Source organism: Bacillus sp. SYZHCR11 (genome assembly GCF_057196865.1).
The window spans coordinates 1,083,755-1,140,296 of record NZ_JBXUND010000001.1 but is presented as its reverse complement, the minus strand read 5'-3'; the positions used below and the strand labels follow the sequence as shown (position 1 = coordinate 1,140,296).

Genomic DNA, 56,542 nt, shown 5'->3' with positions numbered 1-56,542 from the left:
TTTTCCTTGTCTTACGGGCACACGTTCCGCCCTTTATTCATACAATATCGTATTACTCCACAAAAGGAGGCACACCATGGATAATCAATTTTTCAAAAATATTGAGAAGAAAACAGGCGTCAGCATGAAGGATGTCATGAACCTTGCAGGATCATTGCAAAATGCCAATTTCAAAGATGAAAACACGGTGAGAGGCGTCATTCAGAAGGTGTCCCAGCTGGCTAACAAGCGTGTTCCGAAAGAATTGGAAGATAAAATCGTTCAATCGATTACAAGCGGTAAAGAGAAACTTGATTTTGGCACCATTTCTAAAATGTTAAACAATAAATAGGCGTCAGCCGGCCTTGCTAAAAAGGCCTTTTTATGTGAGAAGAACCCGGCAGTGATCTGCCGGGTTCTTTATATCCTGAGTGCGCTCCGTCTGTCCGTCCGAAGAAGGGGCTCGAGAAATCTTGAGCTGCGCGCTGTTTTTCCCCGCCTGTACGCGGGACAAGATACATATAAATGCTGCATGGCCCTTGTCATGGCGACATACAGGAGCCGTCTTTCTTCTTCGAGCGGAGCGGGATCGCCCTGTCTCGCCGTCTCAAGCGCGAAGTCATGGGGGATCGAGCCGTCAGCCGCGCCTAAAATATAGACTGTATTGAATTCAAGACCTTTAGAGCGGTGAATGGTCAGCAGTTCGACGCCGTTTTCATCGGTTTTCTGATTCTCAGCGGCGCGCATATGATCGACATGCGCAAGAAAATCGGGAATGGTTTTGAATTTTTTGGCGGCCACTTTGACATCCCTGAGATCATCAGAGCCTTTTTCCAGTTTGTTTCCCTCATTGCCCCGTTTTTTTAAATACTCGGAAAAACCCATTTTGCTTTCTGCAAAGGTGATGGCTTCAACGGGCTTCATTGTCCGGATGCTTGCGAAAAACGGAACGATCTGCTTGATCTTTCCTATTTGAAAAGGCTTCAGGTCAGGCAGTTTCGTCAGTGCCTTAATCATCGTGCAATCTTCCGTGATTGACAGCGCCTTTAACGTTTGCAGGGCGGATTGCTTTAAAAATAAGGCGGGCAGCAGATCTTTCACCGCATCCGTATCATCTTCATTCTGACTCGCATATAAGTAGGCGAGGATCTGGCGTACGATTCTGCGGCTGTAGAACGTCTGCACGCCACGGTCGGCATGATAAGGAATCGATGATTGGTGCAGTCTTTCATAAATGGCCCGTCCGGCGCTGTTTGTCCGGTAAAGCACGGCAAAATCATCAGGACTCGCCCCGTTTTGAATTTTCTCTTTCATATCCGAAACGATCATGGTCGCTTCTTCTTCTTCATCGTAAGGATAAAACATCACGGGATTGTGAACGCCGTCTTTGACGGCAGAAAGTGTTTTTTCATACCGTTTTTTATTTTTCTTTACGACGGCATGAGCGCTTGAGACGATCGGATGCGGCGAGCGGTAATTTGCCGTTAAGTAAATGGTCTTTGCTGCCGGATAATCCTTTTGAAAATCAAGAATGAAAGACGGGCTGCTGCCGCGGAACGCATAAATGGATTGGTCGTCATCACCCACGCAGCACAGGTTATTCTCCGGGCTTGCGATCATTTGCATAATGTTGTACTGGACAGGATTAATATCTTGAAACTCATCAATCAAAATATGAGAAAATCTGTTTTGGTACTGCGCGAGAATATCAGGCCGGCTTTGAAACAGTTCATAACAGCCTTGGGCCATGTCATCAAAATCAAATTGCCGTTTTTCCCGCTTCTGCCGTTCGTAATGTTCGTAGAGCCGGTACACTTTTTTCTCCCAGTCGTCCGCAAGCGGAATGGTCTCATGGGGGAGATACGTGTTTTTCCAGCAGCCGATAAGCTGCAGCGCCTGGTCGACGGGAAACTCTTTTTCATCCAAATTTTCTTCATAGAGCGCCTTTTTCACATATTGCTCTTTTTGCCACTCCATTTTTAAAAGCTGGCTGCCGTTCCATTTTGAAGAATCATAATGATAGAGTATTTTATAGAAAAAACTGTGGAATGTTCCGGTCACGAGACGGGAGACTTTTCCGGCTGCCAGCCCGTACTCATTCGCCATCCGCTCTTTCATTTCGGCGACGGCTTTTGTCGTAAAGGTCACAAGCAGCATATTCTCAGGTGAAATGCCGAGGTGTTCAATCATATGGGCGGCGCGGGCTGTCAGCACCCTTGTTTTTCCGCTTCCCGCTCCGGCAAGCACCAGCAGGGGGCCGTCCGTTTCCGTGACTGCCCACATCTGTTCGCGGTTCAGGCCGATGCCGGGGAACAAAGATGTATCAGCTGCCTCGGATGTTGGTGAAAACGGTTCGGCCGCAGGCACTTTTTTCGGGCTTTTCCATTCTGAGACGATCGGTTTCGGATTCTCTGAAATCGCTTTTCCTTTCGGCAGGCGGAACATGCCTGCCTCCTTATACTCTTCTTTTTCTTTCTCCGCTTGTGGTTCCTCGGCGGCGCATGCTTTTTCACAGGCGGTGAAGTCTCCCTTTTGCCGGTGATAAAATGCCGGCTGCTCTAAAATCGAAAGCCGCATCAAGACAGGCTGGTCACAATGTGCGCAAAAAATATTTCCTTTCTGAGCTTCTTCAAAAAGGAATTGGTAATGTTCTCTAGAATATGTATGTAAATGTATCGTTCGGTTATTCAGTCGGGCGCATTTCAAAAAGGGGTCCTCCCATTAAAAGGTGTTCATCCATTTGATAGACAAAGAATATCATAACAAAAGAACCGCGTTTCAAAAAGTAAGATTAAGGGAAATGAAAAGCGAAGGGGAGGGGTACATATGATTTATGCAGGACGGATTCAAAACCAGCAGTATTCTCAATACGCAAACCGGGCAGCGGGTTATAAGCCTGATTACGCCGGCATTACGAAAGCGGCCGCCCTCGCCAATGATAGGGTGTACAGAGAGGTGGAGCGCCGCCAGGAAAACACCGCAGCCGCAGAAAAGAAAATGCATGAGGAAAAACGTAAGCGCTCTCTTTCCCGTCTGCCGCAAATTATGGGAAAAGGCCGGTTGATAAATCAATATGTGTGAAAAAGCCCGGAAATCTCCGGGTTTTTTTGAGCCATATATATGAAAGATGCGGAAAGGAATGATTCAATTTGAGAAAGCTTTCATTATTAATTGCGGGGTTATTTCTATTCGGCCTCTTTACTGCCGGAATGAAACCGGCACACGCGGCGGAGAGCTCCGCAGCAAAAGATGTCACTCTCACACAGCTGGCGCCGCATGTCTGGATGCATACAAGCATCGGTACGGCAGACGGAAGTCCCGTCCCTGCGAACGGATTGCTTCTTGAAACTTCCAAAGGAATCGTACTGATTGATACTCCGTGGAATGACAGTCTCACAGAGCAATTAATGACACAAATAAAACAGCGGTTTCCCAGCAAAAGGATGACCGATGCCATTGTGACACACGCCCATGACGATCGCATCGGCGGGCTGAACACACTGTACAAATACGGTGTAAAGGTGCACAGCACGAAGCTGACCGCCGACTTCGCCCGGCAGCAGGGATATGACCGGCCGCTCGGAGATTTGAAAAACGTGACAAAGCTGCAGTTTGGCGATATGAAAATTGAAACGTTTTATCCGGGAAAAGGGCATACGGAAGACAATATGACCGTCTGGCTGCCTGAGGATAAGCTCTTATTCGGCGGTTGTTTAATCAAGGCTTTAGAAACAAAGGAAATCATACCAACTCCGGGCTTTTATCCGGATCAGTGGCCGCGCGCCGTCCGCAAAGTCATGAAAAGATATCAGGCCATCAGCATTGTCGTTCCGGGCCATGGCAGTCCGGGGGATGACCGTCTGCTGCCGCATACGATAAGCCTTCTGAAAGAAACGTAAAAAAGAAGACCGGCGCTCCCATTACGGAGTGCCGGCTTTTTTATCTCTTCCTGATTTTTATAAAACTGAGCAAAGCAAGTGCAAGCGCCAAAACGGTATATCCCGCTATCGGCCAAATATGCTGATGAAAGGAAGAATAATCTCCGGATATGACTTCCTGAGCCAGCTCGATCGAGTGGATAAACGGTAAGGCATAAGCGATATGTTTGAATGTGTCACCGAGCAGGCTCACCTCCATCCAAGCCCCGCCCAGAAATTGCACGAGTGTAATATAAATCGTTCCGATACCTGAAATTTGTTTGTCCGTAAACACAGCCCCTAAACATAAACCGAAGAAAACGGACATCATCGCAATCGGCAGCAAGACAGCGATACCTGCGAGAAGATTCATCCACTCGGCGGATAAACCGGCAGCAGCTGCTGCGATAAAACAAATGACGATTTGTAAAATGGCTAACGGAAGCATCGGCAGTGCGTAACCGATGACATAATCGGCTGTTTTTAAAGGGGAAGCAAACAAACGGGTCAAAAGGGCGGTCTGTTTGTCTTTTGCGATCAGCAATGCAGAGAACATCGTAAGGAAAGCGAAACCGAAAACAATGAGTCCGGGTGCTAAATGCTGAATTTTAAAGGTATCAAGCGGCGCATTTTTTTCAATCGCCGTAAACAGAAACAATAGAATAACAGGCAGTGCGATTCCAAGGATGATAGATAAGGGATCACGAAAAATCTCTTTGCGGTTGCGAATGGCGAAATCAAGCATAAAGACCCGCCTCTCCGTCACAAATCGCTAAAAAGGCATCTTCAAATGTGGCTGAATGAGTTTGTTTTTTCAGATCCTCCGCCGTGCCCAGTGCTTTTAATGTCCCATTTTCTAAAATGCAAATACGATCTGCCAGTGCTTCAGCCTCTTCTAAATAGTGTGTCGTTAAAATAATCGTCATGTCTCCCTTTAATGTCTCAAGATTTTTCCACAACTCGCGGCGTGAACGGACGTCCAGCCCTAATGTCGGCTCATCTAAGAAATAAATATCCGGTTTCGTAATCATGCCCATTGCGATGCTGAGGCGGCGCTGCATTCCTCCTGATAAGGTTTTGGTTTTTGCTCTTTCTTTCTCTTTTAATTGAAACAATTCGAGCATCTCATCTGTTCTTTTTTTTGCTTCTTTTTTCGGAATTCCGTAGACTCCGGCTATAAACTCTAAGTTTTCCCGTACGGTTAGATGAGGAGCGATGGCTGTTTCCTGCGGGGACATATTCAATTTCGGTTTTATTTTATCCAAATCAGTCAAAATACTGTGTCCAAGCACTGATGCATCACCTTCATCCGGAGAAAGGAGTCCGCAAAGCATATTGATTAATGTCGTTTTTCCGGCTCCGTTCTCACCGAGTAAAGCGAAAAATTCCCCTTTCTCAACTGAGAACTCAAGACGGTCAACGGCGGCGGTTTCTTTATAATGTTTCGTTAATTGCTTCAGCTCAATCGCGTGCATTTACTCATCCTCGCTATCTGCGTCGATTTGCTTAGCGTTTAAAATATCTTTTGCAAACTCGAAAAAGAGTTCTTGTTTAACAAGTGCGATACCTTGCTGGTCATCCCCAAGCATAAGCAGTGAATCCCCCGGATTTATATCGAAAACATCTCTTGCTTCTTTAGGAATGACAATCTGTCCTTTTGTGCCCACTTTAACAGTCCCGAATATGTGTTTTCCTTTTGGTGCCGTCATGTTTATCCCTCCGAAATATGAATTGTATTTTTTGTATGAATTGTAATACTTCGTATACTAAACATACATTAACCTTCCATAAAAGGCAATAAAATTCATTAAACGGTATTGTTTTCATAAAAAAAGCACTCCTGCTATATCAACAGGAGTGCTTTTGATTTTATTGTTTGTATTCCTTTATCATTTCCAGATGGGGGATGCCCGCATCGAGAAATTCTTCGCCGGATGTGACGCGGTATCCTTGTTTTTCGTAAAACGGGACCGCCTGCGTCTGCGCATGTAAGATAAAGCTGCCGGCGCCCTTGGCTGCCGCCGCTTTTTCAAGCGCCTGCATTATGATGGCTCCGACGCCTAAAGAACGATGGCTTTTCATTACGCAGATGCGCTCTAATTTTCCATGCCCGTCTTTCAAGCGCCATCTGCCGGCTCCGACCGGCTGGCCGCCGTCATATATGACTATATGCTCTGACGTGTCTTCGAATTGATCAATCTCTTCTTCTTCCGGAACGTGCTGTTCTTTAACAAAGACCTCTTTTCTGACGAAAAAAGCGTCGTTCAGCTGTTTTTCAGTTTTTACGATGATGGATTCCAAGCAGTTATTCTCCTCCGCCTAATAAAAATGTTTCGTACACAGTCCATGAGCCGTTATCCAGCTGATAGAGCAGGTGAAAACGGTCGATGACTTCTTCGTGGGAAATGTCCTGCATTTTCAGCTGTCCGAGTACGTCGGAATGTTCATCTGACGACAGCTTCTGGCCGACCGTGACATGCGGAACGAAGCTGTATTCCGGCTCGCCGGATAATGCTCCTGAGTAGCATTTCTCACTCAGAGATTTTAATTCCTCCGTCGGCTCTGCTTTCATATATATCACATTATTCACAGGAGAAAACGAGCTGTATTTTGTGATTTTCAGAACGAGCGGATGCGACTCTTTCGCCGTCTGTCTCAGCTGTGATACGACCTGCTCGATTTCCTGTTCTGTCGCTTCAAACGGATCTCTTACCGTCAGATGCGGCGGAATGAGCGCGTAGCTCGGGTCGTAGCGTTTCCGGTACGAATTTGCGAGATCCTGTAATTTTTTTGATGGAAATAAAACAATACCGTATTTCATGAAAGTTCCCTCCTTAAATGAATGGTTACAGCATTTTTTTCAGCGCCGGCGTGATGAGCGGCTGCCAGTAGGTCCATTTATGATCCCCGTCGAAGGTTTCATACGTGTATTCAGACTGTTTGCTTTCCAGCAGCTGTTTGAGCTCTTCGTTCGGCACGGTGAAATCAAGGACCTGGCCGTCCGTCGTGTGAACGCCGGTTTCTTTTTCTCCGATTTGATGATAAACGGAAATCTGTTTGAGATCCTCCGACTGCCGGACGGCATCCAGCACGTGCCCGTCAACATACGGAGACTGCATGATGACGTTTCCAAACATATTCGGATAGTCAATCGCCGTCATGAGCGAAACGGTTCCGCCGAGGGAATCCCCGATCATGGTGCGGCCGTATCCGACTTGATAAGTCGGGTATTCTTTGTCGATAAAAGGAACGAGCTCATTGGCGATAAACCGCTTATATGAGGCGAACTTAGAGCCTTCTGGATGGTATGTGTTTCTTCGCTCCCGCACATTTTTATAAGGGACGCCGATAATGATGCAGCGGTCAATTTCCCCTTTTGACATAAGCTCTTCCGCCTGACGCCCGATTCTCCCTAATCTGAAATAATCATGGCCGTCCTGAGCGATGACCGTATGATATTTATACAAGGGGGAGAAGGTGGCGGGCAGGTAGACCAAAACGGTCATTTCCTCTTCAAGCTCATGGGAGAAAAGTGTTTTCTCATGAATGATTCCGTTTTTTGATACCACTTCGCATTCCTCCAGGCCGCTTCTTGTCTTGATGGTTTTTTCCTATTGTACCATGAATTATTAGAAATTTCTTTCTTCAGATGCACTTCTTGCGAGAGTTCAGATAAATAAAAAGTTGTTGAAATCTATTTTATAGTGCGTTAATATAGAACAATCAGAAAATACAAAACAATATTCTTATCACGAGAGGTGGAGGGACTGGCCCTTTGAAACCTCAGCAACCGGTTTGCTTTGCCGCGGGAAGGCAAAGTGCCAAGGTGCTAAATCCAGCAAGCGATTCACGCTTGGAAGATAAGAGGAAGAGAAAAGCTCCTTCTTCTTATGAAGAGGGGGCTTTTTTATTTTTGAAAAAGGATGGTGCTTACTGATGACGCAGCATGTTGAAACAAAATTAGCCCAAATCGGAAATAGAAGCGAAGAAGCAACGGGAACGGTCAGTCCGCCGATTTATCTGTCCACCGCTTACCGCCATAGAGGAATAGGAGAATCTACAGGTTTTGATTACGTGCGCACGAAAAACCCGACACGCCAGCTCGTCGAAGACGCCATCGCCGTGTTGGAAAACGGTGCGAGAGGATTTGCTTTCAGCTCGGGAATGGCAGCCATTCAAACCATTATGGCTCTATTTAAAAGCGGGGATGAATTGATTGTATCCTCCGATTTATACGGAGGCACGTACCGTTTGTTTGAAAACGAATGGAGAAAATACGGCTTGAGCTTTATTTACGATGATTTCAGCGATGAAGACTGTTTACGCTCCAAAATAACGGAAAACACGAAAGCGCTATTTGTTGAAACACCGACAAACCCGTTAATGCAGGAGGCGGACATTGAAAAAATCGCCCGGATTACGAAAGAAGCCGGCCTGCTTTTGATTGTGGATAATACGTTTTATACCCCGGTCATCCAGCGTCCGCTTGAACTGGGAGCGGACATCGTCATTCACAGCGCCACAAAATATTTAGCGGGGCACAATGACCTCCTTGCCGGTCTGGCTGTCGTTAAGGATGAAGAGCTCGGCGACATCATGTTTAATCACCAAAATGCGATCGGCGCCGTTCTCCCGCCGTTTGATTCGTGGCTTTTAATGAGAGGGATGAAAACACTCGGACTCAGAATGCGCCGTCATGAAGAAAACGCCCGTGAACTTGCAGAATTTTTAGAACAGGAAGAGGAAATCGCCGACGTGTTATATCCCGGAAAAGGCGGAATGCTGTCTTTCCGGCTGCAAAAAGAAGAATGGGTCAATCCGTTTTTAAAGGCGCTGAAAACGATCTGTTTCGCAGAAAGTCTCGGCGGGGTGGAAAGTTTTATTACATACCCCGCGACACAGACGCACATGGACATTCCGGAAGACATTCGTATCGCAAACGGCGTCTGCAACCGCCTGCTGCGTTTTTCAGTGGGCATTGAACATGCAGAAGATTTGAAGCGGGATGTAAAGCAGGCATTACAGCAAGTAAAAGAGGGGGCCGTGTCATATGAGTAATCACAATTGGACGCTGGAAACCCAGCTCGTGCACAATCCATTTAAAACAGACGGAGCCACCGGAGCCGTCAGCGTCCCGATCCAGCATGCTTCCACATTCCATCAGTCTTCATTTGAAGAATTCGGGACATATGACTACAGCCGCTCAGGCACACCGACAAGAACAGCGCTTGAAGAAACGATTGCAGGTCTTGAAGGCGGAACGAGAGGTTTTGCTTTCAGCTCCGGTATGGCGGCGATTTCGACGGCGTTTCTGCTCTTATCCCAAGGCGACCATGTTCTCGTCACGGAGGATGTGTACGGCGGAACATTCCGCATGGTGACTGAGGTTCTGTCCCGTTTCGGAATCGAACATACCTTTGTCGATATGACGGACACAGAAGCTGTCGCCCGCGCCATCCGGCCGAACACGAAAGCCATTTATATGGAAACACCGTCAAACCCGACGCTCGGCATCACGGATATTAAGGGCGTCGTCAAACTGGCAAAGGAACACGGCTGTCTGACATACCTTGACAATACATTCATGACGCCTGCTCTGCAGCGTCCGCTTGATCTCGGTGTAGATATCGTGCTTCACAGCGCGACGAAATTTTTAAGCGGCCACAGTGACGTGCTGTCAGGCCTTGCTGCCGTAAAAGATGAAGAGCTCGGCAATCAGCTGTATAAGCTGCAAAACTCGTTTGGAGCGGTGCTCGGCGTTCAGGACTGCTGGCTCGTATTGAGAGGCTTAAAAACATTGCAGGTCAGACTGGAAAAAGCGAGCCGGACGGCTGAGCGGCTGGCTGCCTATTTTGACGGGCATCCCGCCGTCAAAAACGTTTACTATCCCGGCCTTGCCGGACACCCGGGAGCCGATACCCATAAACGTCAAGCGAGCGGAGCGGGCGCCGTCCTGTCCTTTGAATTGGAAAGCAAAGAAGCCGTCAAAAAGCTGGTCGAAAACGTATCGCTTCCGGTATTTGCCGTCAGCCTCGGCGCTGTCGAGTCCATTCTCTCATACCCTGCAGCCATGTCGCATGCCGCCATGCCGAAATCAGAGAGGGAAAAACGCGGCATCACAGACGGCCTTCTGCGCCTGAGCGTCGGAGTCGAAAACGCCGAAGATTTAGAACGCGACTTCGAACAGGCATTGAAAAAAATAACCCCCGCCCAAGTGAGATCATAAACGAAAAGGGCGCCGTCAATTTTGCGACGCGCCCTTTTTTATTTTAGATAAAAAAAGTGTTGACGAATGAGAAATCAGGATATATAATTATAAATGTCAGAGAGACAACAACATACCCAGCAATACATATCATGATTCCGTAGCTCAGCTGGGAGAGCGCTACCTTGACAGGGTAGAGGTCGCTGGTTCGAGCCCAGTCGGAATCATAGCCAAAACCCTTGCGTAGCAAGGGTTTTTTACTTTCTCTTAATATAGCCGGTTTATCAAATTCGCAAGTTGTTGGCAAACTGTTGGCGAACTTGATTTTTTGGCTCGAAATTTATTGTCCGTATCTCTTATTAGGGTCAAAATTGTTGAAAAGTTCAGCTGGTGATGCCGTCAAGTAGATCCAAACCGCACTGTCGGTATTGAATTTCTATCCGGCCACAAACTTCGGTATCAATATAAAAAGGCCCTCTCATAAAATGGGGGCCTTCAGTGTTCTTTTAAAGAGCTTCTTTTAGTTGTTCTATTACACTTTTCAACCATTCTATAGGTGGTAAGCCAATTGTCGGGAAATATATTTCTGCATTACACTTTATAATGTCTTCCTTTTCTTCTATAGTTAAATCGCTATTTAGAAACTCTTCGCAATACTTTACTGTAAATAGCAGACCTTCTTTACTAATTTCCTCAATAAATTCGTCTAAGGCGTGTTCAGGGGATTGGATATCTTGATGAAATGTTGCACCTAAAAAATTTTCTAATTCATCTAAGAAATCATACCTTTCATCCATGATACTTCCTCTCTTTCTATTTGGTTGGATATCCTGTAAGGATAAAGTTACCGTTATTATCTTTTTTGAGTATAATTTTTGCGTTTGTAACGTTTTCTACTAGATCTGAATTTCTTGATACACTTCTGCCGATTATTTCTCCATCGCCCTTGTATCTTAACATTAATTTAGGTTTTTTAGGATCATCAATCCAATTTTCGATTTTCTTTATATTTTTTGGATCGTTTAAAACTGAATTAGCAATTCTTTCAGCGGTAGCCCTATCTTTAAAAGTAGATGAAGCTGTAATATGTGGGTTAGGATCAGTTTTCAGTCTTTCTATTAATTCTTTATCTGTTTTCCCAACATGCCTTTCTATAAGGTGTCCGCCTTTTGCTTCGTGAGCAGCTAAGCCACCGCCTGGTGCGAGAGGACTGCTGTCTCCTTGTTTAACACTATGTATGCCGTTATTGTCAGAAGACACAGATTTACTGAGCACACTCTCTTTTTTATCTTCAATAATACTTTTCAACAAAAGCGTATTCTTCACATTGTGAGTATTTTCAATATCCTGTGCTATTCCGGCAAGCGCGGGTTGGTACTTATTTTTCGAAACGGAATTGATATAATTTTTTCCTTTTTCAATCCTGGTTTTTACATGTTTTGCCGTCGCTTTTTCACTGGCTTCCAAGACGTTATCCACTTTGGCGGCGCCTGTTTTCGCGAGCTTGCTTGATACTTTTACAGCTGAGCCGGAACCTTTTAGTCCGACGATGCTCCCGATGGCGTAGGTGATGTAATGGGATCTTGAATACGCATCCCCGTTAACCATTTTATCATTCCACGAATCCGCCAGGTTTGTCCATATGATTTTTGCGTAGGAGGGCGTGTTCAATACAGCCGATATGGTTTTAGCGACTTTTTGTTCATCGGAGAGATGGTAAAAATCCCATGCGCCGACAGCCAAATCTTTGACGCCTGTTATGGTGTCTTTTCCCACATCATAAAGGCCGACGCCTATTCCTTTGACGATATCCCAAGCTGTTTCTCCGACTTCTTCGAGCTGCTTTGCTTGTTCGAGCTGCATCACGTATTCCACCTGAGCGGGTTCAAGGTTTTCATAGCCGATCTTCTTCGCGATTTCCAAATACTCATCCGGATCGGTGATACCATCCGCCAGCTTTTTCTTCAGATCCTTGATTTCACGCTCTTTCGCTTCTTCCTTTTTAATCGCCAAATAAGCATCCGAATGTCTTGCGATATCGCCTTTTTTCTTATGGATGTCGCTTTCTCGGTACGCTTTGGCGTTGTAGTGAAGCGGCGTGGCGCTTTTTCCTTTGCCTGTGGCGTTTTGGAGCTGCTGAAAGTCGGCTTGGATAAACTGTTCGTTTGCTTCGGTTTCTGCGTATTCTTTCGTTAGATCGTGATCAAGCTTGCCGAGTTTATGTATGGTTTCGCTTCTTTTTTTGTCGGCTGATTGGAGCTTGTGATCCACGCTTTCGGTGGAAAAGAGATCAAGCGAGATGATGTCTTCGATCTCTCCGAGGATGGAGCGCATGTCTTTTTTCTGCTCTTCCATAATCGCCTTTGATTTACTGAGGGCGTGGGTGAGTTCATGCTCCAGGAAAGATTCCTCCACATGCGAACTGGAAAGTCCGGCATCTTCGACCTTGCCGGGAAGGCTTGTGAGAAATGCGATTTTCATGTCGATCAGATCAAGCCAGCTGTCTGTGACGCCGGCGTGGTCTTTGAAAAAGGCTTTGATGTTGTCAGCGCCCCGGCCTGAGAAATCATTGTCACCAAGATCAGCCATACCTTGAAACGCTTTTTTTAGGTTGACCATCTGACCGCGCAGTTTTTTATATTCACCCGCACGCTGTTTGGCGGCGGCGAGGAGGGTGGTTGCTTCGAAAACTTTCATGACCATATCCTTTCATGCGAAATACTTCAACAAGATATTACCATGGAAGAATGAAGGAAAAGCCAAATAAGTATTTTGAAAGTGCAAAATGATTAATTTGTTCTGGGTAAATTTACTTATTTTATGATCGGGAATTGGGGTAGAGTTAGCTTTAGGTTGAATCGGTTGTTAGAACATCATGTGACGCACTTCCTTTAAAAAGCATACACACACATATTAGAGGGCTGAAATTTACCCGAATGAATTAGGATACGGCGGCCCAAACTGCTTTCCGCATGGAATCAACCTGGGCAACTGGTCAATAGCTTTAAAAACTTCATCATAACAGGGAAGTGCGGCGGGCATTGGGAATATAAAGGAATATAGGCTTACAGCTATGCAGGATGGATGAAAATCCGTCAGACGGCGAAGGAAAGGCAATCTCCCTGTGTTGTGACAGTTCGAATGCGGGGGTATGGAACTTCCCATTCATCCGGAGATATGTCAGAGGGACGAAGCGACTTTTTGAGGAGGAAGCGGAATGATTAAATTTACACGGCCTTCACCTATGAAGAAAACATGTACGATGCACCCGGAAAAGGAATCTGTCAGATCAGTTTCGTTTACTGATTTTAACGGCAATTCTGTAACAATAACCCTTTGTCAAATGTGTCTGGCTGAATTAAAAATGAAAGCCGCGACTGAATACAGGAGCATGACCGAGGAGCGGGCCAAACTGAATCGTTTCAAGATTGGTGATCATGTGTATTTAGAGCATTTGGGAGTCGTCAGCGAGATAAAAAACATGGAAGGCGCTCGAGTGGCAAACAGGACAGACACAGACGGAGTCCGGAAGGCTACCCCTAAGGAAATCGCAGAATATAAAAAACAGGGGAAGCAATGACGGTGAAAAATTATTCAGTCAATTATTTATCAGTTGTGTTACTTATGGGAGCGGGGGCCGGATGTTTACGGATGCGTGACTTACACGGCCGGAGCCTCCACGGTGGAGAGGAGGAGAATTCAAACTAAGAATGTGAATTGATCAAACACAGTTTCATGAATCTTCGAAGGCTTTCCATCCGAAATTTGGGTGCAGTATGGGAAATTTTTTTGTGGAAACTTGACATAATGCTGTCAGGTCCCTATTGTATGATTAAATGAATGGCCAGTAAAATGATAGGAGGCGTTCAATATGAAACTGCTGCAAATTAGACTATTGGTTAATGACTTTAAAAAAAGCGTCGAGTTTTACAAAGATTCATTAGGACTTCCAATAAGTTGGTTAGAGAAGGAAATGGAATATGCACTTTTCGATAATGGAGAAACGAAAATAGAGCTTTTATCTCAAGAAAATATGGCTGAAATAGTTGGAGAAGAAAGAAAATCTTTAGACGGAGATTCGCAATCGAGATTTTTGCTTCAATTTAAGGTAGAAGATGTTGATAAAACGTATGACTATTTGCACAAGCAAGGGATTACATGCGTCAATGAACCACATGATCGTCAGGAATGGCGTGCACGAGTTGCTCATTTCAGAGATCCAGATAATAATCTTATTGAAATATATAAAATGATATAATTTTTTGACCGGCAAGATTAAGGTAATGCGTTTGTTAACTTACCTTATGATTTTTATAGTCTGCAAGAGAAACATATATAGATCCAAGACGGAAAGCCTGCGGACACTGATCATTGCACAGCTCACTATGCTCTGATTGGTGTCCGTTTTTATTTGCACGGAGGTATAACAAATAGATGATGAACACGAAGCGGACATGCAAACATTCAGACGCGGCAAGGGCGGCGCGTTTAATAAGGAGAGGAATCAGAATGCAGGATTTAATCATTCACAGGAAATATATTGACTTTCATCCTGTTTGTAATGTTAATTAGAAGATGTATACAAAAACATTATAATGAGGAGGTCTGGATGTGAAAAATAAAACGGGAATACAAGTTGGACTATGCATTGGACTTTTATGTTTAAGCTTTACCGGTTTCAATCCTTTATTCGGCTCTACGCACGCTGAAGCAAAATCCATAGAAAACACAAAAATGTCAAGCTGTATAACGAATCAAAAATTTGTTCAGCTTGAGAAAAAATTTGATGCCAGGCTTGGGGTTTATGCGATTGATACGGGGTCAAACAAGACAATTGCCTATCGGCCGAATGAGCGGTTTGCTTACGCATCAACTTATAAAGTTCTGGCCGCAGCTGCTGTTCTGAAAAAAAGCTCAAATGAAAAACTTAATGCCATCATCCGCTACAGCAAAGACGATTTAGTTACATATTCTCCAATCACAGAAAAACACCTGGATACAGGCATGAGCCTGAAAGAAATCTCAGAAGCCGCTGTCCGTTACAGCGATAATACCGCCGGGAACCTATTACTGCAGCAGCTTGGCGGCCCTAAAGGTTTCGAAAAATCACTGAAACAGATTGGGGATCATGTAACGAAAGCGGATCGATTCGAGACGGATCTAAACTCTGCGATTCCCGAGGATCGTCGTGACACAAGCACAGCAAAGGCACTGGCAACCGATCTTAAAGCGTTCACTTTGGGTAACACTCTCACGACTGACAAGCGCACGATCTTAACGGATTGGATGCGGGGCAACGCTACCGGCGACGAACTGATTCGGGCAGGCGCTCCTGCAGGATGGGAAGTCGGCGATAAATCCGGAGCCGGAAGTTACGGGACGCGAAACGACATTGCGATCGTGTGGCCGCCTGACAGAGCTCCGATTGTTTTGGCAATCCTGTCAAACCGATTTACGGAAGATGCCGATTATCATAATGCTCTTATCGCTGAGGCTGCAAAAGTCGCTCTTCATGATCTTAAATAAACATTGCCGTTCATTTTTTATGGACGGTTTTTTATATGTTGAGAATGCGGTATGCCGGTTTCGATGTTATAATGTAAAGCCATAAAATGATGGGAAGAGGGGGAGTTTCGATGCATTACATAACGGCATGCTTAAAAATCATCAGTGATAAAGACCTTAATGAAATAATGAAGGAATTCAAAAAACTTGAGGAAGAAACGAACAAAGAAGAAGGCTGTATTCAGTTCCATGCTCATCCGCTCGAACCATCAGAACGCAAAATTATGCTTTGGGAGATTTGGGAAAACGAAGAAGCTGTTAAAGTCCATTTTACGAAAAAGCACACAAAAGACGTTCAAAAACAAGAATTAACGGAAGTAGAATGGTTAATGAAAAGCAATGTGAATGAGTAAAAGGCTTTGTATGTTGTTGGCTGACTCTGCCGGCAACAATCATCAGTTTCATTCATTAAAACCCTTGCTGCGCAAGGGTTTTTTACTTTGAAAAGTTCTTTATATCGCAGTCTTTTTATGGGTAAGGAACAGACTTGGAATGAAGATGGCCGCAAGGATGATGACGGATACTAAGAATCCGGCATGGTAGCCTTTTAAACTGTTCGGAATCGTTGGCTGCAATCCTTGTATGACAGTTGCGGTAACGGTTGCGATCACAGCTGACCCAAAGCTGGAACCGAGGTTTTCAATCATATGAATACCGACACCTGCTTCCGGAAGCTGTTTGCTGTCAAGACCTGTATAAGCGTCACTCATTAATGGGAGCATAATTCCTCCAAAACTGGTGCCGCGGATAAATAATACGACGGAAATCCAAATCATACTTGTGTTATCGGTGATAAAAATAAGCGGGATAGATCCGATCAGCGAAAGAACAAGACTGACCGTAACCACGTATTTCGCACCGATCTTATCAATCATTTTTCCGATCAGCGGACGAGTCACGAGCATTCCGACTCCTTGAGGGATTAAAGCGAGTGCTGCTCCGACTGCCGTGAAATGACGAATGTCTTGAAAAAACAGCGGAAGTATTAACATCGGCCCCATGATGGCAACATTCGCTAAGAACAACCCGATCGAAGATGCTAAGAAGCTCTTGTTTGCAAACAAATTCATAGGCAGCACGGTTTGGTTTTTCTTGATCAGATTATATACAAGATAAATGACTGCTGAAACAAGACCGATGCCCGTCCATAAAATGGTGTCGCTATTGTTAAATGATGCATGATCCGCCGCTTTCGTAATACCGTACATCAATGCCGCGCTCATTAATGACAAATTGATAATCCCGAAAATATCGAGTTTACGATCTTTGTTGAATGGTTCAAAGTCTGGAATGGTTTTCATCATAAGCGGTGCGGCAATCAAAGTGATGAACACGTTGATGTAAAAAATCCAATGCCATGAAGCGCCTTGGACGATGAAGCCTCCGATGACAGGTCCTAAGATCGGGCCGAAGATCATAGGGGTGCTGACAATTGCCATCACTTTTCCCAGGTTTTCCGGACCTGCCGTTTTAACCAAGAGTGTTGACATAAGCGGAGTGATAATGCCGGCGCTGAATCCTTGAAGCAAACGGAAGAAGATGAAGCTGGAAACGTCACGGCTCATTCCCGCAAAAACAGAAATGACACCAAAGGCGATGACTGAGCCGATGAAGATTTTCTTACCGTTATATTTATTCATAAGCCAGCCGGATACGGGTACTGCAATCGCAAGTGCTAACATATAGCCTGTAACGGACCACTGAATGGTATCCAATGTCGTGTTGAAGTCTTTGGTCAGTTTGTCGATGGCGATGTTTACCATCGTAGAGTCAAGCATGGGAGCGATTGCTCCCAGTGCAATAGCCCAGGCAGCTGTGAGAACTTCTTTTGGCAGCTGAAGTTCCTTTCTTTTATGTGTTGACATATTATTCTCCTCTCAAAATCGCTGTCTTTGTTTCCTTGTCAACAAAATAATAGAGTGATTTTGTTTCTTTGTCAACAATAAGAAGGATATGAAAAGGCAGCCCGTTTTCATGGAGCGGGGCTGCCTATGGTTTTATTCATATTTATTCCGATTTCATGTCTGCACCAAGTTTCTTTATTTCTGAATCCAAATGCCTGCTGTATGTTTCCACGAAGCTCAGCATCGTGTCAAATTGTTCATCAGTTACTTGTTCAAACACGATTTTGTCCCGTTCTTGAAACTCTTTGTGCAATTCCTCGTGAATTTTATAAATGACTTTTCCTTGCTCGGTAAGCCTGAAATAGATTTCTTTCTTGTTAAGCGGCTTCTGATAGCTTTCGATAAGGCCTTTATTGATAAGCTTCTTCGTTAATTTACTTATAGCGCCTCTTGTCATATAAAGGGACTCCGCAAGTTTTGTCACATTGGCGTCTTCAATTTTTTCGATGAATTCGATGCAATGCACTTCAGAAGGTTTATGCCCCTTAAGGCTTTCTTCCATCTTCAGCCTATTCAGCCACACCATCTTGTTAAAAAAGTCCCTGAAATCCGTGAGGAGCTGTTCTTTTTTGTCCATGACCCGTCCTCCTGCTCGGTGGTGCTTACACAATATTATAAAATGTTTGTTTCTTTTTCAACAATCGTAAAGTTATTATTTAGGAACTGAGAGATAGTGCGCAGAAATAAGAAGGAGGGGGAACAGAAGAAGTATCCTATTTTTAACCGAAATGTGTTTTTTCGAGTATGTTTCTTTCCGTATTCGTTATTAGCTCTTCATAACAGGCTAACTCTGCAGCCTTACAAAAAAGCAGGCTGCGAAAAGAGCCTGCTTTAGAATTGCATCAATCATTTTCCTGTTGCGGCATCATAAAAAGCGTCAATTGCGGTTGTGTATTTCAAGACGTTTTTAGACACTTTTGCGGTTGCGCCTAGTGGATACGCATCTGACAGAACGCTGGAGTGAGCTTCGGGTTCCCAGTAAAATACGCCGGTTCCTTTGCCGTTCGGAACGGCTTTCACCAGTTTTATGGTGTCTTTTATGGTCCAGTAGGAATCTTTCGGATTATTTTCATCTCCGCCCAGTTCAACCACCATGACTTCCTTGTTGTAGCGTGAGGCGATGTCATTCAAATTAGATGATAAATGGCCGGTGAGCTCCCAGTACGGCTTACCTTCCCAATAGGGATAGAACGAAACGCCGATGATGTCGGTTTTCCCTCCGTTTTTAAAGAATTGATCAAACCACCATCTGAATAGGCTGTTGTCCGTGCCGTGTGCTAAATGGCTGATTACCTTGGTGGCCGGGCTGACGGATTTCACGGCGTCATAGCCTTTGTTCAGTAAGCCGGTCAATTTGCTGAAATCGCTCGTGCTGCCGTCGGGCAGTAAAATTCCTGAATTCATTTCATTCCCTACTTGCACCCAATCAGGGGAGATACCGTGATTTTTAAGTTCTTTCATGACATCGTACGTATGGTTATACACGGCTGCCTGAAGCTGGCTGTTTGAATAGCCGGTCCATTGGTTCGGCTTGATCTGGTGGCCGGGATCAGCGAACACATCACTGTAATGGAAGTCAACCATTACTTTCATTCCTAACGCTTTTGCCCTTTTGGCCGCCGCAAGTACGCCTGCTTTGTCACTATAGCCGAGCATGGTCCATGTTGTGCCGTCTTTCAGCCAATAATAGCTGCTTGGCGGATTCACAAACACTCTCAGTCTCACGGCATTTATTCCGTGATCTTTAAGAATCTGCAAGGCATCTTTCTGTTTCCCGCCGTCATCCAGCCAGCGCACACCTTCATCCTCCATTTGTTTCAGCCATCCTATATCCGCGCCATAGGCAAACGGGGCATCCGCTTTTGCTTTAGGAGACTTCTCAAAGAATGTAAAAGCGGTGAAAATGAGAGAAAGACAGATTGTGTTTACAAATACACGTTTCAATCGGTTTTTGAACATCACAATACCTCCTGATAAAAAAGATTGTTGATTGATTTCACTCTGAATGTTTCAGCTGCCATTCTCCAATAACGTCGTGAAACGCTGAAACGCCTGAATTCCTTCGGGTGTCATTTTAAAAACGCCTGCATCGGTCAGCGCGCGTAAAAATACATTCGCGGTTTCTCTTTGTAAAACAGCGGCTGCATTTTCCGGTGTCACGTCTTTATCCGCTTTGATGTTTTCAGCCCACGGAAGATGAATGTCCTTGATGTCATGAGATTCATTCAGTAAATACTTTCTCACTTCTGCCAGCTCATCTTTCAGGCGGGGAGGTAAAACGGCGAGCCCCATCACTTCAATCAGACCGATATTTTCTTTTTTGATGTGATGGACATCCTGATGCGGGTGAAAAATGCCATCCGGATAATCTTCGGAGGTGCGGTTGTTTCTGAGAGCGAGATCGATTTCAAAATCCGTTCCCCTGCGTCTGGCAATCGGGGTGACGGTATTATGGGGTTCATTTGTCTTCGCGATGATGCTGACGGTTTCGTCTGAATATTCCCGCCACTTTTCAAAAACATAGGCAGCGGCATCTGTCAGCAAATCCGGATCTTTTGCGCGAAGGCGGATCACTGATACCGGCCACTTTACGGCTTCGGCCTGAACGTCTGGAAAATGACGCATATGAAAAGGGTAGAGGGAACCCGCTTTTGCCATGGGAAACTCATGGGCGCCGCCTTGATAATGATCGTGTGAAAGAATGGAACCTCCTACGATCGGCAAGTCTGCGTTTGACCCCGCGAAATAATGCGGGAAAATTTCCGTAATGGCCAGAAGCCTTCTGAAGCTGTCGCGGCTGATGTTCATCGGCTTGTGTACGCTTGAAAGAAAGATGGCATGCTCGCTGTAATACGCATAAGGAGAGTATTGAAAACCCCACTGTTCTCCCGCTAAGTCAAGCCTGATGATGCGGTGGTTTGAACGGGCGGGGTGATGCGGTGTTCCGGCATACCCCTCGTTTTCCATACAGAGCAGACATTTCGGATACCGGTTTTCCGGACTGTTTTTTACCGCGGCGATGTCTTTAGGGTCTTTTTCGGGCTTTGATAAATTAATGGTGATGTCCAATTCCCCAAAAGGTGTTATTGAGCGGTACACGATATTTTTTCGAATGGCCCGCGTCTTAATATAGTCGTTGTTTTGACTCAATCTATAAAAATAATCCGTTGCTTTTTTCGGGCAATCTGATAACAATTCGCTGAATGCGGCATTGATCAGAGAAGGGGCCGGTGTGATCACGTCCATGATTCTGCTTCCCAGCATGTCTCTTTCAGCCGGCGTATCGTTTATGATTGACCGTTTTACCGCGTCTTTCACCATTTCGTCCAAATAGTGAAGCCTGTTTTGTTTCTTGATACGTTTCGGTTCTGCATAATCCGTCAGTCCGAGCAGATCGAGAAGTCTGTTTCTTGTATAAATCACATCTGTTTCATTTATGTCGCCTAAGACAGTGCTTTCTTTCAGAAACCCTGCCACTGATTCAAAAACGTCAATGACCGCCGCCTCCATTTCATTTGTCCTTGTATCCGTTAGGATGATGCCGATGCCAATTCCATGCTGACGCAATGATTTCCGATATGTCCGTTTGTTTCGGATTCCAGACGAGAATGTTCCGCGCTTTATCGCTGGAAGCGATGAGGGCGCTTGGATCACCGGGTCTTCTTGCGGCCGCTCTTACTTTTATGTCTCTTTCGGTCACTTGCCGGGCCGCTTCCGCCATTTCTGATACGGAAAACCCGCTGCTTGATCCTAAATTGAAAATGCCGCTGTCTCCGCCGTTTTGCAAATATTCCAGAGCGAGAATATGGGCATCGATTAAATCGGAAACATGAACATAATCGCGGATGCACGTGCCGTCTTTTGTATCATAGTCAGTGCCGAATATCAAAACCTCCTCGCGCTGACCGAGCGCGGTTTGTAAAAGGATAGGGATAAGGTGGGTTTCCGGATGATGATCTTCTCCGATGGAACCGTCCGTTTTCGCGCCGGCAACGTTAAAATACCGAAGCGAGACATATTTTATGCCGCAAGCGGTATCGCACCACTTCAGCATTTTTTCTGCCATGAGTTTTGATTCGCCGTATGCGCTTTCCGGCTTTTCCGGCATGTCTTCTGTGATGGGCGCTTTTTCAGGTTCGCCGTAAACAGCGGCGGATGAAGAAAACACAATGTGTTTCACTTCGAATTCCTGCATGACCTCCAGCGTAATTTGCGTACCGTACACATTATTATTGAAATATGAAAGAGGGTCTTTCATTGATTCGCCGACAAGGGATTGAGCGGCAAAATGGAGAACGCCTGTTACGTTCTCCTTCGCAAATACAGAGCGAAGAAACGGTTTGTCACGGATATCTCCATGGTAAAAAACGGCTTTTTCATGAACGGCTTTCCGGTGGCCTGTCTGGAGATTATCCACAGCTATCGTTTCAAATCCTTTGTTTACTAATTGATCAACCGCATGAGAACCGATATAGCCGGCTCCGCCGAGAACGAGAATCGCCATGATTTATTTTTCCCTCCATTCAGCCGCGCCATCGCTTATATCCGCGATGTAGAAAGAAGCTTCAAGACCTGTCCTGCTGCGGTAGTGAGATGAAACGGCCCGGATAAAGCCGGCGGTTTCTTCACTTTCCACAATGGCTATGGCGCAGCCGCCGAACCCCGCGCCCGTCATCCGCGCTCCGAGTGCTCCTTCTTTCCAGGCTGCTTCAGCGAGCGCGTCTAATTCATCACCGGTCACTTCATAATCATCGCGTAACGAACGGTGGGACGCATTCATCAGCTCCCCGAACGTTTTCAAATCATTCGATTTGAGAGCTTCCGCCGCTGAGAGGGTCCGCTCGTTTTCATTGACCGCGTGCCGGGCTCTTTTACGCAAAGTTTCACGGGAGAGAAGAGGTTCGAGTTCGTTGAATTCTTCTCCCGTCAATTCCGCAAGTGATGCGATATTTTGATATTGCCGCAGTTCCGTGAGAGCCGCGTCGCATTCGCTGCGGCGTTCATTATACTTTGAAGCCGCCAGCTCCCGGCGCTTGTTCGTATTCATAATGACGATTTTATATCCGTTAAAAGCAGCCGGAATCATTTCGTGCTCAAGCTTATCGCAGTTTAACAGAATGGCCATGTTCTTTTTGCCTTTTTGCACTGCGAATTGATCCATAATCCCTGAATTCACGCCGATAAATTCATTTTCGACTCTTTTTCCGATAAGCGCCAGTTCAGTATCGGAAACATCCAGGCTGAATAACTTTCTTAAAATGGAACCGGTTAACATTTCAATGGAAGCAGAGGAGCTTAAACCGGCTCCGTTTGGAATCGTACCGTGAAAAAGAATATCCATTCCGCTGTCTATTTGGCCGCCGGCTTCAAGAAGGTAATGGATCATCCCCTTCGGATAATTGGTCCAGCCGTCTTCTTTTTTGTATGCAGTGGCGGAAAGATCAAGGCAGACAATGCCGCTGTCAGGAAAGTTTTCTGAGTATAACCGGATCTGGTGATCTTCGCGTTTTGCGCATACGGCATATGTTCCGATCGTGATCGCGCATGGAAGAACGTGACCGCCTATATAATCCGTATGTTCCCCGATCAGGTTGATCCGGCCGGGTGCGAAAAACAGTTCTCCGTTACTTCTCTTGAAAATGTCTTCGAATCTTGATTTCAAAAGTTTGGCATCCATGGTAAACCTCCGATTCTATTTTGAGGTATGCTCCAGTATGAACTGAATGGCTTTTTGTGAATTTCTGGTGAGACTGATATATTCCGCTCCTTTCGTTGCGACGAGTTTCACATGCAGGCGGTCCGCATCTTCTTTAATGTCATCATAATAAGAGCCGACTTGCGGAGCCAAAATGATCATATCGAAGTCTTTCATGATGTCGTAATGGGATCCGTAGGCGCCTGCTGAGGCGGTGATCGGCACGTTGTATTCTTCGGCTCCTTCTGTCAGTGCGTTCGCAAGCATAGCGCTCGTTCCCGCTCCGGCGCACAGCACTAACACATTGGTGCCGTGTTCCAAGGCGGATGAGGATTCCTGAAGATTTGTGCTGATGACGGTGGCCGCGTCTTCTGAGGCGCCGGCCATGGCTGGCTGTATCTCCCGGGATTTTTGCGGCGCGGTTTCAGGTTCGGTATGTTGGGCTTCTTCCGCCGCTAATACTTTGTCATAAGCTTTACAGAATGGCAGGTATATCAGGAAATCGACAATGATTAATACAGCCGTCAGCACAAAAGCCGAGAGCCCCATGCCGGTTCCGAGAATCAAGCCGGCGGGCGCCGGGGTGGCCCACGGAAGAACATACATAAAACTGTTCATTCCGATGACATCCACGAAAAATTTAAACAGACAGACATTCACCATCGGCGTTACAACAAACGGAATGAAAAAATAAGGATTTAAAATGATCGGCGCAGCAAAGAGAAGAGGTTCGTTTACTGCGAAAGACACCGGAACCGCGGATGCTTTTCCGACTGCTTTCAATTGCTGGGATTTCGCGAAAAGCAGAAAGATAAACGGAACAACAAGGGTTGCGCCGGTTCCTCCCATTGTGCCGACGAAGTTCCCGAGTCCGACGGTCAGCACGTTGGACGCCTGCTCGCCGGCATTATGAAGCTGAAGGTTCGCCTCCACATTTGCGTAAATAATAGCTGCGATGGCCGGCTCTACAATAGAAGGCCCGTGAACGCCGACAAACCAGAACAGCGCCATCATTCCCCAAATGACACAAATCCCGAGATAACCGTCTGCGGCGGTAAAAAACGGCGATAAGAGAGAGGAGAGAGCCTCCGCAAACGATACATTCAGCGTATTCCTGATCAATAAATCAACGATCACCATGGCCAAAACGGAAAAAGCGAACGGAAAAACATCTTTAAATGTTTGTGAAATGGTACCCGGTACTTCTTTAGGCATTTTAATCGTAATATTTTTCAGCACGCAGAATCTGTAAACGTTCACCGTTATGAAAGCGGATACAAAAGCGGCTAAAAGACCTTTTGTGCCGAGATATTCCGTGGAGAACCCGCCGTCGATTTGAGTGACGCTTAAAATGAGAAACCCGACGACTGAAGCAAGCATCGCTGAAACGGGGTTGATCCCTTTGTTTTTCGGCATTTTTCGGTTCATTGATTCACTCAGGCATTTCGCACTTGTTGCCGCAACGATCAGACCGAGGGCGCCCATTGAATAGTTATAAACTTTCCAAAGCCATTCAGAAACACTTTTAGGCCAAGTGAAACCCAACACTTCCGGCACAGCGGCGGTGAGGATGAAAATGCTGGCGAATAAAATAACAGGCATGGCAGTTAAGAAGCCGTCGCGGATCGCGCCTAAATAAATGTTTCTTGAGATTTTTTCGAAAAACGGTTTTCCCTTTTCGATTTGCTTGATGATACCGTTCATTTTTCCACTCCTTATCGGCGGCTTCGGTAGAGTTCTATAAAATCCTGAATAAGATCACGGAGCAAAAGGGTTGTCATCAAGTGGTCCTGGCCGTGAACGAAAATAAACCCTAATTCCATGTCCTTGCCGTCAGCTTCTTCAGCTAACATTTTCGTTTGCGCATTGTGGGCGAGGGTTAAATTTTCATCGGCGCTTTTCAATGCTGCTTCCGTGTTTTCGAAGTTTCCGGCACGGACTTCTTTCAGGACTTTCAATAAAGTGCTCCTGGCGTCGCCGGCATAGGCGACGATTTCAAAACCGAGCATCTGCAATTCTTCCTTTGTCATGAAAAAAACCTCCTAAAGACGGCACACATGATGAAAAGAGATTCTTTTCACCATGTATGATCGTTAAATGATTGTTTTTGTTTCACTTACAAGTTTGTACCAGTAGGCCGATTCTTTCGGATACCGTTTTTGGGTGTCGAAGTCGACGTAAAAAAGACCGTAACGTTTGTTGTAGCCGTTGGTCCATGAAAATAAATCCATTAAGGACCATAAGAAGTACCCCTTTACATTGACTCCGTCGGTAATCGCTTTACTGACGGCTTCTAAATATACTTTTAAATAGTCGATTCTTGCCTTATCCATAATGATGCCGTCTTCAAACTCATCTTTATAGCCCATGCCGTTTTCGGTAATGTAAATTTTGTTATATTGGGGATAGTCCCGTTTGATGCGCATCAGCATGTCATACATGCCTTCAGGGTAAATAAGCCAGTCCCAATCGGTCCGCTTCAGGCCTTCTTTGTAAATTCGTTCGCCGATTCCTTTTACTTTATAGACCGAAGTGCCCTTATCGCCCGTTCCGTTATGGTGAATAACGGTTTCTCCGTCGTACGCTTTGACGAAATGGCATTGATAATGATTGATGCCGAGATAATCATTGCGCGTTGAGGCTTTTTTCATCACGTCAAAGTCACTGTCTGAAAACTCGTATGAAGCGCCGTTTGCCTCACAGATTTCATCCAGAGCACGCATGGTTTCCTCAGAATAATAGCCAAGGTAGGTGGCATCGAGGAGGAATCTCACTGATAACGCGTCATCCAGAAAACAGGCGTGGCGGTCTTCTTCTGTGCCGCTGGCGGGATATTTTGTTTCCAATGAGTGGACGACCCCGATTTCTCCCGGATAACCGCCGTCTTTAAAAAGGTTGACGGTCATCGCATGCGCTACCATCATGTGATGGAGGCATTGAATGACTTTTGTGATATCACTTTTAACAGATGGCGGGAAAACCCCGAGTAAATACTGGTTGGTGGCTGTGGGATAAATTTCGTTAAACGTGCTCCAATATCTGATTTCGCTGAATTCTTTAAAGCAAAACTCCGCATAGCTGACGAACGCTTCTATTGCAGCGCGGTTGAGGAAATCTCCCTGATCAAATAATCCTTTCGGTGTATCGAAATGATGCAGCGTGACAAAAGGGGTGACGTTGCGTTTATGGCACTCTGAGAAAATACGATGATAGTAATCCACACCTTCCTGATTGATTTTGCCCGTGCCGTCAGGGAAAATTCTCGTCCAGGCTATAGAAAGGCGGATGCCGTTTATTCCGAATTTTTCACATAGTTTAATATCTTCCGGAAACTGGCGGTAAAAATCACTTGCCGGATCAGGGCTGAATCTTCCCTGTTTTTCAAGAAATTCATCCCAGGCCACAGGCCCTTTGCCGCCTTCTTTTGTGGCGCCTTCCGCTTGATATGCCGCAGTCGCTCCGCCGAAAATAAAGTCATGAGGTAATTTAAGCATTACTGAATCCTCCTTCGCCAATGTGTGAATTGGAGTTTGTTAATGTTTGTAATTGTTATCTTTTGTTTAATAGTAAACGCATACATTTTTGTTGTCAATAGCTTCATAAAGAAATAACATCTGTATTTATAGAGGTTATATAAGTTTTTCGTTGTTTTACATGTTGATTATGTTGTTTGTTAATGTTTGTTTTTGTTGACCGGATTGCCGCAGTATGTTAGATTGTGTGTAAAGTTGAGGGGATGATTGAACATGTTAAAAAAAGAGCGACTTTTAAAAATCATCGATATCGTAAACTCGCGGGGGTTTATTACGGTGAGTGATATTATCGATGAACTGGAAGTTTCTGATATGACAGTGAGAAGAGATCTGGACGAGCTGGATAAGGCCGGAAAAATCGTACGTATTCACGGAGGCGCACAGAGCATATCTTATTCCATTGATCACGAATTATCGCATAATGAAAAACTCGGTGTTCAAATGGAGGAGAAGGGGAAGATCGCGGAACTCGCAGCTTCCTATGTAAATGACGGCGATACCGTTTTTTTAGGGCCCGGCACGACGATTGAACTTTTAGCGAAACACCTGCTGCATAAGCGAATCAGGATTATCACCAACAACTATCCCGTATTTGATATTTTGAAACATGGCGACACTGCGGATACCATCCTGATTGGCGGCGACTTCCGAAAAAATACCGGTGCCTTCGTCGGCCCCATCGTGAACGGCAATTTGCAGAAATTCAATTTTACGAAGGCTTTCATCAGCGCCAACGGCATACATAATGATGAGATTTCTTCTTACAGCATTGAAGAAGGGGAAGCTCACCAAATCGCGCTGAATAATTCGCGAACGAAATTTTTGCTGGCGGATAATAAAAAATTCAACCGGGAAGATTTTTACGTGTTCTATAACTTGCACGATATGGACTATCTGATTACGGATGATAAAGTCATGAAAGATGTTCAAATTCATTACGAGCAATATGTAGATGTCAAAATCGCAAAAAAATAAAAAAGGCGGGCGGTTCGATGAAAGGGGTTATTTTTGATTTCAACGGCACGATGTTTCAAGATTCGCATCTGCACGAAAAAGCATGGTTTTTCATGGTGAAAAAATACGCGCCGAAAACCATTTCTGATGATGACATTTTCGTTAACATTCACGGGAGAACAAACAGTGAAATCCTGACGTATTTTATTTCCGGCGATTTAACAAATGAAGAAATCAAGAAGCTGTCTTTTGAAAAAGAAGCTTACTACAGAGAATTATGCCTTGAAAACAAAGACGAATTAAAGCTGACGAAGGGACTGACCGGCGTATTGAATCATCTGAAAAAATCTAAAACGCCGATGACCATCGCTACGGCTACGGTAAAGGAAAATGTCGATTTTTACTTTGACGTCTTTCATTTGGATCAGTGGTTTGATTTTGACAAAGTCACGTTTGATGACGGGAGCTTCCCCGGAAAACCGGCGCCGGATATTTTTCTCATCGCATCGGAAAAGTTAGGCCTCAGACCTGAAGAATGCTTGGTCATTGAAGATGCCTTTTCGGGGCTCACAGCGGCGAAAAAAGCAGGTGCGGGCAAGATTATGGCCATTGACCCGCACGGAAAAAACCGCGCGCTATTTGAAGAAAAACAGCTGGCGGGTGACGGGATACTGACAGATTTCACCTCGTTTTTTGAGGTGATTGCCGGACATTCTGTTTGAGAGATCAGCCGGTTTTCACACGGGTATGGCCGTAGAGATGCGGACTCCGTTCGCAACACGGGATGTTTTTGTGTTTGGCGCTTCTCGTGAAGAAAGGAGTTTCGCTTTTTATTCGGAGTCACTTTTAAGACAGGGATATCCCTGTCTTTTTAATTCTTCGTATTTCTTCCAAAGAAGCGCTAAGGTGCCTATTGCTGACTGTTTATATGTTTCACGATAAAATCCTGAGCATACAAGAAAACCAGCCGTCCTGTAAGTCCAAGCCCTGATGCGGCAATGAAAGACAGTGAATGGCGAAGGGCGATGCCGATAATGACCAGCATAATGACTGTAGAGGGGATGCCGGAAGCCACGCTGAATGCAAAATGACTTAATGTCTCCTTCGTTTCGCCTTGGATGTACAGCCAAATCATGCTCAGCATACTGACAATTGGTAAAGCCGCTATAATACCTCCATAACTCGGGCTTCTTCTTGATATTTCAGTGATAACCCCAATAATAGCAGCGGAGACAATGATTTTAACGATCGTAAACATCTTCAGCACGCTCCTTCATCAAACTGAATGCTTTTAAGACAAGTGTTCGTTCTTCATTATTCATGTTGTCAAAAAGAAGCTGTTTAAGCTTTTCTTCATCAAGACCGGAATGCCGGTAAAGGACATCCGCCCCCAAACTGGTAAGTTTTAAAATGACTTTCCTTTCATCTTCAACATTTCTGGTTTTATAAACATACTTTTTCTTCAGTAACCGCTTTATATGTTCCGAAGCAGTATTATGCGATACTTGAATCGCTTCGGCAATGTCTTTTATTCCGACTGCCTTCTCTTTTTGAATGACTTGCAGAATCCGTACACCTTGGTGAGTGATTTTTTCATGGTGCTGATAACGGAGCCGGTAGTAAATATCTGTCCAGAGGTCATTTAATCGTATTATTTCGTTAGACATCATCATCCACCTTCTATCGTTTATTAAGATTACATCTTATATTACGATATATTTTCGCAGATTGAAAGCAATTTTGAGCATGAGGGAGCGGCATTCGTTCTGTTTTTAGAAGATTGGAAGAGACAAGCGGCCGCAGCTTCAACGAATAAACTTATTTAATATACTCTCAATAAGTCATTTTCCTTATTTTAAGAAACGGCAGCTTAATACCTTCCGCATATAAATAAGAGCACTGACAATATGATAAAGAACCAAAGTATATATTCAAATGCAGTTTTTTTCAGCAGGGCAGTCCTGTGCTGATTGAAAAAGATACGGGGGATAAAAAGCGGGTAAGAAGATAAGAAAGGAGAGAGACGGATGGAACTTGATTTTGTGATTCGTCTGGCGGTTGCGGGTCTGCTTGGGGCTCTTATTGGATTGGAGAGAGAATTCAGGGCAAAGGAAGCCGGTTTGAGGACGCATTTTTTAGTGGCCGTCGGCAGCGCCTTGATGATGATCGTTTCCAAATACGGCTTTTTTGATTTGTTATCCAACAGCCATACGTCCTTTGATCCGAGCCGGGTGGCGGCGCAGGTCGTCAGCGGCGTCGGATTTTTAGGAGCCGGCACGATTATTTTGCAGCGGCATGTCGTGCGGGGGCTTACGACGGCCGCGGGGATTTGGGCTACGTCGGGGATCGGGCTGACGATCGGGGCAGGTATGTATGTCATCGGCATCAGCGGCACGATTTTGGCGTTAATCGGGCTTGAACTGTTAAATTTTCTGTTTAAACCGGCGGCGCATTCTTTGTCTGTGAGTTTCAGGATTGAAGAGAAAGCCGTCATGCATGATATTTTAACTTCTCTTGAGGAAAAAGGAATTCTGATTACGTCCTATGAATTGAATAAGGCGGTGCTTGAAGTGAAGGGAAGGGTGAAAAGCAAAAGCGGGAAAGCAGCGGTAATGGAGAAAGTTCAAGCCCTCCCGTATATCCTGTCGGTCAAAGTTGAATAGCAGACAGGGGAAGCCTCCTGTCTGCAGTCATTTCTTTTCAAACATTAATACCAAGGATAGAACGGGATATACGGCCGCGGATAGTATGGGTATGGTCTGGGGTAATAATAAGGCGGCCGCGGATAGTATGGATATGGTCTGGGGTAATAATAAGGCGGCCGCGGATAATGATATGGCACCCGTTCGTGGCTCTCGGCTGTGTATTCATGATCGAAAGGATCGTACAAGAGGAAAACCTCCTTTTCAAATGTTGGTTCCGTTTACCTTATTCCTGTATGCCCGGTACGGTGTATGTACAATGGGCAAAAAAAAGACGCCGGTTATCATCCGGCATCTTTTTTTACACTTTCACATCAATTGAATGGCCGGCAGTCGGGTGCTGGGACGGCAGCATTTTCACTGTTTCTTCCGCCGCAGCCTGTGCATGCTGCATGACCGTTTTTGTTAAAGCGATATTTACATTCTGCGCCAGAGATGCCTGATGCATTGCGATTGATAACGCAGGGATATCCATAGCTTCCACCTCCTTATCCCTTCATATCGGCGGCGTGCTCCGATTATGAAGAGGGCTGGCGGTTTCTTTTTACGGCCCATTCTAAAAGTGCGGCAGCGCATACCCCGAGGGTATAGGCGAAAATGTCACTCCAGACAAATTGCCAGCCGAGGATCAGCCCGCCGAGCGTGCTGCTTCTGACCGCGTCAATCCACGGCGCGTGATACAGCTGGCTGCATTCAATCAGAAAGCAAAACGAAAGGCTCAAAATTGCGGCTGTTTCCGTCCGGATGTGCCGAAATAAAAGCCCGAATCCTGTAAAAATCATTGCCGCCCACAGGGCATCTCCTAAATAAGCGTTTATGATGCCGGGCAATAGGGCGGTGATGTATGCGGTTCTGGACAGCAAACCGAGGGCGATGATAAAAACGGTACATATTCCGTATGTCAATGGATGTCTATTCACTTCACACTGTTCCCCTTTTTTTGTACTCCCATGTATTGTAAGGAACGACGGAGAAGCTGTCTATGAAAAAAACGGCCCGGGAGGCCGCTTTTTTGCGTTATCTGGCTTTTAGGTTGACATGATCTGCTTTTTGATCACTGCCGATGACGAAGCGGAGCTCATACTGCCCCGTATGGTAGACGTAATCTGTTTCGCCCGTTTCTGGCACTGTCAGGATTTTGTCAGCGCTGCCGATTTGTTTGCTTAAGACGTCAGGTGTGACGCTGCCGAGGTTTAAGCGCCGCTCGACCCCCGTTCCGAAATAGCGTATTTCCGAGATTTTTCCGTTTTTATGATAGGAAAATCCGTACCCGGGGTTTCCCATGTTCCAGCTGTATAAATCAAATGGATTGCGGCTGTCTGCTTTTTGTTCCGGCTCGCCGATTTTATTGTAAACGTCCTGTCTTGTGCTTTGGTTGATTTTCAGGCCTTTCACATTTTGCGGCATTTCCCCTTTAAATGCCGATTGGTAAAGGCTGTTCACCAGTTCTTGTGCACGCTGGTTTTCCGTTTTTGAAGCGGCTGCGGCATGGACGGGCTGTGTATCCGAAAATGCTTCTGCTCCGAAAGCGCATCCCGTGAGCATCACTGCCGATAATCCCGTGACGAGTGTTTTTTTCTTCAACATGTGAACGCCTCCTTTTTACCGCTCATACCCGTATGTTTCCTGAGATAAACGAGATGTTTTAGTGAAAGGCCGGTTGGGAATCATAGAGGATGTATAGAGGGGTACAGAAAGGGGAAAGAAAATGGCTGATACAAAGAAAGTTACAATCAATGGGGTTGAAATGGAAGCGCCGGACGGCCAAACCGTTTTGCAGCTTTTGAACAATAGTTCAATTGACGTGCCGCACGTGTGTTATCACCCGAGTCTCGGGCCGATTGAAACGTGCGATACCTGTATCGTCAATGTTAACGGGGAACTGGTGCGTTCGTGTTCCGCGCAAATAAAGGACGGAGATGTCATTGATACGCTTTCGTCCGATGTAAAAAAAGCGCAGGTTATCGGCATGGACAACATTTTGCACAACCATGAATTGTACTGTACGGTTTGTGATTACAACAATGGGAGCTGCGAAATACATAATACCGTAAAGGAAATGAAAATCAATCATCAAAGCATTCCGTTCGATCAAAAACCGTATCCTAAAGATGAATCAAATCCGTTTTACCGATATGATCCCGATCAGTGCATTTTGTGCGGACGCTGCGTCGAAGCCTGTCAGGACGTACAGGTAACCGAAACCTTAAGCATTGATTGGGAGCGGAAACGCCCGCGGGTCATTTGGGATCAGGATGTGCCGATCAATGAATCATCATGTGTTTCCTGCGGACATTGTTCGACGGTATGTCCGTGCAATGCCATGATGGAAAAAGGCATGGAAGGCGAAGCTGGGTATTTAACAGGCATCAGCCAAGAGACGCTTCGGCCGATGATTGATATCACAAAAGGCGTCGAAACCGGATACGGATCAATTTTAGCCATATCGGATATGGAATCGGCCATGCGGGATGAAAGAATCAAAAAAACGAAAACCGTATGCACATACTGCGGTGTCGGCTGCAGTTTTGATATATGGACGAAAGGAAGAGACATTTTAAAGGTCGAGCCTCAGGCTGAGGCGCCCGCAAATGGAATTTCGACGTGTGTGAAAGGGAAATTCGGCTGGGATTTCGTCAATAGTGAAAAGCGCCTTACCAAACCGCTTATCCGGGAAGGAGACTCGTTTCGGGAGGCGGAATGGGATGAAGCGCTGCAGCTGATCGCTGATAAATTTACCGATATAAAAGAACATTTCGGCCCGGACGCGCTTGCGTTTATCACATCTTCCAAATGCACGAATGAAGAATCATACGTGATGCAGAAGCTTGCAAGAGCCGTTATCGGAACAAATAATGTCGACAACTGCTCACGCTACTGCCAGTCTCCCGCCACGGCCGGATTGTTCAGAACGGTCGGATACGGCGGTGATTCAGGGTCGATTACAGATATAGAAAAAGCTGAGCTCGTGCTGATTATCGGTTCAAATACATCTGAGTCTCACCCCGTCCTGTCCACACGCATTAAACGTTCTCATAAGCTGCACGGACAGAAGCTCGTCGTTGCTGACTTGCGAAAACATGAAATGGCCGAGCGCTCCGACGTGTTTTTCCAGCCGCGTGCCGGATCAGATATTGTCTGGCTGAATGCCGTATCGAAATATCTGCTTGATCACGATTTGGCGGATACTGCATTTCTGAAGGAGAGAGTGAACGGATTAGATGAATTCGTGAAAAGCCTTGAACCTTATACGATGGAATATGCGGAAAAACATACCGGTGTGGACAAGGATACCTTAATTAAAGTGGCCCGGATGATTCATGAAGCCAAAAGCGTATGCGCACTGTGGGCGATGGGGGTCACCCAGCATATCGGAGGAAGTGATACGAGCACGGCCATTTCCAACATGCTTCTTGTGACCGGAAATTACGGCAAGCCCGGCGCAGGCTCATATCCGCTTCGGGGCCATAATAACGTGCAGGGAGCCAGTGATTTCGGCAGTATGCCTGACAGCTTCCCCGGCTATGAAAAAGTAACGGATGAAAAAGCCCGCAAAAAGTATGAACAGGGCTGGGGAACAGACCTGCCGAAAGAAATCGGAATGACAAATCATGAAATGATCGAGGGCATCCACTCGGGAAAACTGAAGTGTATGTATGTAAAAGGGGAAGAAATGGGGCTTGTCGACTCCAATATCAACCATGTTCATGCCGCATTTGAAAAGCTTGATTTCTTCGTTGTGCAGGATATTTTTCTCTCGCGGACGGCCGAGTTCGCCGATGTGGTGCTCCCGGCAAGCCCGAGCCTTGAAAAAGAAGGGACGTTTACGAATACGGAACGGAGGGTGCAGCGCCTTTACAAAGTGTTTGAACCGCTGGGCGATTCAAAGCCTGATTGGCAGATCATTACGGACATCGCCAACCGGCTGGGCGCTGATTGGCGCTATGAACATCCGGCAGACATTATGGAAGAAGCGGCAATGCTTTCGCCGCTCTACGCAGGCGTCACTTACGAACGTCTCGAAGGCTACAATTCACTGCAATGGCCGGTAGCAGCGGACGGAACCGATTCACCGCTTTTATTTACGGACAAGTTTCCGTTTTCAGACGGCAAAGCGATTCTATATCCCGTTCAGTGGACCGAGCCGAAAGAATTTGATGAAGAATATGATATCCATGTGAATAACGGGCGGCTGCTCGAGCATTTTCACGAAGGGAATCTGACTTACCGATCAAAAGGAATATCCGAAAAAACACCGAGTGTGTTCCTTGAGGTCTCGCCCGAACTCGCCGAAGAAAGAGGGCTGGAAGACGGAACGCTTGTCCGTCTGACATCACCGTACGGAAATGTGAAAGTCAAATGCGTCATCACAGACAGGGTAAAAGGCAAACAAGTCTATCTCCCGATGAACGATTCAAAAGACGCTGCCATTAACCTTTTGACAAGCAGCTATGCGGATAAGGATACCGATACACCGGCTTATAAAGAAACATCAGCGAAGATGGAGATTTTGAAAAAAGAAGGCGTTAATCCGCTTCCGAAAATCAATTTCCGTTACGGAAACCCGCAGCCGCAGATCGGTGTCCGGGTTGATCGGAAATGGGCGCGTCAAGATTATGTATTTCCGGGAGACGCCGTAAAAAGGGGGAAACAGCAGAATGGCTAAAGCAATCAGCGGCATCCGAAAACAGACCGTCACAGAAGAAGACAAACGAAAAAAGGACTTAGAAGAGATCGAGACGGCTCTTTTACGAAATAAAGACGCGATTTTGGAATCTCTGCACATTCTTCAGCACATGAACGAGCGCGGCGTTTTGGCGCTTCTGCGCGGGCTCTTCGGCCAAGGAGACAAAGTGATGGATATCCTCGTGAAGAAGGCGAATACGCCGGAAACGGCCAATATGCTGAAAAATCTCCTGCTGTTAAGCGGCGTTCTCGGCATGCTCGATGTAAAACAGCTTGAGCCGTTTATCGTTAAAATCAATGCGGGCGTCACAAAGGCCGTCGAAGAAAAAGACAGCGGCAGGAAGACAGGGTATTTTGATATCGTCCGCGCTTTAAAAGACCCGGAAATCAACAAGGCCGTCACTCTGCTGTTTTCTTTTCTGAAAGGCATGGGCGCTGATACGGACGATATGGAAAGAAATACGCAGCCTCCTGAAGACCAAAAGCAGCACCAGAAACCGCAGACGAATGAGTGAACATTTCTCCCGAGCCTGGCTGAAGGCTCGGGTTTTTTGTGCGCTTCTGCTGTTTTCTTGGGAGAAATTTCACCTCCGGATTCATGACTTTTGTTGTGTTATGTTAATAGTTAAGGTTATGAATAGAAAAAAATTGAAAATATGTGCTAGGATAAAATTCAAGGTACGTCAACTATTCAAATATGAAACAATCAGGAGTGATGTAACATGAGTAAGCTGAGGAGCACGAGACAAGCCATCCAAAGAACCCTGATGAAAGGAAAAAACGGCCTGGACGTATACAACCCTTTTCCTTGGTATGAAAAAATGAGACGTGAAAGCCCTATATACTTTGATGAAGAAACGAAGGTTTGGAGTGTGTTTTTATACGATGATGTCAAAAAAGTCATCAGTGATAAAGAGACGTTCTCAAGCCGCATGACTGATGTGAAAAGCTCGATTGCAAAGTCCATGCTGAATATGGACCCGCCGAAACATACCCAAATCAGATCTGCCGTCAATCGCGCTTTCACTCCCCGTGTCTTGAAGGAATGGGAGCCGAGAATTAAAGACATTACCGATCATCTCCTGAAACAGGCAAAGAACAAAGGGCGGATTGATATCGTTAAAGATCTCTCTTACCCTTTGCCGGTCATGGTGATTTCAGAATTATTAGGCGTTCCGTCCGAGCGTATGGATCAGTTTAAAAAATGGTCGGACATTCTCGTCAGCATGCCGAAAGATGCGAGTCCTGAAGCGGCGGAGAAAAATCAGCAGGAACGTGACCAATGTGAGGCGGAGCTGGCGGCGTTTTTTGCGGGAATAATAGAAAGCAAACGAAAACAGCCCGGCCAAGACATTATTTCTATTTTGATAAAAGAGGAAGAAGAGGGGGAGAAGCTCACGCCAGAAGATCTGATCCCGTTTTGCAACCTGCTTTTAGTGGCGGGAAATGAAACAACGACTAATCTCATTTCAAATGCGGTTTACAGCATATTAGAGACGCCCGGCCTTTATGAAGAGCTGAGACAGGACCCTTCCCTCATCGCGCAAACGGTGGAAGAAACGCTGCGTTTTCGCGCTCCCGCTCCGTTTGTCAGAAGGACGGTCCGGCACGACACTGAACTGCGCGGGCGCCGCTTGAAAAGCGGAGAGATCGTTCTCTGCTACGTTGCATCTGCCAACCGTGATGAAAACAAATTTGAGAAGGCGGGCGTATTTGATATCCATCGCCAATCGAATCCGCACCTTTCCTTCGGATTCGGCGTACACTTCTGCTTAGGCGCTCCGCTTGCCAGACTTGAAGCGGAAGCCGCACTGAAAGGAATTGTAAAAGCCTTTTCACACCTTGAGCCCGTCCGGATTGAGCCGATCCGAAACAGTGTCATGTACGGGCTGGAGTCTTTAGAAGCCGAGATAAACGAAAATGAGGGAGAAGAAAAAAGATGAGAAAAACACACATCGCCATTATTAATGTGGCCGCTCACGGTCATGTCAATCCCACGCTGCCTGTAGCCGAGGAACTTGTCAATCGCGGATATAAAGTGACATTCGCTACGACTGAGGAATTTGAAGCTTCCGTTGCCAAAACGGGTGCCATTCCCGTTTTATACCGCACAAGCATAAAGGCGGACCCGAAGACGATAAAAGAACGGGTAAACAAAAGTGACGCGTTTGTGATGTTTCTGGAAGAAGCGGTTGAAGTGCTTCCGCAGCTGGAAGAGCTGTACAAAGACAACCTTCCTGACATCGTCCTGTTTGATTTTTTAGCGCTTGCCGGAAAATTGTTTGCGGATAATGGCGGCATCCCGGCCGTAAAGTTCTGCCCGAGTTATGCAATGAATGAGTATTTTCAATTAGGAAGAGACGAAGAAACGATGGAAGCGGCCAAACAGGCGATAGAAGAATATCAGGAGAAAATTGAAAATGAACAAGTGAAACGGATGACAATGGAAGAATTTTTCATGCCTGAAAAATTGAATATCGTCTTTATGCCAAGGGCCTTTCAGCCGAAACAGGAAACCTTTGATGAACGATTCTGTTTTGCGGGTCCGTCTCTTGGGGAACGCACAAATACGGGAAGTCTGGAAATTGATGCAGCCGATGACCGTCCGCTTATGCTCATCTCACTGGGAACGGCGTTTAACGCCTGGCCTGAATTTTACCGGATGTGTATTGACGCGTTTCGGGACTCGGGCTGGCGGGTTATTATGTCAGTCGGCACAACAATTGATCCGGAAAGTTTTTCGGATGTGCCCGATCACTTTATCATCCGCCAGCACGTTCCGCAGCTTGATGTGCTGGAGAAAGCAAAGCTGTTCGTATCTCACGGCGGGATGAACAGTACAATGGAGGCGATGAATGCGGGTGTTCCGCTCGTTGTCGTTCCGCAAATGCACGAACAAGAGGTCACCGCAAAGCGTGTGGATGAATTGGGGCTTGGCGTGCATCTGCCGCCGAAAGAAGTCACTGTGGCCCGTCTGCAAAAAGACGTTCAGAACGTATACGGCGATAAAAACATTCTCAGCCGCGTGAAAAGCATGCAGCAGAAAATAAAAGAAACCGGCGGCCCTAAACAGGCTGTTTGCGCCATTAAAGAATTTTTGAAAACGGCGTCCGTCGAAAATTGATTAGAAAAACAGGCAGCACCGGACGGCTGCCTGTTTTGTTATATGTTTTTCTTCATGCCGCATCTCCGGCATTCCCTCAAAAATTTTCCGCCCTTCACTGAGCTTTTAAACAGCGTGTAGTCGCAATTGTCACATCGGCCGCTGTGAACATCAGGATATTCATTGAACTCATAAATGACCGAAGTATCGTATCCTTTTGTCTCGAACTCTTTTTTTGTTTCCATGATTGAAAGTCCCTCCGCGAATCAAATCGTTCTGTCCGGTTAATGATACAGCAACTGCACGGGGGATTCAACGGGAGCATAGCTTGATTTTCCCGGCTGATTGCGTAACAATAATAGAAATAAATGACGGCCTGCCATAGGGCGCCCGGCATCTGAAGGGAAGAAGAAAACAACGATGGGAAAAGGATTGAACGGGAAACGGATTGCCATCGGCGGTTCGCGGAAAACAGAAGAGATCACAAAATTAATAGAAAAGCAGGGCGGAACGGCGGTCATCCGTTCCCTCCAAGGAACCGTATACCTGGCGGAGGATCAAATGGAACCCGACGTAAGAACATTTGCCGAGCAAAAAGCCGACTGGGTGATATTCACCACAGGCATCGGTACGGAAACGTTATTGTCGGTATCGGAAAAAATCGGTCTGAAAGAAGAATTTTTAGCGGCCGTTCATGAAGCGAAAATCGGCTGCAGAGGCTATAAAACATATGCGGCCTTAAAAAAGCTCGGCATCACGCCGCATGCCTCAGATGAAGACGGTACAACAAGAGGGCTGATCCGCTCCTTGGAACGATTTGACTTTAAAGATAAAAAAGTTATGATACAGCTTCATGGCGAAAAAGCGCCGGTTTTAACGGAGTTCCTTGAGAAAAACGGAGCGGAGGTATTCCCTGTTCTGCCGTATCAGCATATTCCGCCTGAAAGGGAGACGGTCGATAAACTGATGGGAGAGCTGTTAAACGGAGAGGTCGATGCCGTATGTTTTACGACAGCCATTCAAGTGCGCTCTCTCTTTGATTATGCAAAAGAAAAAGGATCCGCAAAAGAATTGCAGCAGGCATTCGAAAAACATGTGCTTGCCGCCGCAGTCGGCAAAGTGACGGCTGAAGCGATCCGGGATGAAGGGGTAAAGAGGGTCCTTGCTCCGGACATTGAGCGGATGGGAGCGATGATAATTGAATTATCCCGTTACTATGAATCTCTGACCTTGTCATAAACCACCATTCAGCAGGGAAAAAAGCTTACGCTTCCCTGCTGAATTTTTTTAATTGCCAGTGTTCCGTGAAAAGGGAAGGATATGTCAAGGCGCTGAGTATGATGCATGTAAGAAGAGCGGAGGCCATCGTTGTAAAAACGATCAGCAGCTGAAAGCGCACCGCCTGTATCGGATCAGCCCCCGCTAAAATCTGCCCCGTCATCATGCCGGGAAGCTGAACGAGACCCAATGTTTTCTGGCTTTCTAGCGTCGGGATCATACTGAGTTTCATACTGGACGTCAATATCTGCCGGACGGCCTGCTTAGGCGTTCCTCCGAGAGAGAGAATCAGCTGGATTTCTTCTTTCCGCAGGTCTGCTTCCGAACTGAGCCGGCTTAAAAACAGACTTGAGAGCACCATGGAGTTTCCGATGACCATGCCGCTTATCGGAATGACATATCTTGAAGTGAACGGAATGATGTGAAGGGTCAGTAAAAGTCCCTGCGTCACGGTTTCCGCGATTGCCAGTGTCAGAAAAACGCGCCAAAATGAGGCGATCCGCATTTTTTTCCGTTTGGCGACATTGTGCGAAGCGGCCGTGAGCATGAGAAGCACCATTAATATGATAAATATCGGGTGATCACCGCGAAAAATCAGCGACAGCACATAGCCTATGATGAGAAGCTGAATGACGGCCCTGACGGTTGCGACGATCATATCCTTTTCGACGCCGGCTTTAAAAGATTTAGACAGGAATAAAGCGATAATGACAAATATACTTGTTAGTAACAGTGAAAGATCATTCATATCAGCACCCGCTCCCTTGTAAAAGCGCCCGGGCTTTTTCGTGTTTCGGTTCCTTATAGAACGTTTTCGTTTCCGCGGTCTCTAAAAGCCGTCCCTCAGCCATAAACCATACCGTATCGGATAATCGTTCCGCTTGTTCAAGGTTATGGGTGATCCACAGGATTGTCAGCTGTTTTTGCCGATGGAGTTTCGTAATCAGTTTCTCAATGGTGAGAACGGATGAGGGGTCGAGCGCCGAGGTGATTTCATCCAGCAGCAGGATGGACGGCAGTCCGGCGAGAGTTCGCGCTAATGAGAGTTTCTGCCGCTGACCTCCGGATAATTCTTTCGCATTCCGATCCAGAAGCCCGCGCGGAAGGTCTGTAAAATCTGCGAGCTCTTCAGGGGTATAGTGCTGCGCCCCGTGGAGTTTTTCTGGGAGCAGAAGGTTGTCCCGCACCGTGCCCTCCGTGACGGGAGCTGATTGAAATGCAAGGCCCGCGGTTTTTCTGAGCTCCCTGATATCCCAGCGCCTTATTTCTTTTCCGAATACAAGCACTTCCCCTTCATCAGGTGTATTCATCAGATTGCAAAGTGACAGCAATGTGCTTTTTCCCGCGCCGGAAGGCCCTATCAACGCCGTGATAGAACCTTTTTGGATATGTCCGGTTACACGGCTTAGGACATCAAAGGACGTATTGTTTTGTTCAAAGCGTTTGCCGGCTGACAGAAAAGATATTGCCGGAATTTCTTCTTTCATATAGGATGACACCTTTCGTAAAAAATCAGGAACCGGTGAGATTGGCTGACGTTTGCTCCGCCGTTTTCTGGTCTGTCTGCCGGGAAGCGAATGTATGCATGACCATTCCCGCAATAATAATGAACAGTCCGGCAAATGAAAGAAGTGACGGAAACGCCGCGGATAAAAAGACGATTTCGCCGATCAGTGCAAAAAGAACCTCTCCGGACTGCGTCGCTTCAACAGCAGCGAGCTTCTGCGGCTCATTCCTCACCATATCGGTGGCGCGGAAAAATAATACTGTTGCGATAACGCCCGAGCTGAGTGCGACGATAAAGGATTGGAATGTCTGTCCCATTGAGGGAAGCCCGTCTCTATACCAGCCGAAAGCGGCGATCAAAAGCCAAAACGGAAGGCTTGCGAGCGTCATGCCGAGCACCCGCTGAAACGTATCGAGTTTTCCGCCGTATTGTTCCAGCATTTTGCGGTTGCCGAGCGGATAGGCAAACGCCGCGATGACGACCGGCACCACGCTGAATAGTATCGTGCGGCCGGACAGAGAACCCGCATGCTGAAGCTGAATCAGCCCGGCTCCGATCAGGATGATGACGGAAGTAACCAGCGAAATCAGCGGTATCTTTTGTCTGACGGAAACCGGGCCCGCCGGTGAATTTTTTGTTTCGCAGAAAAACGGCGACAGAAGCACACCCGCGACAATTGTAATCTGCCACGTGCCGGCGATCAGCCAGCCCGGCCCATATGCCGCCGCAAACGTAATCGGGGCATAAAAAAGCACGAACCCGGTAAAACTCCACTTCAGCCAAAAAAACGGTTTTTTCCGGATTTCATGCCAGAGCGGCGCCCATTTTCCTTTCACATAAACGATCAAAAATAAAAACGGAACCATAAAAAGAAAACGCAGGGAAGAGCTCCACATCCAGCTTCCGCCGGAAAGCTCCATCGCCCTGTTTAAAATAAATGTGACTGCAAAAAACAGAGATGCCAATATTCCGATTACGATGGCTTTCATTAAATCCCTCATTTTGACACATATTTTTTTATACTATACTATTCACCGGCAGGCTTCGCAATGGAATATGAGAAAATAGCGTTTTAATAAATGATGAATGGGAAACAGACATATACGGAGGTGAACACAATGCAGAAAGAGGATATTCAAGTGCTTTATTTCGAAGATGACGGCCGCATTCCGAATAACCCGAATCTTCCGCTTGTTATTTATAAAGCGGTATTTAAAACGGTACAGAAAGCAGAGTCCGTCCTCCGCCGGCACGATTGGTCTAACAGCTGGACGGGCGGAGTATTTCCGTATCATCATTTTCACAGCACCACGCACGAAGTTCTTGTCGCGGTAAAAGGAACCGCGGTTTTGAGGTTCGGCGGGGAACAAGGGGCGGACGCCGTTCTTCAAACGGGAGACGCAGCGGTCATTCCGGCCGGCACCGGACATAAAAAACTGTCGGGCAGTTCTGATTTTACCGTGATCGGAGCTTATCCGGGCGGCCGGCAGTACGATACAAAAACGGAGAAAAATGATAGAACTTCAGAAGAAATCAGCCGTGTCCCGCTCCCGGAATGTGACCCCTTTACGGGAAAAACGGGCCCGCTTTTAAAACTGTGGGAAAAATGACAGGGGAAAAGCGGACGGTCTGTAAAAAAATAGCCTAAAAGAAACGTTATTACACCCCCGCCATATAAATAATTTCATAAACGAAACAATTCACGTTCAAATTTTGTTCAAAAAGTGTTATTATATAAGAGTAAATCAAATTGGGGTTTTTTATGTTTGCTATTTTCAGAGAGGAAAAAGAAATTTTGACTTATTCAATTGTTTTTGTTGATATAAAAATAATACTGGATATGGCAAAGTGAAAAACTGGGTAGTAAACATTTATTTTTGTAAATGATTGTGCATGAATTCACAATCTTGCTTTTTCATGCTTTTCTGCATGAAGGGGGAAAGGCTACCCTTTCCAAAAAAAATCAGCATACTGCTTATAGTAAAGGAGAATCGGATATGCCAGAAACAATCGATCAAACAAATGCATCTGTCAGCCAAGGCCAACGCGATCTTATTGATCAGCTGCTAAAACCTGAAGTTCAAGAATCACTGACTGTTTTAGTGGATCAGCTTCCAAAACTGACTGAGTTAGTAAATATTTTAACGAAGTCTTATGATTTTGCACAGTCTGTAGCGACAGACGAAGTATTGAAGAGCGATACAGTGGGTGCGCTTACAGAAATTCTTGAGCCGGTGAAAGAAACAGCGAAAGAAGTTGCGGCTACTGCGATCGAAGCAAAAGACCGCGCGGATGCAAGCAATGAAACGATCGGACTTTTCGGCCTGCTGCGCATGCTGAAAGATCCTCAAGCTCAAAAGCTGTTCCGTTTTGCTAACAGCTATCTTGAAATCATGAACGAAAAACAAAAATAATCTCAGATTCAAATTGATATAAAGGACGGAGGATATACGATGTCAAAACATATTGTCATTTTAGGCGCTGGTTACGGCGGAGTTCTTTCTGCTTTAACCGTTCGCAAACATTACAGTAAAGATGAAGCACGCGTAACCGTTGTGAACAAATACCCGACTCACCAAATCATTACGGAGCTGCACCGCCTTGCAGCCGGCAACGTGTCTGAACAGGCTGTTGCTATGCCGCTGGAAAAACTTCTGAAAGGAAAAGACGTTGACATTAAAATCGCAGAAGTCAATTCTTTCTCAGTTGATAAGAAAGAAGTTGCCCTTTCTGACGGTTCTAAGCTGACTTATGACGCGCTTGTTGTCGGACTTGGTTCTGTTACGGCTTATTTCGGCATTCCTGGACTTGAAGAAAACAGCATGGTGCTGAAATCTGCTGCTGATGCAAACAAAGTATACAAACACGTGGAAGACCGTGTGCGTGAATACTCTAAAACGAAAAACGAAGCTGATGCAACAATCCTTATCGGCGGCGGCGGCTTAACAGGCGTCGAGCTTGTCGGTGAGCTTGCTGACATCATGCCGAACCTTACGAAAAAATACGGCGTAGATCCGAAAGAAATCAAACTGAAATTAGTCGAAGCAGGTCCGAAAATTCTTCCTGTTCTTCCTGATGACCTTATCGAACGCGCGACAAAAAGCCTTGAAAAACGCGGCGTTGAGTTCTTAACAGGTCTTCCTGTTACAAATGTTGAAGGAAACGTTATTGATCTGAAAGACGGTTCAAAAGTCGTTGCCAACACATTTGTATGGACAGGCGGCGTACAAGGCAACCCGTTAGTCGGCGAATCCGGCCTTGAAGTGAACCGCGGCCGTGCGACGGTTAACGATTTCTTACAATCTACTTCTCACGAAGATGTATTCGTTGTCGGAGACAGCGCTGTATACTTTGCGCCGGACGGCCGTCCGTACCCGCCGACAGCGCAAATCGCTTGGCAGATGGGTGAACTTGTCGGTTACAACCTGTTCGCTTACTTAGAAGGAAAAACGCTTGAAACATTCAAGCCTGTAAACTCTGGTACGCTTGCAAGCCTCGGACGTAAAGACGCGGTTGCCATCATCGGAGCGAACTCTACTCCGCTGAAAGGCCTTCCGGCATCTTTAATGAAAGAAGCAAGTAACGTACGTTATTTAACACATATCAAAGGATTATTCAGCCTCGCTTACTAATCCTTAAGATCATACAGAAGACATTGCCGGACTTTTCTCGGCAATGTCTTTTTTACATGAAAATGTTAACAGATACAATTTTCTGAAAAATAAAATAAAAATGATTGATATGTGAGAAAGAGGAAGCTAAAATAAAAAAGAACCATTTTGTTAACGTTAACATTTTTTAAGAGGGAGGATGAGAGTGTGAAAGCTTTTATGGGTGATGACTTTTTACTGGATAGTAAAACGGCCGTAAAGCTGTACCGGGAATACGCTGAAAACATGCCGATCATTGATTATCACTGTCACTTAAGCCCAAAGGAAATCTATGAAAATAAAACCTTCGCAACCATTACGGAGGCATGGCTTTACGGTGATCACTACAAGTGGCGGATCATGAGGGCCAACGGCATTGAAGAGCGCTGCATTACCGGAAACGCTTCAGATGAAGAGAAGTTTTTCGCCTGGGCAAAAACGGTGCCGATGGCGATAGGCAATCCGCTGTACAGCTGGACGCATTTAGAGCTGCAGCGCTGGTTCGGCATTTATGACGTATTGAATGAAAAAACGGCCGCGGCAATTTGGAAAAATACGAATGAGCTCCTGCAGGGAGACGGGTTTGGCGTAAGGGATCTCATTCTGAAATCAAATGTCAAAGTCATTTGCACAACCGATGATCCTGCCGATGCGCTGACATACCATGAACTGTTGAAAGAAAGTGATTTTCCGGTTCAAGTGCTGCCCGGATTTCGGCCTGACAAAGGTCTGGACATCAGCAGCCCGGGTTTTGCCGATTGGGTCCGGTCGCTGGAGAGCGCTTCCGGAATGGCTGTCACCACCTACCAATCGTATTTGGATGCGTTGGAATCCCGCGTCCGCTTTTTTCACAATGCCGGGGGAAGAGTGTCGGATCACGCATTAGATCAAATGGTTTATGCCGAGACGACCGAAGAGGAAGCGGCCCGGATTTTTGCCGCCGGATTAAGCGGAGAGCATGTGTCTTTTGAAGATGAAAAGAAATTCAAAACACGGACGCTGCAATATCTTTGCGGTCTTTACGCCGAACTGGACTGGGCGATGCAGTTCCATATTAACGCGTTAAGAAATACCAATACAAATAAGTTCAGCAGCCTCGGTCCTGATACGGGATATGACTCGATTAATGATGAATGTATCGCAAAACCGCTTGCCCGGCTGTTAGATTCCGCCGAAAAAAAGCGGCAATTGCCTAAAACGATTTTGTATTCTCTGAATCCGAATGACAACTATATTATCGCCAGCATGATCAACAGCTTTCAGGATGGGAAAACACCGGGGAAAATTCAATTCGGCACAGCCTGGTGGTTTAATGACACGAAAGATGGAATGCTTCAACAAATGAAAGCGTTATCAAACGCAGGTCTGTTCAGCCGTTTTATCGGGATGCTGACGGATTCAAGAAGTTTCCTGTCCTATCCCCGCCATGAATACTTCAGGCGGCTTGTCTGCACGCTGATCGGCGGCTGGGCGGAACAAGGCGAAGCGCCCTGCGATATGGAGCTTTTAGGGAGGATTGTCGAGGGAATTTGTTACCGGAATGCTGAGGAATATTTCCGCTTTTAAAAAATGGAATGAAAGAGGTGGCCTATGAGTAATGTGCCTGTCGTGACAGCACCTGGCGCAAAAGTGAAGGAGCATAAGCTGAGTCTGAAAGAAAAAGTATCCTATGGTTTCGGAGATTTTGGGAACGGATTTATGTTTGATCTCGGGCAGATCTATTTGCTGAAGTTTTTCACAGATGTCGCAGGCATTCCGGCAGCGTTCGCCGGCAGTATTTTTTTGGTCAGCAAGCTGTTTGCGGCTTTGACTGATCCGATTGTCGGCTCGGCCATTGACTACAGAAAAAAGATCGGACCCCGGGGGAAATTCAGGCCGTACTTATTATTCGGAAGTATTATTCTTGCGGTCATGACCGTATTGATTTTTGTGTCACCGGACGTGAGTGTCACCTGGAAGCTTGTGTACGCCTATGCTTCTTACATGCTGTGGGGGGTCGCTTATTCTTTCGTCAATATTCCGTACGGCTCCCTCGGCGCAGCCATTACACAGGATGCGGAGGACAGAACGGCGCTTTCCGCATTCCGCCAGATCGGCTCTCTCGGCGCGCTGCTCATTACAAGTGTCATCGTCATCCCGATTCTCGTTCATTTTGATAACGTTCACATCGGCTACCCGGCAGTCATGGGAATGATGGCCGTAATCGGAATCGCGGGATTTATGATCTGCTACCGAAACTGCAAAGAAAGAATTATCGTCCGTGAAGCGCCGAAAGAAAAGCTGTCCGTCATGTCGGTTTTCAAATGCTTTATCGGCAACAAACCGCTTCTGACTGTCGTTTTCATGACGATTTTCTCAATATCGGCATACAACATTAAATCCGCTATGCTTGTTTACTTCGCCCAATACAATCTCAACAATGCGGAGCTGATGTCCTACATGAGTTTTATCATCATCGGCTCTTCATTTTTAGGTGTGTTGTTTATGCCGAAACTCGTCAAACGCTTCGGAAAAAAGCAAACGGTGATGATCGGTTTTGCCGTCAGCGCCGCGGCTGATGCGCTGAATTTCTGTCTCCCGTCAAATGTATATATCTTTACGGCGTTAGCGAGCATTGCTTTTATCGGGATCAGTATACCAAACGGCATTACGTGGGCGCTTGTGTCGGACATTATTGATTACGGAGAGTGGAAGACGGGTGAACGGAAGGAGGCGACGACATATTCGCTTTTCAACTTCTCCAGAAAACTCGCCCAATCTTTATCAGGTTTTCTTTCAGGCATCGGGCTGAGCGTTATCGGCTATATCCCGAATGCGTCTCAGACAAAAGGCACGTTAATCGGGATTAAAGGGCTTCTGCTGCTGTACCCGGCTTTCGCTTTAGCGTGCGCCATGCTGATTATCGGTTTAATGTATAAACTGACGGACCGGCAGCATGCCGAGCTCGTTCAGGACTTACATCATGCAAAACCTCAACTTTAGTGATTTTATGGACTGTCCGTTAATGATACAATAGAAATAAATGACAGCATACAGAAAGAAAGGAAAAACGATGGTAACCATAAAAGATATCGCAAAACTCGCCAACGTATCCCACACAACCGTATCCCGGGCACTTAACGGCAGCCCCTACATTAAAGAGCATACAAAACAAAAAATATTAGAGCTCGCTTCACAGCTGAATTACACACCGAATGTAAATGCAAAAAGCCTTGCCATGCAAAAGTCCCATACGATCGGACTGTTTTTTACAAGCATCACAAACGGAACCTCACACAGCTTTTTTTCCGATACCATCAAAGGTGTAAACCGCACAATCAGTGAGGAATACAATTTGTTCGTCCGCGCGATTGACGATCTGAAAAGCTTTGAAACCATTACGCCCATGAGATATGACGGAATCATTTTAATGAGCCAAAGCGACAGTGATAATTCATTTATTTATCATATCCGCGAGAAAAACATCCCGCTCGTCGTGCTGAACCGGGACATTGATGACCGGAGCATCACGAATATCCTGTCAAACGATAAAGAAGGCTCCAGACAGGCGGTCGACTGCCTGATCGCAAACGGACACAGAGATATCGCGATCATTGAGGGAAAGGAAGGATTCAGGTCAGCTTCTCAGCGGAAAGAAGGCTATTTGACATCTTTAATTGATCATTCTATCCCGATTAAGCATGAATACAGTGTAAAAGGCCGCTATGATATGGAAAGCGGCAGTCAGGCGATGGAAAAACTTTTGGCGCTTCAATCACCGCCTACGGCTGTTTTTTGTTCAAACGATGATATGGCGATCGGGGCGATGAATACCATTTTCGCCAAAGGCCTGAACGTTCCGGAAGATATATCCGTTATCGGGTTTGATGACATCGGCATTTCCCAATACATGACGCCGAGGCTTTCGACAGTAAAACGCCCGGTTGAAAAAATCAGCATACTCGGCGCAGAGAAAATTTTGGCGCTTATCACCGACCCGGATACGGCGGCGGAAAAAATATACGAAAACACCGAGGTGATGATAAGAGATTCAATTAAAAAACTCACATAACGGCCCGTCTGACTATCCGGGTTTTCGTACGGAAAAATGTTAACGTGTGCATAAATGCAGAAGGAGGCGGACAGCTTGCGGCAGCTGAATAAAAAGATGTGCGGTGAATACATTCAATATCCTGAAAAAGTCCTTCAGTTCGGCGAAGGCAACTTTTTGCGGGCCTTTGCAGATTGGCAGATCGATCAATTGAATCAATTGACGGATTTTAACGGAAGCGTTGTCGCTGTACAGCCGAGAGGCTCTGAGAAAATAAAACGTTTAAACGAACAGGACGGTTTGTTTACGCTTTTTTTGCAGGGGATAAAGGACGGAAAACCGGCTGAAGAACACACGATTGTCAAATCCATCAGCCGCGGCATTGATCTTTTTTCTGACTATGATTCCTTTAAACGGCTGGCGGCACAAGAGGATCTTCGTTTTATCATCTCCAATACGACAGAAGCGGGAATTACGTTTGAGAAAGGCGACCGGCTTGAGGATAGGCCTCAAAAAACATTCCCCGGGAAATTAGCGGCGTTCCTTTATTTCCGCTATAAGGCATTTGCGGGTGACGCCGAGAAAGGGTGCATTGTGCTTCCATGTGAACTGGTCGAAGATAACGGACGGAAACTGAAGGCTGCCGTGCTTCAATATGCCGGGCTGTGGGAGCTGGAGCCTGATTTTACTCAATGGATTCATGATGCGAACATCTTCTGCAATACCCTCGTGGATCGGATTGTTCCGGGATTTCCTGTTGATACCGCGGAAGAACTTACCGATTTTCTCGGATACGAAGACCGTCTGCTTGTGGTCGGAGAGCATTATTATTTGTGGGTGATAGAAGGGCCGGAACAGCTACAGAATGAGCTTCCTTTTGCTGATGCCGGGCTGAACGCACTGATCACGTCTGATCTTACGCCTTACAGGACAAAAAAGGTGAGAATCTTAAACGGCGCTCATACGGCATTGGCGCCAGTGGCTTTATTATACGGACTCCAAACCGTCCGGGAAGCGGCTGAGCACGAGGTGACGGGCAGATTCATCGAAGAGCTGATCAATGAAGAAATCCTTCCCGTGCTGCAAATGGAGGGTGTCACCCAGTATGCGGCAGATGTGTTACAGCGGTTTAAAAACCCTTATATCCAACATTATCTGCAAAACATCACCCTTAACGCCGCCGCGAAATTCAAAACAAGAAACCTGCCGACGCTGAAGGCTTATATCGAACAGGAGGGCAGGCTTCCTGAGAGGCTGGTGTTTTCATTCAGCGCCATGATCTATTCATACTGGAACGGGCCGAACAAACCGGCAGACGGCGAGGAGGTTCTGAACCGTTTTCAAATGGCGCGGTCCCGTTGCAAAGATGATATGTTTCAAGCGGCATTTTCTATATTAGGAGAAGAGCGATTGTGGGGAAAGAATCTGAACCATCTTCCGGGGCTGACTGAACGAACTGCTTTTTTTCTCTCTGTCATTCATAAGCGGGGGATGAAGCATGCGTTACATGAATGCTGCGGCAATAAGGGGGAAGTGGAATGAAAGAGGTCATAAAAATCCATAAAAACGATAACGTGCTTCTCGCTATGCGCCATTTTAACAAAGGGGAGCGGCTGCATACAGACGGACTGACGATTGAAGTGAAGGACCTTGTAAAGCGGGGGCATAAAATCGCGCTGCAAACCATTGAAGAAAACGGCAGCATCATTAAATACGGTTTTTCGATCGGGCGTGCGACAAGGCGGATTTCGGCCGGCGAGCATATTCATACCCATAATCTGCAAACGAATTTATCCGATGTGCAAGAATACACGTATTCACCGCGCTTCGAGGACAATCCTTTTACAAATGAGAACCGGACATTTCAAGGCTACAAAAGAGAAAATGGTACATCCGGCGTCCGGAATGAACTGTGGATCGTGCCTACAGTCGGCTGCGTAAACGGCGTCGCTGAGAAAATCCTGCAGCGCTTCGTAAAAGAGGCGAAAGACATTGCCCCCTTTGACAATGTGCTGGTTTTAAAGCACCAATACGGCTGCTCCCAGCTTGGCGATGATCATGAGAATACGAAACAAATGCTGATTAACGCCATTCGTCATCCAAACGCGGGCGGTGTGCTGGTTTTAGGGCTGGGCTGTGAAAATAATGAGCTGGCGGCAATTAAGGAAACGCTTTCTGAAGTGAACGGAGATCGGTTGAAATTTCTCGAATCACAGGCTGTCACAGATGAAATTGAAGCGGGGACAGCGCTTCTTAAAGAGATACACCTTGCGGCAAAGGGAGATAAACGTGAGGAGATTCCGCTGTCAGAATTGAGCATCGGATTGAAATGCGGCGGGTCGGACGGTTTTTCCGGCATCACCGCAAACCCTTTATTAGGGAGATTTTCAGATTACTTGATTGCACAGGGAGGGAGCACGGTCTTAACGGAGGTGCCTGAGATGTTCGGCGCTGAGACGATTCTCATGCAGCGTGCGGCGAGCGAAGAAGTGTTTCATAAAACAGTCCGATTGATCAATGATTTCAAGCAATATTTTATGAAGCACGAGCAGCCGATTTATGAAAACCCGTCACCAGGGAATAAGGAAGGCGGCATTTCAACGCTCGAAGACAAGTCGCTCGGCTGCACCCAAAAAGCCGGTCTTGCACCGGTTTCTGATGTGCTGACATACGGTGAAACACTGAAAACAAAGGGATTGACACTGCTCAGTGCGCCCGGCAATGATTTAATCGCTTCTTCAGCGCTCGCTGCGGCTGGCTGTCACGTCGTGTTATTTACAACCGGAAGAGGCACGCCGTTCGGCACATTTGTCCCGACTGTGAAAGTATCAACAAATACCGATTTATTTCAATCAAAACCTCATTGGATTGATTACAATGCGGGCAGATTGGCGGAAGACCAAACAACAGAAGATCACATTGTGAGAGATTTTATTCAATACATTATTAAAGTTGCAAGCGGAGAATACGTCAATAACGAAAAAAACGATTTTCGGGAGCTTGCAATCTTTAAGTCCGGTGTGACGTTATAAGGGAAAAGGCGATCTGACAACAGACCGCCTTTTCGCATTCACTTATCGTTTTGCCCCTTGATGAATTGTGAATATCTATGAGCTATAATAATGGAATGGTGCCTTACATAAAGGAGATTTTTATAATATATATAATTATTATGGAAGATTGGTTTTTAGTCACATATTTCAGAGGGGGTCCTAATGAATAACATTTTATACATTGAAGATGACCAAGAAATTGGCCAATTTGTAAAGGATGATTTAGAAGATCGGGGCTATATGATTATATGGCTCACTTCTTCCTATAATTACGAAACATATATAGAAAAGGCTGATCTGATCGTGCTTGATATAATGATGCCCGGTTTAGATGGATTTACAATCGGTCAAAGGATGAAAAAAACACATCCGCAGATCCCGCTCTTGCTTTTAACAGCGAGAACGGGTCTGGAAGATAAACTGAAAGGCTTAGGATTTGCGGATGATTACGTGACAAAACCCTTTCATCCCGATGAACTGGCCGCTCGAATCGAAGTATTATTAAGAAGATTTGACAAGACTGCCATTCATGAATTAAAGCTAAAACACTTAAGTGTCCACTTGAAAGAAAAAAGAATTTTAAATCATCAAAGTCATGAGGAAATATTTTTAACTGATAAGCAGTTAAGAATTTTTTTGCTTTTGCTTAGACATCCCAATCAAATATTAACAAAGGAACAAATTTATGAAAATATTTGGGAGCAGCCTTATATCGAAGGGGATAAGACGTTGATGGTACATATCAGGCATTTACGGCAAAAAATCGAGATCAATCCAAATGAGCCGGAAATTCTTGAAACGATCAGAGGGATTGGATACAGGATTAAACAATGAAATTATCAACAAAATACCTTATTAATATCGTTGCCTCAATTTTGTTTTTTCCGATAGCCTTTTTAGGTGTGAATTTTCTTTACTATGTCACATTAACATACTTGATTGATCACCAGGGGCAAGTACACTATGAACCAAACAAGTTGGAAAGTGATTGGAAGTCTGATGTGGAAGGTTTTTCAGGGAAATCCAATCGGGAAATTACGTCTGCTTTCCCGCACATGAAGCAATATAAACACTCTGATATTGTATGGATAAATGATAAGGGAAAGGTGATGTTTTCGAACTCAGAACGGTTGGCCAAAAAGGGTGAGGTTATTCACGTTAGCGAATTGATTAAATTGATGGAACAAAACCAAAAGAAATATTTATTGCTGAGTGCTTATGTAAATGGGAGTGAAGACAGCGGATATGCATTTTTAGAAACTCCGCGCTCAATTATAGGATCTCAATGGGAGGTTATGAGGGCCAAGTATTCCTATATATGGTTTATCGCCTTGATTTTTGTCTGTTCACTTTTTGTGATTAATTCATGGATGTTTTTTGCGAAAATACAAAAAAGGTTAATTTCTTTGGGGAATCATATGAAAAAACAAGATAATGACGGCATACCGGAATTTGTAACAGTTAAACAGAAGGATGAACTGGGCCAAGTGGAATATTCATTCAACCAGATGGTTGAGGAACTAAGGAACAGCAGACAAAAAGAGCGTGAAGAAGGCGAAATCCGAAAAAACTTGATTGCTGATTTATCTCATGATTTAAGGACCCCTCTTACGGTTATAAGAGGGCATACATTTACGTTGAAGAATGAAATAAGCAGTGAAAATGGAAAGCATTCTTTAGGCATCATAAACGATAAAATAACGTTTATGGGCGAACTGATTGACAATTTGTCATCATTTTCTCTTCTTGCCGCAGGTAAATTGCCGCTTCATAAAAAGAGTTGTGACATATTAAAGATAATACGTTCTTCGTTAACAGCTTGGTATCCAATTTTTGAGAAAGAGCACTTCACAATAGATATTGATCTGAAGGAAAACATCGTATGGGAAATAGACGAGACTTGGCTTAAGAGAATTCTTGATAACATTTTTCAAAATGTTTTGCGCCATGCTCATTCAGGAAAATACGTTTCCGTACAGACAAAGCTAATTGAAAACAAACCCGTAATCATAATTGAGGATAGGGGCCCGGGAATGAATTATAAATCTGAAAGAAAAGGCGCCGGGATCGGCTTATCGATCATTAATATGATGCTTAAACAAATGGGGCTTGAACATAAAATAAAGAGCAATCAAAACGGAACGGTTTTTATTATTTATCCAAACAGCAATGAATACGTGAAGCCGTAGAGGCTTCACGTATTTTTTATATTGAGAAATTTAAACGTAAATTAACCTTGACTATATCTTCTTTTTAACCTCGTAAGTTTATATTATAAACAGAACAAGACGGAGAGGAATGATGAAAAGTGGGAAAGGCTGATCCAGCTTTAATATCCAAGGGTATCAATGTTTCTATAAAAAAGAAAGAAATTTTACATGATATAAATTTAACATTGGAAAAAGGTAAAATATATGGTTTATTAGGTCCCAACGGTGCAGGAAAAACGACATCGCTTAAAGTTCTTTTAGGGATATTTCCTCCAACTTCAGTCCCGGCAAACTATTAATAGCGACATTTTTTCTGCTGCTATAAACTTTGTAACGTTTCATTTCTAGTAATGAAAATGTCAGGTCGCAATAGTTTTATCTTTTTCCCAGACTAATAGGCATATTTGAGAAAATAGAATGTAAATGGAGGATGATTTGACATGGAGCAGGTTATTTTTGTGATTTCAATGCTCGCTTTAGGAGTTACACTGGTGACATTTTTCGGAATGATTTTGAATGATGGATTAAGGGGAGTATTAAACTTCTCAAGAAAACCCGTAAAATTTATGACTGGATCATTTCTGGTATACATTGTCGCGTTTGCTGTTTATATTTTAATAAGTGTAAGGTAATATTGAACTTTTATAGAGGTGCCTCATTGGGGGGATTTCCCAAATAAAAAAGCGATCCTGTAAAGGACGCTTTTTTTAGATTAATTTTATCCCGCTGATTAAAATAATCGCCGCCATCACAAACTGCAGCGGGCGCGGTGAGAATTTCGGCGAAAAGAAGCTGCCGAGAAGCACACCCGGCACAGAGCCGATCAACAGATTCAATACAAGCAGGTAATCGACGCTTCCGAAGCTTGCGTTTAACAGACCGGCAACAGTTACGAGCAAAAAGGCATGTGCGATATCCGTTCCCACCACTTCTGCCGTTTTCATTCTGAACAGGTATAACATGGCGATCGCAAATAATGAGCCGGACCCAATAGATGTCAGGCCGACGATGAAGCCGAAAATGACGCCGATCAGTATCATGAGTGTCCGCTTTTCTTCAAGTGTTTTTTGCTGCCAGCGGTTCGGCCGCAGTTTTTTATCGAAAAAAAGGCGGGCGATAATGGAAATGGCGACAAGGGTCAGCACGTAGCCGAGCGCCTGTTTGATAATCTGCTCCTGGTGCTGGTGAAAAGCGGGAAACAAGTGAAGAACACCGATGGCGGCTGTTGCGCTGGGAATGCTCCCGAGCGCCAAGTAGCCGACAAGTTTAAATTGAACGGTGCGCTGCTTCCAATGAGAAACGACACCGAACAGTTTGGTGATGGAGTTATATAAAAGGTCAGTGCCGACGGCGATTGAGGGGTTGATCCCCAAAACGATCAGTAAAGGAGTCAAAAGCGCCGCTCCCCCCACACCCGTCAATCCGACCAGCGTTCCGACAAAGAAACCCATAAACACAATGCTTACAGTCATCTGTGTGCCTCCTGAATAATCCTACTATTTTTATCAGATTATATATGATTAAGAGGCAGTAATCAATTAAATTTTCGGAAAATTTTATACAGAACAAAAAAATCCGCCTGCCTGCTGTTATTTCGCAGATCGGCGGATGTTGGCCGGATTATGATTTTTGCTGATAAAACGGAAGTTCCGTGTGGCCCATTTCTCTGACATACACGAAAAGATTGCCTTTATGATGAATTTCATGCTCCATGGCAAGCTGAAGGAGAGCCGCGCCGGTTATTTTTCTGCCGAAAGAGGCAGTCAGGTCAATTTCGCGGTTCAGCTGCTCTTCAGTCAGCTGTGACAGGATGTCTGTCGTTTTTTCAGTACATGCTTCAGCCAGTTTGACGAGGTCTGTTTCCGCTTCTTCTTTCGGTTTGTTCTGGATAGCTGACCCGTTTCCGTCGTTAATGACGTTTGCAAACATAAGAAAAGAATAAACGATGTGTTTTACAAGTTCCTGAGCGGACATTGATGTCTCTGCCGGCTTGTAGTCGTAATGCTCGCGGCTGATTTTTTCCGCCAGCTCAATCGTCACGTTTCGATGTGACAGAAAGTGGCTGACCAATTGATTTTGTGCTGTCATGTGAAAACCCCCATTTAATACAGAATAAAAGCTGCAAGGATATGCTATATCAACGGCACGGAAGAAACAAGCAATAAGCTTGTGATGGAGATAAATCGTTGCGGATATCCGAAATTCGACAATTGCGGTCTTTTTGCGTTCTTCTTTTTCTAGCAATTATGATAAAATATGACATATCTCGGTCATTCCAAAAGGGGGGATTTATTGAGGATGAAGCAGACTATTCCGTCCTCTTTTGTCGGGCTCAAAATTAATGAATGGTATACCCATATCCGGCAGTTTCACGTCCTTGAGGCGGAGCGCGTCAAACGTGAAGTAGAGAGAGAGATTGAGGATATGGAAGAAGATCAGGATCTGCTGCTGTATTATTCATTAATGGAATTCAGACACCGCGTCATGCTGGATTACATCAAGCCCTTAAAGGAGGACCCTTCTCAGCCTGAGTTTTCAGAATTATTGGAAGACATTGAAGGCAACCAGTAT

Annotated in this window: 59 protein-coding genes, 1 tRNA gene, 1 pseudogene and 1 riboswitch (1 of these 62 only partly in view); of the genes and pseudogenes, 31 read left to right on the top strand and 30 right to left on the bottom strand. The window is 45.5% G+C overall.

The annotated features are described in order from the left end of the window. The first annotated feature begins 76 nt into the window (after positions 1 to 76). Positions 77 to 331, top strand: coding sequence for a sporulation-specific transcription regulator SpoVIF (spoVIF, locus tag AC2CGA_RS05100; protein ID WP_003154986.1), 255 nt, complete (start codon positions 77 to 79; stop codon positions 329 to 331). A 68-nt stretch (positions 332 to 399) separates the two neighbouring features. Here the strand turns inward: spoVIF and AC2CGA_RS05095 are convergent, their stop codons facing one another. Further along, complete coding sequence (locus tag AC2CGA_RS05095) at positions 400 to 2,685, bottom strand: ATP-dependent helicase (protein ID WP_484480143.1); 2,286 nt, start codon at positions 2,683 to 2,685, stop codon at positions 400 to 402. A gap of 120 nt (positions 2,686 to 2,805) precedes the next feature. Here AC2CGA_RS05095 and AC2CGA_RS05090 point away from each other — a divergent pair, with 120 nt between their 5' ends. Together AC2CGA_RS05090 and bla (AC2CGA_RS05085) are read left to right on the top strand one after the other, a co-directional pair. Beyond that, positions 2,806 to 3,060, top strand: coding sequence for a hypothetical protein (locus AC2CGA_RS05090; protein WP_003154980.1), 255 nt, complete (start codon positions 2,806 to 2,808; stop codon positions 3,058 to 3,060). Between the two features lie 68 nt (positions 3,061 to 3,128). Further along, positions 3,129 to 3,878: a subclass B1 metallo-beta-lactamase gene (bla, locus tag AC2CGA_RS05085; RefSeq protein WP_484480142.1), complete on the top strand. Its 750-nt coding sequence runs from the start codon at positions 3,129 to 3,131 to the stop codon at positions 3,876 to 3,878. Positions 3,879 to 3,918: 40 nt separating this feature from the next. On the opposite strand, the gene AC2CGA_RS05080 is transcribed toward bla (AC2CGA_RS05085), so the two are convergent. The 6 genes from AC2CGA_RS05080 to AC2CGA_RS05055 form a co-directional block, all read right to left on the bottom strand. Then, positions 3,919 to 4,641, bottom strand: a complete 723-nt coding sequence (locus AC2CGA_RS05080; RefSeq protein ID WP_014304806.1) for an ABC transporter permease — start codon at positions 4,639 to 4,641, stop codon at positions 3,919 to 3,921. Continuing rightward, positions 4,634 to 5,371, bottom strand: coding sequence for an ABC transporter ATP-binding protein (locus AC2CGA_RS05075; protein WP_003154975.1), 738 nt, complete (start codon positions 5,369 to 5,371; stop codon positions 4,634 to 4,636). The genes AC2CGA_RS05080 and AC2CGA_RS05075 overlap by 8 nt, the downstream gene beginning before the upstream one ends. Next, positions 5,372 to 5,605, bottom strand: coding sequence for an AbrB/MazE/SpoVT family DNA-binding domain-containing protein (locus AC2CGA_RS05070; protein ID WP_003154973.1), 234 nt, complete (start codon positions 5,603 to 5,605; stop codon positions 5,372 to 5,374). It lies immediately after the preceding gene. Positions 5,606 to 5,765: 160 nt separating this feature from the next. Next, positions 5,766 to 6,197 carry a GNAT family N-acetyltransferase gene (locus AC2CGA_RS05065; RefSeq protein WP_003154971.1) on the bottom strand — a complete coding sequence of 144 codons (432 nt, stop codon included), beginning with the start codon at positions 6,195 to 6,197 and terminating at the stop codon, positions 5,766 to 5,768. A 4-nt stretch (positions 6,198 to 6,201) separates the two neighbouring features. Next, entirely contained in the window at positions 6,202 to 6,717 is a 516-nt protein-coding gene (locus AC2CGA_RS05060) for a YjcG family protein (RefSeq protein ID WP_003154969.1), read from the bottom strand. Positions 6,718 to 6,742: 25 nt separating this feature from the next. Further along, positions 6,743 to 7,465 (bottom strand): esterase family protein, encoded by a 723-nt coding sequence (locus tag AC2CGA_RS05055; RefSeq protein WP_043866996.1) that lies wholly within the window; start codon positions 7,463 to 7,465, stop codon positions 6,743 to 6,745. A 174-nt stretch (positions 7,466 to 7,639) separates the two neighbouring features. Next, positions 7,640 to 7,763, top strand: a riboswitch (SAM riboswitch). Between the two features lie 69 nt (positions 7,764 to 7,832). Here AC2CGA_RS05055 and AC2CGA_RS05050 point away from each other — a divergent pair. The 3 genes from AC2CGA_RS05050 to AC2CGA_RS05040 all read left to right on the top strand — a co-directional run bounded on the left by AC2CGA_RS05050 (position 7,833) and on the right by AC2CGA_RS05040 (position 10,328). Next, the gene (locus AC2CGA_RS05050) at positions 7,833 to 8,954 is read left to right on the top strand and encodes a methionine biosynthesis PLP-dependent protein (protein WP_024085136.1); all 1,122 of its coding nucleotides are present in this window, start codon (positions 7,833 to 7,835) and stop codon (positions 8,952 to 8,954) included. Further along, complete coding sequence (metC, locus tag AC2CGA_RS05045; RefSeq protein WP_003154961.1) at positions 8,947 to 10,122, top strand: cystathionine beta-lyase; 1,176 nt, start codon at positions 8,947 to 8,949, stop codon at positions 10,120 to 10,122. Before AC2CGA_RS05050 ends, metC begins: the two co-directional genes overlap by 8 nt. Positions 10,123 to 10,255: 133 nt before the next feature. After that, positions 10,256 to 10,328, top strand: a tRNA-Val gene (locus AC2CGA_RS05040). Positions 10,329 to 10,607: 279 nt separating this feature from the next. Here AC2CGA_RS05040 and AC2CGA_RS05035 read toward each other — a convergent pair. After that, positions 10,608 to 10,898, bottom strand: a complete 291-nt coding sequence (locus AC2CGA_RS05035; protein WP_003154958.1) for a contact-dependent growth inhibition system immunity protein — start codon at positions 10,896 to 10,898, stop codon at positions 10,608 to 10,610. Between the two features lie 16 nt (positions 10,899 to 10,914). After that, a complete protein-coding gene (locus AC2CGA_RS05030; protein WP_278269527.1) occupies positions 10,915 to 12,798 on the bottom strand; it encodes a ribonuclease YeeF family protein in 1,884 nt (627 codons plus the stop codon). A 520-nt stretch (positions 12,799 to 13,318) separates the two neighbouring features. Here AC2CGA_RS05030 and AC2CGA_RS05025 point away from each other — a divergent pair. The 4 genes from AC2CGA_RS05025 to AC2CGA_RS05010 all read left to right on the top strand — a co-directional run bounded on the left by AC2CGA_RS05025 (position 13,319) and on the right by AC2CGA_RS05010 (position 16,019). Next, positions 13,319 to 13,681, top strand: a complete 363-nt coding sequence (locus AC2CGA_RS05025) for a hypothetical protein (RefSeq protein WP_003154954.1) — start codon at positions 13,319 to 13,321, stop codon at positions 13,679 to 13,681. A 291-nt stretch (positions 13,682 to 13,972) separates the two neighbouring features. Then, positions 13,973 to 14,359 carry a VOC family protein gene (locus tag AC2CGA_RS05020; RefSeq protein WP_003154952.1) on the top strand — a complete coding sequence of 129 codons (387 nt, stop codon included), beginning with the start codon at positions 13,973 to 13,975 and terminating at the stop codon, positions 14,357 to 14,359. 353 nt (positions 14,360 to 14,712) lie between these two features. Continuing rightward, a complete protein-coding gene (gene bla, locus AC2CGA_RS05015) occupies positions 14,713 to 15,627 on the top strand; it encodes a class A beta-lactamase (protein WP_003154951.1) in 915 nt (304 codons plus the stop codon). Between the two features lie 110 nt (positions 15,628 to 15,737). Further along, on the top strand, positions 15,738 to 16,019 hold the full coding sequence (locus tag AC2CGA_RS05010; RefSeq protein ID WP_003154950.1) for a putative quinol monooxygenase: 282 nt from the start codon (positions 15,738 to 15,740) through the stop codon (positions 16,017 to 16,019). 99 nt (positions 16,020 to 16,118) lie between these two features. Here AC2CGA_RS05010 and AC2CGA_RS05005 read toward each other — a convergent pair whose 3' ends face one another. The 9 genes from AC2CGA_RS05005 to lacG all read right to left on the bottom strand — a co-directional run bounded on the left by AC2CGA_RS05005 (position 16,119) and on the right by lacG (position 26,759). Beyond that, a complete protein-coding gene (locus AC2CGA_RS05005) occupies positions 16,119 to 17,531 on the bottom strand; it encodes an MDR family MFS transporter (RefSeq protein ID WP_484480141.1) in 1,413 nt (470 codons plus the stop codon). Between the two features lie 142 nt (positions 17,532 to 17,673). Next, positions 17,674 to 18,147: a MarR family transcriptional regulator gene (locus AC2CGA_RS05000; RefSeq protein ID WP_003154948.1), complete on the bottom strand. Its 474-nt coding sequence runs from the start codon at positions 18,145 to 18,147 to the stop codon at positions 17,674 to 17,676. A 269-nt stretch (positions 18,148 to 18,416) separates the two neighbouring features. Then, entirely contained in the window at positions 18,417 to 19,529 is a 1,113-nt protein-coding gene (locus AC2CGA_RS04995; protein WP_015388382.1) for a glycoside hydrolase family 53 protein, read from the bottom strand. Positions 19,530 to 19,580: 51 nt separating this feature from the next. After that, positions 19,581 to 21,080: a UDP-glucose--hexose-1-phosphate uridylyltransferase gene (gene galT / locus AC2CGA_RS04990; RefSeq protein ID WP_349686141.1), complete on the bottom strand. Its 1,500-nt coding sequence runs from the start codon at positions 21,078 to 21,080 to the stop codon at positions 19,581 to 19,583. A 1-nt stretch (position 21,081) separates the two neighbouring features. Continuing rightward, on the bottom strand, positions 21,082 to 22,074 hold the full coding sequence (galE, locus tag AC2CGA_RS04985) for a UDP-glucose 4-epimerase GalE (RefSeq protein ID WP_349686142.1): 993 nt from the start codon (positions 22,072 to 22,074) through the stop codon (positions 21,082 to 21,084). A gap of 3 nt (positions 22,075 to 22,077) precedes the next feature. Beyond that, a complete protein-coding gene (locus AC2CGA_RS04980) occupies positions 22,078 to 23,247 on the bottom strand; it encodes a galactokinase (RefSeq protein ID WP_044053113.1) in 1,170 nt (389 codons plus the stop codon). Between the two features lie 15 nt (positions 23,248 to 23,262). Beyond that, positions 23,263 to 24,969 (bottom strand): PTS lactose transporter subunit IIBC, encoded by a 1,707-nt coding sequence (locus AC2CGA_RS04975; protein ID WP_060386877.1) that lies wholly within the window; start codon positions 24,967 to 24,969, stop codon positions 23,263 to 23,265. Between the two features lie 11 nt (positions 24,970 to 24,980). Continuing rightward, complete coding sequence (locus tag AC2CGA_RS04970; protein ID WP_007407323.1) at positions 24,981 to 25,295, bottom strand: PTS sugar transporter subunit IIA; 315 nt, start codon at positions 25,293 to 25,295, stop codon at positions 24,981 to 24,983. A gap of 63 nt (positions 25,296 to 25,358) precedes the next feature. Beyond that, positions 25,359 to 26,759 carry a 6-phospho-beta-galactosidase gene (lacG, locus tag AC2CGA_RS04965; protein WP_003154938.1) on the bottom strand — a complete coding sequence of 467 codons (1,401 nt, stop codon included), beginning with the start codon at positions 26,757 to 26,759 and terminating at the stop codon, positions 25,359 to 25,361. Positions 26,760 to 27,011: 252 nt separating this feature from the next. Here lacG and AC2CGA_RS04960 point away from each other — a divergent pair, with 252 nt between their 5' ends. Further along, positions 27,012 to 27,773, top strand: coding sequence for a DeoR/GlpR family DNA-binding transcription regulator (locus tag AC2CGA_RS04960; RefSeq protein ID WP_003154937.1), 762 nt, complete (start codon positions 27,012 to 27,014; stop codon positions 27,771 to 27,773). Between the two features lie 17 nt (positions 27,774 to 27,790). Beyond that, complete coding sequence (locus tag AC2CGA_RS04955) at positions 27,791 to 28,474, top strand: HAD family hydrolase (protein ID WP_060386879.1); 684 nt, start codon at positions 27,791 to 27,793, stop codon at positions 28,472 to 28,474. Positions 28,475 to 28,662: 188 nt separating this feature from the next. Here the strand turns inward: AC2CGA_RS04955 and AC2CGA_RS04950 are convergent, their stop codons facing one another. Further along, positions 28,663 to 29,010: a DUF3147 family protein gene (locus AC2CGA_RS04950; protein WP_484480140.1), complete on the bottom strand. Its 348-nt coding sequence runs from the start codon at positions 29,008 to 29,010 to the stop codon at positions 28,663 to 28,665. Beyond that, positions 28,994 to 29,419, bottom strand: coding sequence for a MarR family winged helix-turn-helix transcriptional regulator (locus AC2CGA_RS04945; RefSeq protein WP_015388375.1), 426 nt, complete (start codon positions 29,417 to 29,419; stop codon positions 28,994 to 28,996). Before AC2CGA_RS04945 ends, AC2CGA_RS04950 begins: the two co-directional genes overlap by 17 nt. A gap of 360 nt (positions 29,420 to 29,779) precedes the next feature. Between AC2CGA_RS04945 and AC2CGA_RS04940 the strand changes: the two are divergent. Then, positions 29,780 to 30,176, top strand: a pseudogene (locus AC2CGA_RS04940) (MgtC/SapB family protein); the annotation flags it as partial. 283 nt (positions 30,177 to 30,459) lie between these two features. Here AC2CGA_RS04940 and AC2CGA_RS04935 read toward each other — a convergent pair. The 4 genes from AC2CGA_RS04935 to AC2CGA_RS04920 form a co-directional block, all read right to left on the bottom strand. Continuing rightward, on the bottom strand, positions 30,460 to 30,642 hold the full coding sequence (locus AC2CGA_RS04935) for a hypothetical protein (RefSeq protein WP_071543315.1): 183 nt from the start codon (positions 30,640 to 30,642) through the stop codon (positions 30,460 to 30,462). Positions 30,643 to 30,755: 113 nt separating this feature from the next. Then, a complete protein-coding gene (locus AC2CGA_RS04930) occupies positions 30,756 to 30,929 on the bottom strand; it encodes a YjfB family protein (protein WP_012117340.1) in 174 nt (57 codons plus the stop codon). A 43-nt stretch (positions 30,930 to 30,972) separates the two neighbouring features. Next, positions 30,973 to 31,374: a ribosomal maturation YjgA family protein gene (locus AC2CGA_RS04925; protein WP_070081659.1), complete on the bottom strand. Its 402-nt coding sequence runs from the start codon at positions 31,372 to 31,374 to the stop codon at positions 30,973 to 30,975. A 97-nt stretch (positions 31,375 to 31,471) separates the two neighbouring features. Beyond that, entirely contained in the window at positions 31,472 to 32,041 is a 570-nt protein-coding gene (locus AC2CGA_RS04920) for a YjgB family protein (protein ID WP_003154930.1), read from the bottom strand. A 121-nt stretch (positions 32,042 to 32,162) separates the two neighbouring features. Here AC2CGA_RS04920 and fdhF point away from each other — a divergent pair, with 121 nt between their 5' ends. From fdhF to AC2CGA_RS04900, 4 genes are all read left to right on the top strand, one after another. After that, entirely contained in the window at positions 32,163 to 35,120 is a 2,958-nt protein-coding gene (gene fdhF / locus AC2CGA_RS04915) for a formate dehydrogenase subunit alpha (protein WP_139885222.1), read from the top strand. Then, positions 35,113 to 35,655, top strand: a complete 543-nt coding sequence (locus AC2CGA_RS04910; RefSeq protein ID WP_012117344.1) for a helical membrane plugin domain-containing protein — start codon at positions 35,113 to 35,115, stop codon at positions 35,653 to 35,655. Before fdhF ends, AC2CGA_RS04910 begins: the two co-directional genes overlap by 8 nt. 207 nt (positions 35,656 to 35,862) lie before the next feature. Beyond that, positions 35,863 to 37,083 (top strand): cytochrome P450, encoded by a 1,221-nt coding sequence (locus tag AC2CGA_RS04905; protein ID WP_024085178.1) that lies wholly within the window; start codon positions 35,863 to 35,865, stop codon positions 37,081 to 37,083. Continuing rightward, complete coding sequence (locus AC2CGA_RS04900; protein WP_139885223.1) at positions 37,080 to 38,264, top strand: macrolide family glycosyltransferase; 1,185 nt, start codon at positions 37,080 to 37,082, stop codon at positions 38,262 to 38,264. The genes AC2CGA_RS04905 and AC2CGA_RS04900 overlap by 4 nt, the downstream gene beginning before the upstream one ends. A 38-nt stretch (positions 38,265 to 38,302) precedes the next feature. Here the strand turns inward: AC2CGA_RS04900 and AC2CGA_RS04895 are convergent, their stop codons facing one another. After that, positions 38,303 to 38,488 carry a DUF8096 family protein gene (locus AC2CGA_RS04895; protein WP_003154919.1) on the bottom strand — a complete coding sequence of 62 codons (186 nt, stop codon included), beginning with the start codon at positions 38,486 to 38,488 and terminating at the stop codon, positions 38,303 to 38,305. Between the two features lie 175 nt (positions 38,489 to 38,663). On the opposite strand from AC2CGA_RS04895, the gene AC2CGA_RS04890 reads away from it, so the two are divergent. After that, positions 38,664 to 39,482 carry a uroporphyrinogen-III synthase gene (locus tag AC2CGA_RS04890; protein ID WP_003154917.1) on the top strand — a complete coding sequence of 273 codons (819 nt, stop codon included), beginning with the start codon at positions 38,664 to 38,666 and terminating at the stop codon, positions 39,480 to 39,482. Between the two features lie 25 nt (positions 39,483 to 39,507). On the opposite strand, the gene AC2CGA_RS04885 is transcribed toward AC2CGA_RS04890, so the two are convergent. The 3 genes from AC2CGA_RS04885 to AC2CGA_RS04875 are packed head-to-tail and all read right to left on the bottom strand — an operon-like array spanning position 39,508 to position 42,017. After that, the gene (locus tag AC2CGA_RS04885) at positions 39,508 to 40,269 is read right to left on the bottom strand and encodes an ABC transporter permease (RefSeq protein ID WP_069013284.1); all 762 of its coding nucleotides are present in this window, start codon (positions 40,267 to 40,269) and stop codon (positions 39,508 to 39,510) included. A 1-nt stretch (position 40,270) separates the two neighbouring features. Next, positions 40,271 to 41,008: an ABC transporter ATP-binding protein gene (locus AC2CGA_RS04880; RefSeq protein ID WP_139885224.1), complete on the bottom strand. Its 738-nt coding sequence runs from the start codon at positions 41,006 to 41,008 to the stop codon at positions 40,271 to 40,273. Positions 41,009 to 41,033: 25 nt separating this feature from the next. After that, on the bottom strand, positions 41,034 to 42,017 hold the full coding sequence (locus tag AC2CGA_RS04875; protein ID WP_025851855.1) for a DMT family transporter: 984 nt from the start codon (positions 42,015 to 42,017) through the stop codon (positions 41,034 to 41,036). Between the two features lie 129 nt (positions 42,018 to 42,146). On the opposite strand from AC2CGA_RS04875, the gene AC2CGA_RS04870 reads away from it, so the two are divergent. From AC2CGA_RS04870 to AC2CGA_RS04815, 12 genes are all read left to right on the top strand, one after another. Next, a complete protein-coding gene (locus AC2CGA_RS04870) occupies positions 42,147 to 42,638 on the top strand; it encodes a cupin domain-containing protein (RefSeq protein ID WP_207119785.1) in 492 nt (163 codons plus the stop codon). A gap of 387 nt (positions 42,639 to 43,025) precedes the next feature. Then, on the top strand, positions 43,026 to 43,442 hold the full coding sequence (locus tag AC2CGA_RS04865) for a DUF1641 domain-containing protein (protein ID WP_003154908.1): 417 nt from the start codon (positions 43,026 to 43,028) through the stop codon (positions 43,440 to 43,442). A gap of 39 nt (positions 43,443 to 43,481) precedes the next feature. Next, positions 43,482 to 44,660, top strand: coding sequence for an NAD(P)/FAD-dependent oxidoreductase (locus AC2CGA_RS04860; RefSeq protein WP_003154907.1), 1,179 nt, complete (start codon positions 43,482 to 43,484; stop codon positions 44,658 to 44,660). A gap of 186 nt (positions 44,661 to 44,846) precedes the next feature. Further along, positions 44,847 to 46,244: a glucuronate isomerase gene (gene uxaC, locus AC2CGA_RS04855; RefSeq protein ID WP_155589389.1), complete on the top strand. Its 1,398-nt coding sequence runs from the start codon at positions 44,847 to 44,849 to the stop codon at positions 46,242 to 46,244. A gap of 24 nt (positions 46,245 to 46,268) precedes the next feature. Continuing rightward, positions 46,269 to 47,660, top strand: coding sequence for an MFS transporter (locus tag AC2CGA_RS04850; RefSeq protein ID WP_043867009.1), 1,392 nt, complete (start codon positions 46,269 to 46,271; stop codon positions 47,658 to 47,660). A 70-nt stretch (positions 47,661 to 47,730) separates the two neighbouring features. Further along, positions 47,731 to 48,729 carry a LacI family DNA-binding transcriptional regulator gene (locus AC2CGA_RS04845; RefSeq protein ID WP_003154904.1) on the top strand — a complete coding sequence of 333 codons (999 nt, stop codon included), beginning with the start codon at positions 47,731 to 47,733 and terminating at the stop codon, positions 48,727 to 48,729. Positions 48,730 to 48,804: 75 nt separating this feature from the next. Beyond that, positions 48,805 to 50,250: a tagaturonate reductase gene (locus AC2CGA_RS04840; protein WP_015388365.1), complete on the top strand. Its 1,446-nt coding sequence runs from the start codon at positions 48,805 to 48,807 to the stop codon at positions 50,248 to 50,250. Next, positions 50,247 to 51,740: a UxaA family hydrolase gene (locus AC2CGA_RS04835; RefSeq protein ID WP_041481959.1), complete on the top strand. Its 1,494-nt coding sequence runs from the start codon at positions 50,247 to 50,249 to the stop codon at positions 51,738 to 51,740. The genes AC2CGA_RS04840 and AC2CGA_RS04835 overlap by 4 nt, the downstream gene beginning before the upstream one ends. A gap of 183 nt (positions 51,741 to 51,923) precedes the next feature. After that, positions 51,924 to 52,595, top strand: a complete 672-nt coding sequence (locus AC2CGA_RS04830; protein WP_003154900.1) for a response regulator transcription factor — start codon at positions 51,924 to 51,926, stop codon at positions 52,593 to 52,595. Continuing rightward, a complete protein-coding gene (locus AC2CGA_RS04825) occupies positions 52,592 to 53,950 on the top strand; it encodes a HAMP domain-containing sensor histidine kinase (RefSeq protein WP_003154898.1) in 1,359 nt (452 codons plus the stop codon). Before AC2CGA_RS04830 ends, AC2CGA_RS04825 begins: the two co-directional genes overlap by 4 nt. Positions 53,951 to 54,069: 119 nt before the next feature. Next, positions 54,070 to 54,270, top strand: coding sequence for an ATP-binding cassette domain-containing protein (locus AC2CGA_RS04820; protein ID WP_240334453.1), 201 nt, complete (start codon positions 54,070 to 54,072; stop codon positions 54,268 to 54,270). Between the two features lie 141 nt (positions 54,271 to 54,411). Then, positions 54,412 to 54,603 (top strand): hypothetical protein, encoded by a 192-nt coding sequence (locus AC2CGA_RS04815; protein WP_014304836.1) that lies wholly within the window; start codon positions 54,412 to 54,414, stop codon positions 54,601 to 54,603. Positions 54,604 to 54,678: 75 nt separating this feature from the next. Here AC2CGA_RS04815 and AC2CGA_RS04810 read toward each other — a convergent pair whose 3' ends face one another. After that, complete coding sequence (locus AC2CGA_RS04810; RefSeq protein WP_003154887.1) at positions 54,679 to 55,443, bottom strand: sulfite exporter TauE/SafE family protein; 765 nt, start codon at positions 55,441 to 55,443, stop codon at positions 54,679 to 54,681. A 148-nt stretch (positions 55,444 to 55,591) separates the two neighbouring features. Beyond that, entirely contained in the window at positions 55,592 to 56,059 is a 468-nt protein-coding gene (locus AC2CGA_RS04805) for a DinB family protein (RefSeq protein WP_014304838.1), read from the bottom strand. Positions 56,060 to 56,263: 204 nt separating this feature from the next. On the opposite strand from AC2CGA_RS04805, the gene AC2CGA_RS04800 reads away from it, so the two are divergent. Continuing rightward, on the top strand, positions 56,264 to 56,542 hold the beginning of the coding sequence (locus AC2CGA_RS04800; RefSeq protein WP_087920760.1) for a Rap family tetratricopeptide repeat protein. 858 nt of this gene lie beyond the right edge of the window; the window shows 279 of its 1,137 coding nt (coding positions 1-279); it begins with the start codon at positions 56,264 to 56,266; its stop codon lies off the right edge, out of view.

Excerpts from the sequence above, each read along its gene's own strand:
- AC2CGA_RS04835 (WP_041481959.1), top strand. The coding sequence starts at position 50,247 with ATGAAAGAGGTCATAAAAATCCATAAAAACGATAACGTGCTTCTCGCT.
- galE (WP_349686142.1), bottom strand. The coding sequence starts at position 22,074 with ATGGCGATTCTCGTTCTCGGCGGAGCCGGCTATATCGGTTCTCATGCG.
- AC2CGA_RS04960 (WP_003154937.1), top strand. The coding sequence starts at position 27,012 with ATGTTAAAAAAAGAGCGACTTTTAAAAATCATCGATATCGTAAACTCG.
- AC2CGA_RS05010 (WP_003154950.1), top strand. The coding sequence starts at position 15,738 with ATGCATTACATAACGGCATGCTTAAAAATCATCAGTGATAAAGACCTT.
- AC2CGA_RS04870 (WP_207119785.1), top strand. The coding sequence starts at position 42,147 with ATGCAGAAAGAGGATATTCAAGTGCTTTATTTCGAAGATGACGGCCGC.
- AC2CGA_RS04970 (WP_007407323.1), bottom strand. The coding sequence starts at position 25,295 with ATGACAAAGGAAGAATTGCAGATGCTCGGTTTTGAAATCGTCGCCTAT.
- AC2CGA_RS04910 (WP_012117344.1), top strand. The coding sequence starts at position 35,113 with ATGGCTAAAGCAATCAGCGGCATCCGAAAACAGACCGTCACAGAAGAA.
- AC2CGA_RS04980 (WP_044053113.1), bottom strand. The coding sequence starts at position 23,247 with ATGGATGCCAAACTTTTGAAATCAAGATTCGAAGACATTTTCAAGAGA.
- AC2CGA_RS04930 (WP_012117340.1), bottom strand. The coding sequence starts at position 30,929 with ATGGATATCCCTGCGTTATCAATCGCAATGCATCAGGCATCTCTGGCG.
- AC2CGA_RS05050 (WP_024085136.1), top strand. The coding sequence starts at position 7,833 with ATGACGCAGCATGTTGAAACAAAATTAGCCCAAATCGGAAATAGAAGC.
- AC2CGA_RS04875 (WP_025851855.1), bottom strand. The coding sequence starts at position 42,017 with ATGAAAGCCATCGTAATCGGAATATTGGCATCTCTGTTTTTTGCAGTC.
- AC2CGA_RS04885 (WP_069013284.1), bottom strand. The coding sequence starts at position 40,269 with ATGAATGATCTTTCACTGTTACTAACAAGTATATTTGTCATTATCGCT.
- AC2CGA_RS05075 (WP_003154975.1), bottom strand. The coding sequence starts at position 5,371 with ATGCACGCGATTGAGCTGAAGCAATTAACGAAACATTATAAAGAAACC.
- AC2CGA_RS05070 (WP_003154973.1), bottom strand. The coding sequence starts at position 5,605 with ATGACGGCACCAAAAGGAAAACACATATTCGGGACTGTTAAAGTGGGC.
- AC2CGA_RS05090 (WP_003154980.1), top strand. The coding sequence starts at position 2,806 with ATGATTTATGCAGGACGGATTCAAAACCAGCAGTATTCTCAATACGCA.
- AC2CGA_RS04865 (WP_003154908.1), top strand. The coding sequence starts at position 43,026 with ATGCCAGAAACAATCGATCAAACAAATGCATCTGTCAGCCAAGGCCAA.
- AC2CGA_RS04805 (WP_014304838.1), bottom strand. The coding sequence starts at position 56,059 with ATGACAGCACAAAATCAATTGGTCAGCCACTTTCTGTCACATCGAAAC.
- AC2CGA_RS05060 (WP_003154969.1), bottom strand. The coding sequence starts at position 6,717 with ATGAAATACGGTATTGTTTTATTTCCATCAAAAAAATTACAGGATCTC.
- AC2CGA_RS04920 (WP_003154930.1), bottom strand. The coding sequence starts at position 32,041 with ATGTTGAAGAAAAAAACACTCGTCACGGGATTATCGGCAGTGATGCTC.
- AC2CGA_RS04895 (WP_003154919.1), bottom strand. The coding sequence starts at position 38,488 with ATGGAAACAAAAAAAGAGTTCGAGACAAAAGGATACGATACTTCGGTC.
- AC2CGA_RS04945 (WP_015388375.1), bottom strand. The coding sequence starts at position 29,419 with ATGTCTAACGAAATAATACGATTAAATGACCTCTGGACAGATATTTAC.
- AC2CGA_RS04890 (WP_003154917.1), top strand. The coding sequence starts at position 38,664 with ATGGGAAAAGGATTGAACGGGAAACGGATTGCCATCGGCGGTTCGCGG.
- AC2CGA_RS05000 (WP_003154948.1), bottom strand. The coding sequence starts at position 18,147 with ATGGACAAAAAAGAACAGCTCCTCACGGATTTCAGGGACTTTTTTAAC.
- AC2CGA_RS04955 (WP_060386879.1), top strand. The coding sequence starts at position 27,791 with ATGAAAGGGGTTATTTTTGATTTCAACGGCACGATGTTTCAAGATTCG.
- metC (WP_003154961.1), top strand. The coding sequence starts at position 8,947 with ATGAGTAATCACAATTGGACGCTGGAAACCCAGCTCGTGCACAATCCA.
- AC2CGA_RS04825 (WP_003154898.1), top strand. The coding sequence starts at position 52,592 with ATGAAATTATCAACAAAATACCTTATTAATATCGTTGCCTCAATTTTG.
- AC2CGA_RS04950 (WP_484480140.1), bottom strand. The coding sequence starts at position 29,010 with ATGTTTACGATCGTTAAAATCATTGTCTCCGCTGCTATTATTGGGGTT.
- AC2CGA_RS04830 (WP_003154900.1), top strand. The coding sequence starts at position 51,924 with ATGAATAACATTTTATACATTGAAGATGACCAAGAAATTGGCCAATTT.
- AC2CGA_RS05035 (WP_003154958.1), bottom strand. The coding sequence starts at position 10,898 with ATGGATGAAAGGTATGATTTCTTAGATGAATTAGAAAATTTTTTAGGT.
- AC2CGA_RS04880 (WP_139885224.1), bottom strand. The coding sequence starts at position 41,008 with ATGAAAGAAGAAATTCCGGCAATATCTTTTCTGTCAGCCGGCAAACGC.
- AC2CGA_RS04900 (WP_139885223.1), top strand. The coding sequence starts at position 37,080 with ATGAGAAAAACACACATCGCCATTATTAATGTGGCCGCTCACGGTCAT.
- AC2CGA_RS05030 (WP_278269527.1), bottom strand. The coding sequence starts at position 12,798 with ATGAAAGTTTTCGAAGCAACCACCCTCCTCGCCGCCGCCAAACAGCGT.
- AC2CGA_RS05025 (WP_003154954.1), top strand. The coding sequence starts at position 13,319 with ATGATTAAATTTACACGGCCTTCACCTATGAAGAAAACATGTACGATG.
- fdhF (WP_139885222.1), top strand. The coding sequence starts at position 32,163 with ATGGCTGATACAAAGAAAGTTACAATCAATGGGGTTGAAATGGAAGCG.
- AC2CGA_RS04995 (WP_015388382.1), bottom strand. The coding sequence starts at position 19,529 with ATGTTCAAAAACCGATTGAAACGTGTATTTGTAAACACAATCTGTCTT.
- lacG (WP_003154938.1), bottom strand. The coding sequence starts at position 26,759 with ATGCTTAAATTACCTCATGACTTTATTTTCGGCGGAGCGACTGCGGCA.
- galT (WP_349686141.1), bottom strand. The coding sequence starts at position 21,080 with ATGGAGGCGGCGGTCATTGACGTTTTTGAATCAGTGGCAGGGTTTCTG.
- AC2CGA_RS04850 (WP_043867009.1), top strand. The coding sequence starts at position 46,269 with ATGAGTAATGTGCCTGTCGTGACAGCACCTGGCGCAAAAGTGAAGGAG.
- AC2CGA_RS05005 (WP_484480141.1), bottom strand. The coding sequence starts at position 17,531 with ATGTCAACACATAAAAGAAAGGAACTTCAGCTGCCAAAAGAAGTTCTC.
- AC2CGA_RS04845 (WP_003154904.1), top strand. The coding sequence starts at position 47,731 with ATGGTAACCATAAAAGATATCGCAAAACTCGCCAACGTATCCCACACA.
- AC2CGA_RS05080 (WP_014304806.1), bottom strand. The coding sequence starts at position 4,641 with ATGCTTGATTTCGCCATTCGCAACCGCAAAGAGATTTTTCGTGATCCC.
- AC2CGA_RS04905 (WP_024085178.1), top strand. The coding sequence starts at position 35,863 with ATGAGTAAGCTGAGGAGCACGAGACAAGCCATCCAAAGAACCCTGATG.
- spoVIF (WP_003154986.1), top strand. The coding sequence starts at position 77 with ATGGATAATCAATTTTTCAAAAATATTGAGAAGAAAACAGGCGTCAGC.
- AC2CGA_RS04810 (WP_003154887.1), bottom strand. The coding sequence starts at position 55,443 with ATGACTGTAAGCATTGTGTTTATGGGTTTCTTTGTCGGAACGCTGGTC.
- AC2CGA_RS04975 (WP_060386877.1), bottom strand. The coding sequence starts at position 24,969 with ATGAACGGTATCATCAAGCAAATCGAAAAGGGAAAACCGTTTTTCGAA.
- AC2CGA_RS05020 (WP_003154952.1), top strand. The coding sequence starts at position 13,973 with ATGAAACTGCTGCAAATTAGACTATTGGTTAATGACTTTAAAAAAAGC.
- AC2CGA_RS04860 (WP_003154907.1), top strand. The coding sequence starts at position 43,482 with ATGTCAAAACATATTGTCATTTTAGGCGCTGGTTACGGCGGAGTTCTT.
- AC2CGA_RS04815 (WP_014304836.1), top strand. The coding sequence starts at position 54,412 with ATGGAGCAGGTTATTTTTGTGATTTCAATGCTCGCTTTAGGAGTTACA.